This is a genomic window from Streptomyces sp. NPDC040622 (assembly GCF_055593965.1).
Genome location: NZ_JBVIXD010000006.1, coordinates 567725 through 625087, shown reverse-complemented (window position 1 = coordinate 625087; position 57363 = coordinate 567725). Strand labels below are relative to the sequence as shown.

Sequence of the window (57363 nt, the reverse complement as noted above, 5' to 3'; positions counted from 1 at the left end):
CGGCGACGAGCAGTTCCTCGGGGCCGAGGTGGAGCGTGCGCATGTGGATGACCTTGGTGACCGTGTCGCCGTCGACCAGGGCCTGCTCGATCTTGTCGACCTCTTCCGTGCCCGCGGCCTCGCCGAGCAGCAGGGACTTGGTCTCCGCGGCCAGGACGATCGCGATCAGGATGAGCAGGACGCCGATGCAGAGCGTGCCGATGCCGTCCCAGACGCCGTCGCCGGTGGCCAGGGCGAGGCCGACGCCGCCGAGGGCGAGGACCAGGCCGACGAGCGCGCCGAGGTCCTCCAGGAGGACGACCGGCAGCTCGGGTGCCTTGGCGCGGCGGACGAACTGCGGCCAGGTGAGCTTGCCGCGCGTCTCGTTGGACTCCTTGATGGCGGTCCGGAAGGAGAAGCTCTCCGCGATGATCGCGAACACCAGGACCCCGACGGGCCAGTACCAGTGCTCCAGCTCGTGCGGGTGCTTGATCTTCTCGTAGCCCTCGTAGATCGCGAACATGCCGCCGACCGAGAAGAGGACGATCGAGACGAGGAAGGCGTAGATGTAGCGCTCGCGGCCGTAGCCGAAGGGGTGTTGCGGGGTCGCCTCGCGCTGGGCCTTCTTGCCGCCGAGGAGCAGCAGGCCCTGGTTGCCGGAGTCGGCGAGCGAGTGGACGCTCTCGGCGAGCATCGAGGACGAGCCGCTGAAGATGAACGCGACGAACTTCGCCACCGCGATCGCGAGGTTCGCGCCGAGTGCCGCGACAATCGCCTTTGTTCCGCCTGACGCGCTCATGAGTGCCGGGGGTCCCTTCGCCTTCGTACGTGCACGGCCATCGCGGGCGGGCAGCGCTTTGCCCGCCGTTTGCGGTGGGTCATTGTTGCAGCACGGGACGGCTCTGGTGCGTCAGGCCACCACTGTGGCACGGAAAACCGTGCCGACACCGGACACTTCGGCCTTTTCGCCCGCGGGGACGAATGCGGACTCACCGGGCACCAGCGTCAGTTCGCCCGCGCGGACCGAGCCCGCCGCGCAGAGCACGATCTGCGGGGTCGTGGCGGTGAGGTCGTGCGCGGCGGCACCCTCGGGCAGCACGTAGCGGGAGAGGCGGAACTCGTCGATCGGGGTCTCGTAGACCTCTTCGCCGTCCGGGGCGGCCTCCGGGCGCAGCACGCCGGGTTCGGTGGCCTCGAAGCGGACGATGCGCAGGAGTTCGGGGACGTCGACGTGCTTGGGGGTCAGGCCGCAGCGCAGGACGTTGTCGGAGTTGGCCATGATCTCCACGCCGAGGCCGTCGAGGTAGGCGTGCGGGACGCCGGCGCCGAGGAACAGGGCCTCGCCGGGCTGCAGTCGGACGTGGTTGAGGAGCATCGCGGCGATGACGCCCGGGTCGCCGGGGTAGTGATGGGCGATGCCCGCGTACGGCTCGTAGACACCGCCGAGGCGCTGGGCGGCGGCCGTGACGTCGGTGACCGTCTCGGCCATCTGCTCGGGGTCGGCGCTCAGCACGGCCGTCAGGACCTCGCGCAGGGCGGCCTCTTCGGGCTGGGCGCGCAGCAGGTCGACGTACGGCTTGAGGGAGTCGACGTCCAGGGCTTCCAGGAGGTCCGCCGTCTCGGCGGGCGCGCGGAAGCCGCAGAGGCCGCTGAACGGCGTGAGGGCGCAGATCAGTTCGGGCTTGTGGTTGGCGTCCTTGTAGTTGCGGTACGGGGCGTCGATCGGGACGCCCCGGCGCTCCTCGTCCGCGTACCCCTCCTTCGCCTGGGCGAGGTCGGGGTGGACCTGCAGGGAGAGCGGGGCGCCGGCCGCGAGGATCTTGAAGAGGAAGGGCAGGCGGGGGCCGAACTTGGCGACGGCCGCCGTGCCGAGCTCGCGCTCCGGGTCCGCGTCGATGACCTCGTTCAGCGCGCCGCGCCCGGTGCGCGAGGGCGCGCCGGGGTGGGCGCCCATCCACATCTCGGCCTGCGGCTCACCGCTCGGCGCCACGCCCAGGAGCTCCGCGATGGCGGTGGTCGAACCCCAGGCGTAGGGGCGGATGGTGTTGGTGAGGCGGTCCACGGAGGGGGTCTCCCTTGCTACGTACGCGATTGCTGAACTGCGGCTGCTGCGGCCGGCGCTGCCACGCCCGCGGCGACGGCGGCCGCGGCTGCTCCGACGGCGGCCGGGCCGGGAGCGGCCGGTGCCGTCATGATCCGTCCCCAGAGGCGAGCGCCAGGTAAACGGCGGCGAAATCCGTGACGGCGATCAGCTCCGCGAGCGCTTCCAGCTCGTCGCCGTCCTCCGGCTCCAGCTCACTGATCGCGATGTCGTGACCGTGCGCCAGCTCTCGGGCGGCGGGGGCCGCGGTGAGGCCTCCGGCGTCCGCGGGGCGGTCGCGGAGCAGCACCACGCGCGCGCGGAGGGCCGCCGGGTCGTCGACGCGGTCACGGAAGAAGTCGTCGGCGGCGTCGCCGCCCGCGGGGTTGCCCGCGAGGAGCGCGCCGTGCGCGGGCAACGCCTCGGGCAGCTCGGCGGCGAGCGCGGCGTGCCCGGCGAGCTCGGCGAGGGTGGCGGCGAAGCGGCGGCCGGCGGCGCCGGCGGACTGCCCCTCGGTCCAGATCAGCGGGAGCGCGTCGGCAAGCTCGGCGGCGAGCGTCTTGGCGGGGTTGCTGTACGTCGCGATGGCCGGGCCGCAGCGTTCCGCGACGCGGTCGAGGCGGTCGGCGACCTTCTGCAGCGTGTCGACGGGGGCGACGAGCAGTCCTGTGCGGTCCAGGAGCACGAGCAGCGGGACGAGGAGGGCCCACAGGGTGCCGGGGGCGCCGGGGGCGGACTCGTCCTCGACGCGGCGCGCCTCGTAGGACGCGGAGCCGCGGGCGGCGTCGTCGTGCGCGCCTTCGTAGGCGCCGTAGGGCGAGGTGGCCATGGGGACGGTGAGGCCGTGGCTGCCCTCCACGCTCTCCGCGATCGGAGTGCGCGCGGGGGCGACCGCGACGACCGTGCAGCCGCGGCGGTACGCCTGGTCGGCGAGGAGGGAGAGGCCCGGTTCCGCGCCGTCCGGGGTGGCGATGAGCAGCAGGTCCACGGGACCGACCCAGCCGGGCAGCGCCCAGCGCAGCGCGCCTCCCGCGGGGGCGACGCCCGTCGGGGCCAGGCGGATCACGGGGCAGCCGGTGCCCGCGAGGCCGTCGAGGAGGTCGGCGACGCAGGCCGCGGCGGTGCCGGGGCCCGCGATCAGGACGGCGCGGGGGCGGCCGTCGGGCTTGAGCTCCGTCAGCCCGGCCTCGGCCGCGTGCCGGACGGCGGTACGGACGCGGGCGCCCGCCTCCGCCGCGCCGCGCAGCAGTCCGCGGCGGTCGGCGCGGGTGAGCGCCTCGGGGGCGTCGAGCAGCGACTCGTCGAGCATGGGGTCAGGCCTCCGGTTCGCCGTGCGCGGCTTCCTGCGTGGTGCCCGGCCGGGCCGGGCGTGCGCCGCTATGCGGGGCGGCGCGCCTCGTCGACCAGGAGCACGGGGATGCCGTCGCGGACCGGGTAGGCGAGGCCGCACTCCTTGGCGTCCGCGGTGCAGACCAGCTCGGACTCCGTCTCCTTGAGGGGAGCGTGGCAGGCCGGGCAGGCGAGGATCTCCAGGAGGCCGGCTTCGAGCGGCATGGGGTGGGTCCCTTCGAACGGATGCGGTGGGGTCGCGGACGGGTGGGTCGTACGGTGCCGCGGTGCGGCGTTCGCGCGCGGCGTCCACCGCGGACCGCGCCGCCGCCGCACAGGATGCGGCCTGGTCAGCCTACCTCCGTGCGGGGCGGGGCGTGGGGGTGTGGGGAGGGTCGTGGCCGTGCGGTCGCGCCTGGCGTCGCACGCGGGTCGCCGGGCGCGGACCGCCAGCCGCCAGCCGCCAGCCGTCAGCCGTCAGCCGTCAGCCGTCAGCCGCGGATGATCGCCAGGGCCTCGTCGCGCACCTTGGCCATGGTCGCCTCGTCGCGCGCCTCCACGTTCAGGCGCAGCAGGGGCTCCGTGTTGGACGCGCGTACGTTGAACCACCAGTCGGCGGCGGTCACCGTGAGGCCGTCCAGCTCGTCGAGGGTGACGCCGGCCCGGCCCTCGTACGCCGTCCTGATCGCGGCAAGGCGCGCGGTCTGGTCGTCGACCGTGGAGTTGATCTCGCCGGAGCCCGCGTAGCGGTCGTACTGGGCGACGAGCGCGGAGAGCGGGCCGTCCTGGCCGCCGAGGGCCGCGAGGACGTGGAGGGCGGCGAGCATGCCCGTGTCCGCGTTCCAGAAGTCCTTGAAGTAGTAGTGCGCGGAGTGCTCGCCGCCGAAGATCGCGCCGGTCCTCGCCATCTCCGCCTTGATGAAGGAGTGGCCCACGCGCGTGCGTACCGGCGTGCCGCCGTTCTCCTTGACGACCTCAGGGACCGACCAGGAGGTGATGAGGTTGTGGATGACCGTGCCCTTGCCGCCGTGCCGGGCGAGCTCGCGGGAGGCGACCAGGGCGGTGATGGCGGACGGGGAGACGGGCGCGCCGTCCTGGTCGACGACGAAGCAGCGGTCCGCGTCGCCGTCGAAGGCGATGCCGAGGTCGGCGCCCTCCTCGCGCACCCGCTGCTGCAGGTCCACGATGTTGGCCGGGTCCAGGGGGTTGGCCTCGTGGTTGGGGAAGGTGCCGTCCAGCTCGAAGTACATCGGGACGACGTCGAGGGGCAGGCCGTCGAAGACGGTGGGGACGGTGTGGCCGCCCATGCCGTTGCCCGCGTCGACGACGACCTTGAGGCGGCGGATGGCGGTCAGGTCGACGAGGCCGCGCAGGTGGGCCGCGTAGTCGGTGAGGGTGTCGCGCGCGGTGAGGGTGCCCGGGGTCGCGGCGCTCTCGGGCGCGCCGGTCTCCAGCCAGCCCTCCACCAGGGCGCGGATGTCCGCGAGGCCGGTGTCCTGGCCGACGGGGGCGGCGCCCGCGCGGCACATCTTGATGCCGTTGTACTGGGCGGGGTTGTGCGAGGCCGTGAACATCGCGCCCGGCAGGTTCAGCGCGCCCGACGCGTAGTACAGCTGGTCCGTCGAGCAGAGTCCGATCTCGGTGACGTCCACGCCGAGCGCGGCCGCCCCGCGCGCGAAGGCGCGCGACAGGCCGGGCGACGAGGGGCGCATGTCGTGCCCGACGACGATCGCGTCCGCCGACGTGACCCGCACGAAGGCCGCCCCGAACAGCTCGGCCATCGACTCGTCCCACTGGTCCGGGACCACCCCACGGACGTCGTACGCCTTCACGATCTGGGACAGATCAGCAGTCACGGCCAACCCTCTCTGCAGGTTCTGCTAGCTCAGCGGGTACGGAGAGCCCTCCGCGGTCAGCACAAAACTACCCGCTGGAACCGACAGTGGACCGGGCGTCCCCGGCCGCCGTCTCACGGCAGCATCCAGCCGAGCACCGGCGTGCTCTGCCCGACCACGATCAGGCACATCACGAGCAGCAGGCCGAGGCTCCAGGGCAGCACCTTGCGCAGCAGGTCGCCCTCCTTGCCCGCGAGTCCGACGGCGGCGCACGCGATCGTCAGGTTCTGCGGGGAGATCATCTTGCCGAGGACGCCGCCCGAACTGTTGGCGGCGGCGAGGAGTTCGGGCGAGAGTCCGGACTCCTGGGCGGCCGTCACCTGGAGGGCGCCGAACAGGGCGTTGGCCGAGGTGTCGGAGCCGGACACGGCGACGCCGAACCAGCCGAGGACGGGTGACAGGAAGGCGAGTCCGGCGCCCGCGGCGGCTACGTAGTGCCCGATCGTGGCCGCCTGGCCGGAGAGGTTCATGACGTACGCGAGGGCCAGTACGGAGGTCACGGTGAGGATCGCGTAGCGCAGTTCGTGGACGGTGGCGGCCCATTCGCGCACCGCCACGCGTGCGTGCACCCCGATGACCGCCGCGGTGGCCACGCCGGCGAGCAGGACGAGCGTGCCGCCGGTCGCGACGAGCGGCAGCGAGAAGACGTTGCCGCCGACCGGGTCGCCCGAGGGGTCGCCGACGTTCAGGAAGGGCCAGTCGAAGGTGCGGGTCGCCTTCGCGAGGACGTCCTTGACGGCGGGGATCTGGGCGACGGAGAAGATGGCGACGATCAGGGCGTACGGGGCGTAGGCGCGCAGCACTTCGGGGCGCGGGTCGTCGTGGTCGAGGTCCTCGCTGCGCGCGCCGGTGAGGACGGCCGCGCGGACGGGTTCGGCGGCCGGTCTGCGCGCGCCGGGAACCGCCATCAGCGCGCCCGCGCCCGCCAGCGCCGCGCCGATGTCGGCGAGTTGGGCGGACACGTAGTTGGAGGCGGCGAACTGCGCGGCGGCGAAGGCGAATCCGCAGGCCAGCGCGGGCACCCAGGTCTCGCGCAGCCCGCGCCGCCCGTCCACGAGGATGACCAGGAGCAGCGGCACGACCAGGGCGAGCAGGGGTGTTTGGCGGCCGACGACCGTGGCGACGGTGTCGAGCGGGAGGCCCGTCACCTGGGCCAGCGTCACCACGGGGGTGCCCATGGCGCCGAAGGCCACCGGCGCGGTGTTGGCGACGAGGGAGACGACGGCGGCGCGCACCGGGTCGAAGCCGAGGGCGACGAGCATGACCGCGCTGATGGCGACGGGCGCCCCGAAGCCGGCGAGTGCCTCGAGGAGCGCCCCGAAGCAGAAGGCCACGACGAGCGCCTGGATGCGGGGGTCGTCGGAGAGGCGGCCGAAGGAGCGGCGCAGGATGTCGAAGTGCCGGGTGCGGACCGTCATGCGGTACACCCACAGGGCGTTGACGACGATCCACAGGATCGGGAAGAGCCCGAAGAGGGCGCCCTGCGCGGCGCTGGACGCGGTCTGGCCGAGCGGCATGCCGTACGCGGCCCAGGCGACCAGGACGGCGACCGCGAGGCCGATGAGGCCCGCCCTGTGTGCCTTCATGCGGACGACGCCGAGGAGGACGAGGACGGTCAGGAGCGGCAGGGTCGCGACGAGTGCGGACAGGCCGAGCGAGTCGGCGACGGGCTCCAGTTGCTGCACGAACACGGGCGGCTCCCCGGTTTCCGTGATGCGGAATGTGATCTCTCACTAGTGGGGAATGGTCGTGTCCTCGACAAGGGCACGTCAATGGTTCGTACGCCAGAAGCTGTTCAGCGATGAACGACAGGGCGCTACGGAGGGCTCAGGAGTCAGGTGAGCGCAGGACCCGGAGGTGACCGCGTCGCGCGACCTCCATCGGGTTCGCCGAGCGGGGTCCGCCGCCGCCCGCCTCGGCCGCGCGCTCCTGCGGGCGTGCCGCCTCGCGCACGGCGTTGGCCAGCGCTTCGAGGTCGTCGCCGGAGGGGCGGGCCGGACCCGAGCTGTCGGCGAGCCGCACGACGTCCCAGCCGCGGGGTGCGGTGAGGCGCTCGGAGTGCTCGGCGCACAGGTCGTAGCAGTGGGGTTCGGCGTAGGTGGCGAGGGGGCCGAGGACCGCGGTCGAGTCGGCGTAGACGTACGTCAGCGTCGCGACGGCGGGACGGCCGCAAGCGGTGCGCGAACAGCGACGTACAGGGCTCACGACGTTGGACGGTACCGCACTCTTGAGCGGGCCGCGACGACTCTCCACGAGGTCACCCCACCGTGTCGTGCCGCGGGCCGCCCACCGACGTGTCCGGCAGTCGCCTCCTTGACCTGCGCGGATGCCAGTCGCCGCAAGGGCGGGCGGTGTTGAAACCGGTCACCGCATGGTGTGGATCACGTCATTCGGGGCGAGATCCACGGTCCGGGAGAGATACGGAATCGAGTCCGGGCCCGGCCACGGCGGCCGGGAAGCGACATGCCGCGCACGACGCGGAAAGGGCGATCTCGGGGACTACGCTTCGTCAGTGATGGACGACCCCGTACAGCCCCGCTCCGCAGACCCGAGGCCCCGCCGCCGCGACCGCCACGGCCGGGGCATGCGCGGACCCGTGGCGCCGCCGCAGGTACCGCTCTCCGCGAGTCGGGGAGAGGCCTTCACCGACCTCGTGCAGGACTCCGTGGAGCGCCTGGAGAGGCGCTGGCCGCAGCTCACGGAGATCGAGTTCGTGGTGCTCGAGGTGCCGCCCCTGGGCCGGGGCGACGGGGAGTGGCAGGACGAGGTGGTGCCGCTGGGCGGCACGCTCGCGGCGGCCGACGGGCAGCCGGCCCGTGTCATCATCTACCGCCGCCCCGTGGAGATCCGCACCAAGGGCCGCGAAGAGCGCGCCCACCTCGTGCACGAGGTGGTCGTCGAGCAGGTCGCCGAACTGCTCGGCCTGTCCCCGGAGTCGGTGGACCCGCGCTACGGGGACGAGGAGTAGGGCCGGGCTCCCGGGTCCGGCCCCGTCACTTCTGCAGCACCGCGAGGTCCCGCTCCGCGTGCGGCACCTCGACCGTGCCCCGGTCGTCCGGCAGCGTCTGGATCGTGAACATCGGGATGCCCTCCTCCGGCGCCGACAGCATCCGCGAGGCGTGGACCGGGCCGCCCGACACCGGCTCCACCGTGAGGGCGTAGGCGCCCTTGAGGCCTTCGGGCACCGGCGGGTCCGCGATCGCCAGGGTCGTGCCGCCCTTGACGGTGTAGGTCTTCGTGGCGGGTGTGCCGCCCTCCGTGCCGGCCGAGGCCGTGACCTTCACCTTCGCCGGCTTCCCCGGTGCGACCAGCGAGAGCGTGGAGCCCTTGGCCCGGTTGTCGGCGACCGTGGCGCGCGCGCCCACCTCGCCCGTCGCCGGGATGAACGCCGTCTCCTGCTTGCTGCCCTTGCCGCGCGTGACGCGCAGCCCCGCCACCACGGGCACCGGCGCGTCGGTGGGCGTCAGGAGCAGCGATCCCGCCTCGCCCTTGGTGACGTCGCCGAGGTCGACGGCGGCCGTCATGCCGGACTTCACGTGCACGTTCTCGTGGCCGGCCGGGGTGATCGTGCCGGTCGGGGAGGCCAGCTGGACCTTCAGGTCCGCGTCGTCGGCGCCGGGCGCGTAGGCGACCAGGCGCACCGAGGTGGCGTCCTTGGGGATGCCGGGCAGGACGAGGCGCTCCGCGGGGTCGGTGGACGCGGGCAGCCAGTCGCCGCCCAGCTTGTCGTCGGAGGACTGCACGGCGGCCGCGACCCGGCCGCTGCGCGCGGTCACGTGCATCGTGAGGTTCGGGTACGCCTTGTCCGCGAGCGTGGAGAGCAGCACGGGCACGCTGGAGTGCGGCTGGACCTGGATCGAGTCGCCCACCTGCGAGGTGACCTCGCCGCCCGGGCCGAAGAGCTCCACGTCGACGACGGCGGCGGAGTCGTCCGGGTTCGTCAGGTGGATGTAGTCGCTGCGGTCCTTGGCGGTGCTCGCGCCCGGGAACCAGAAGTCCGTGTCGGGTGCGGTGCAGTTGGCGCCCTGCATGCCGCGGCCGCTGCCCGCCGCGTACGTCGTCGTCTGCTGCACGGTCCAGCCGGGGGCGAGCCCGCCCTCGGCCGTGCCGATGAGCGCGGGCGGCTCGGCGCCGGACTTCTCGCCCGCGACGGGCTCGCCGGGCGCCTTCTGGGTGAGGAAGGGCTTGGCCTTCTTGTCCTTCTCCCTGGCCACGTCCGTCAACGCCTGGCTGACGGGCAGCAGCTCCGCCTTGCCCGCGGCCCCGCCGCCGCTCCCCTTGGGGGTGAAGGCGGTGTACGAGGTCTCGGCGAGGTCGGAGGCGCTGGGTACCGGGCAGAGCAGGCTGGTGCGCTCGACGGGCTGGCGCGCGGCGGTCTTCGCCCCGTCGTCGGCGGTGTCCGTGCCGCCGAACGCGGCGAAGCCGGTGACGGCGCCGAGCGCGACGACGACGGCGATCAGGGACTGGGTGGTGCGGTTCACTGCTGGCTCCCGTCGGGGCGCTCACTGTCGGTGCCGTGGGGCGGTCGCGGGGGTGCGGGCGGCATCGGGGGCTGCTGCGGGTCGTACGGGGCCTCGTAGGGCTGCCCGTAGCCCTGCTCGCCTCCGTAGACACCGCCCGCCCCTCCGTAGGACGCGTACGGGTCGTACTGGCCGCCCTGGTAGGCGTCCTGCTGATAGGACGGCTGCTCGTACGTCCCCGCGGGGTACTGCCCGCCCTGGTACTGCCGGCCGCCGTCGTACGTGCCGTGCTCGGCGCCCGCGTGGGCGGGCTCCTCCCACCCCTCGTAGGACTGCTGGTGCGGGACGAGGGCCGAGGCCGGGGCCTCCTCCGAAGGAGGAGGCGGTACGTCCTGGCCCGCCTCCTGGGCGGCCTGCTCGCTCTGGGCCCGCAGCCTGCGCGCCCTGCGGCCCTCGCCCTCGACCGCCTGCGCCGGGACGACGGGCTCCTCGGGGAGGTCGTCGTCGACGTCGCGGCGCCGTCCCGGCAGCGCGAGGACCACGAGGACGACGGCGAGGGCGCCCTGCGTCCACAGCCAGGCCGTGTGGCCGATGGGGGTGTCGAAGGTGACGTCCAGGCGGCCGCCCGCGGTGGGCAGCTCGAAGCCCTGTGCCCAGCCGTCGACCGTGGTGCGGGGCAGCGGGTGGCCGTCGAGGGTCGCCGTCCAGCCCGGGTCGGCCGAGTCGGCGAGGCGCAGGACACGGCCCGCGTCGCCGGACTCGATCTTGGTGTGCAGTTCGACGGGGCCGGCCGCGACCGGTTCCGGGTCGCCGGTCTTCGGGACGACGGCCGCGCGCGCGACCTGCCGGTCCACGCGCCACAGGGCGCTGCCGTCCTCCTGGCTGAGCCGGGTCAGGCCCGGGGTGGCGTCCAGGGTGCGGCTCATCGCGCGGGGCGCTCCGTCGCGTACGAGGACGTAGCGCACCGCGTAGCCGCCGAGCTGGTCGGCCTGGTCGGCGCCGGAGCCGGCGATCAGGCGGGCGACGATCTTGTCGAGGCGCTCGTCGTCGGCGGCGGCCGCGGCGAGTTCCGCGTCGCCGAGCCGGCCGCCGGATCCCCGTACGAGCGTGTAGGCGACCTTGGCTGCCGAGTCGCTGTCCAGGACGAGGGTGCGGGCCTGGTCCTCGGTGCCGCTCTCCTCCGCGACGAACGCGGGCACCTGTACGGGGTCGCGCCGCTCCAGCGGGCCGTCGGCACCGCCGATCATCCATCCCGCGGCGACGAGCAGCGGGCCCGCGGCCGCGGCGAACGCGATGAGCGCGGCCACCGGCTGGCGCCAGCCGAAGCTCTGCTCGGCGACACGCGCGCGTGCCCCGTCGGCGCCGAGTGCGGCGGCGGCCAGGAGGGCGATGCCGTAGGCGAGGGTGGCCGGTCCCGCCCACGTCGAGCCGTTCGACAGGACGGCGAAGACCAGGGAGACCAGGGCGGCCGCCCAGGCGGTGCGGACCGCGCGCTGCCGCTCGCCGCGCAGCAGGGCGCCGAGCGCGGCCAGGACGATGCCGATGAGCAGCAGGCCGTGCACGGTGCCGGGGCCGCCGGGGCTGGCGCCGAGCAGGTCGAGAGCGCCCGCGGAGCCCGCGCCGAACTCCAGGCCCGCTTCCCGGAAGAAGCCGAAGGGCAGCAGGGTCAGGGACCACGGGGCGAGGACGAGCAGCGGTGTGCCGAGCGCCGCGAGGAAGCGTGTGCCGTAGGCCGTGACGTCGCCGCGGCGCACCACGAGCAGGGCGAGGCCGAGCACCAGGGCGATCGGCCAGACGATCGGCGTGAAGGCCGTGGCGAGGGTCAGCAGCAGCGCGTACGCCCATGTGGCGCGCCAGGTGCCGCGGGTGCCGCCCGAGGTCGCGAGGCCGCTCGCCGCGATGCCCGCGCGGGCGATGAGCGGCAGCAGGACGGCGAGGACCGCGGTGCCGATGCGGCCGCCCGCGAGCGCGCCGGTGGCGGCGGGCAGGAAGGCGTACGCGACCGACGCCCACGCGCGCAGCAGGCGCGAGGTCACCAGGGGGCGGGAGGCGAAGTACGCGGCGAACCCGGCCAGCGGCACGGAGCCGACGAGCAGCACGGTGACGGCGAGCCCGGTGGACCCGAGGAGCAGCGAGGACAGGCCGGCGACCAGCGCGAGGTAGGGCGGCGCTCCTTCGGTGCCGCCGGTGCCGACGGGGTGCCAGGCGTCCAGGTAGCGCGCCCACAGGCCGGCGGAGTCGGCGGGCGCGGGCAGCAGGGCGCCGCCCGCGAGCGCGCCGGAGCCGAGCAGGGCGCGGCAGGCGATGAGCGCCGCGAACAGGAGGACGACGAAGAGCATCGGGCCCGGTTTGCGGGCGACCCGCTTGAGGCGGGCGAACTGCTCGATCTGCAGGAAGTCGGCGTCGTCGCCGCCGGGTCCCGACTCGACGACGCCGTGCCGTCCCGCGCCCGCGGGTGCCTCGGCGTCGGCGCGGCCCACGAGGCTGCCCGCGGCCTGTTCGACGGTGGCGCGGACGGTGGCGCCGGGCGGCGGGAAGAGCGGCCGCATCTCGCCGGCGTCGGGTACGGGCTTGCCGCGCTGTTTGCGGGCGGCGAGGATCCGGCCGGGCCGCAGCAGGGTGGCGAGCAGGCCCGCGACCTCGTCGACGGCCTGTCCGGGGGCCTTGCCGACGAGGTAGGCGACGGTGCGCACGAGGGTGCCGAGGACGACCCGGAAGAGCACCCAGGGCAGGACGGCGGTGCGGGCGTTGACGAGCAGGGTGTAGACGGCGCCCGCCTTGTCCACGCGGTGCGGGGAGGTGGCGGTGCGGCCGACGCAGTCGACGGTGCGGCGCTCGCGCGAGGAGGCCTCGGCATGCCGCACGACGGCGTCGGGGGCGACCAGGACGCGGTGTCCCGCGGCGTGCGCGCGCCAGCACAGGTCGACGTCGTCGCGCATCAACGGCAGCCGCCGGTCGAAGCCGCCGAGCTCCTCGTAGACGTCGCGGCGGATCAGCATGCCCGCGGTGGACACGGAGAGCACGGGCCGTACGTGGTCGTGCTGGCCCTGGTCCTGTTCGCGCCGGTCGAGGCCGGTCCAGCGGCGGCCGCTGTTGGCGATGGAGACGCCGACCTCAAGGAGCTGCCTGCGGTCATACCAGCCGCGGAGTTTGGGGCCGACGACGGCGACGTCCTTGCCGAGCTCGTGTTCGTTCTCCACGGCGCGGAGCAGTTCGGTGAGGGCGTCGGGGTCGGGCGCGCAGTCGTCGTGCAGCAGCCAGAGCCACTGCACGGGCTCGCCGTGCGGCAGCTCGGGCAGGTCGTAGGCGTCGTCGCGCCAGCTCCGGCTCACCGGGTCCCAGCCGCTGGGGCGCTTCAGGTACGGAAGCTCTTCGGGCGTGAGCGGGGCGGCGGTGCGGACGGCCTCGTCGACGGCGGTGCCGAATCCGGAGCGCCGGGCGAGGTGCAGCACCCGGTCGGCGCCGATGGCCTCGGTGACCAGGCGTGCGGAGTCGTCCGCGCTGCCGGTGTCCGCGGCCACCGCGTTCTGCACGGGGCGCTCCTGGCCGAGGAGCCCGGCCAGGGCGTCGGGCAGCCAGCGGGCGCCGTCGTGGGAGACGAGCACGGCGGTCACGACGTGCCGCGGGAACTCGGGAGCGGCAGCGTCGTGGTGAGCGGCTGCCGAATGGCTGTGCACGGACATCGAGGTACGGGCCCCGGTTCGATGGACTGCGGTGGACGCCTGCGCCCTGCGGGGGCGCCGGGGCGTCTCGGACGGGGCCCCACACTAACGGCTGGCACCAGGACGGCCCGCCGCCTGTGGATAACCCACGGGTGACGGGCCGTTCGTTGCGCATTGGTTGAGGGAGGTGTGTGCCGAATTGGCCGGGCGGCACGGTTCGTCGGGGTCCGGTTCTTTCACGGCTTCCTTCGTACTGCCTTCGCGTACGTCATTCCCGTACGCGACTCCTGCACGTGTGATTCCCGCACGCGCGGGTGAGCTCGTTCGCTCGCGACCGCGGTCTCTGTCAGACCGCGGCCTTCTTCAGGCGTCGGCGTTCACGTTCCGACAGGCCGCCCCAGATGCCGAAGCGTTCGTCGTTGGCCAACGCGTACTCGAGGCATTCGGAGCGGACTTCGCAGGCGAGGCAGACCTTCTTGGCCTCGCGCGTGGAGCCGCCCTTCTCGGGGAAGAAGGACTCGGGGTCGGTCTGGGCGCACAGCGCGCGCTCCTGCCAGCCGAGTTCCTCGTCCGCGTCCTCGACCAGCAGTTCCTGAACCAGCTCGGTCATGTGCGCCCCTCGTCTGTCTGTGCGTCCCCGTGGTGCGGTCGCTACCGATTTCGGCTGAACGACACGAGTGAAATTACAAGTGTGCCGATCCGGGCCAGTCAAGCCGAGATCTGCTATTGGGCCCCTTATTCACTCTGCGGAACCAAGGCTATGCGGAAAGTGTTCAAATCGGCATAAACCGGAACAGCGTCGACGAGCCGTCCGACGCTCCGCCACGCGTTCCCTTCCGGCGGGACCCCGAAGAGGTCTCACCGGGAGAGACGTTGACGTTTAAGTGTCGGTTGCTGCGCCATGTGTCCGGCGAACCATTTGCACAAACCTTTCGCCTGACAGAACAACCGGATGAGGTGAAACATATCCCACATACCGGACATCGAGTTGACAGAGAATGGTGTGAGCCGGTGTTCTGGTGGGCATGCTCGCGAACCTGGCTCTTTCGATGACCCGCACCAGCGGGTCCATCGGCGCTGCCCACGCGCGCTGTTGCTGTTCCTGCTCCAGCTGTTGAGTTCCTCCAGCTGTTGAGCCGCGTCTCCGCACGCCACGCCTCTCCGCACGCTCTGCTTATCCCTGCGCTTCACCTCCTTCGCGACACCCCAGCACTCTTACGTTGAGGAACCACCGCACGATGAACAGCGACAGCGACCTCCAGATCGCCGGCGACCTCCTCGAGGTCCCCCACCTCCTGCAGCCCGCCCGCGAGCACCCCGCCACCGTGGCCGAGTTCGTCGGCCTCGCCCGCGCCATCGCCGCCGACCGCTCCCAGTGGGCCCACCTCGTCCAGTACGACGCCGCCAGCCGCTGGTACCACCGCCTGCGCACCGGGCCCGGCTACGAGGTCTGGCTGCTCTCCTGGGTGCCGGGACAGGGCAGCGGCACGCACGACCACGGACCCTCCTCCGGCGTACTCACCCTCCTGGAGGGTGAGTTGACCGAACGCACGGAGCGGGGCACCCGGGCGCTCGGCGCGGGCGCGCAGCGTGTCTTCGCGCCGGGGTACGTTCACGAAGTCGTCAACGACTCCCTGGAACCGGCCGTCAGCCTGCACATCTACTACCCCGGACTCACCGAGATGCCGATGCACGCGGCCCGGTGCGCCGCCGCCGTCGCGCCGGACTCCACGGAGGATGTCGTAACCGCCTGACGCACTGTCGTACCCGCCTGACATGCTGGGTCCATGCGCATTGTGGTTCTGGCCGGCGGCATCGGCGGCGCCCGTTTCCTCCGCGGACTCAAGAAGGCCGCGCCCGACGCGGACATCACGGTCATCGGCAACACCGGCGACGACATTCACCTCTTCGGGCTGAAGGTCTGTCCCGACCTCGACACCGTGATGTACACGCTGGGCGGCGGCATCAACGAAGAGCAGGGCTGGGGACGTACGGACGAGACGTTCAAGGTCAAGGAAGAGCTCGCCGCCTACGGGGTCGGGCCCGAGTGGTTCGGGCTCGGCGACCGCGACTTCGCCACGCACATCGTGCGGACGCAGATGCTGGCCGCGGGATACCCGCTCAGCGCCGTCACGCAGGCGCTGTGCGAGCGGTGGCAGCCCGGGGTGCGGCTCATCCCCATGTCCGACGACCGCGTCGAGACGCACGTCGCCGTCACGGTCGACGGCGAACAGAAGGCCGTGCACTTCCAGGAGTACTGGGTGCGGCTGCGCGCCTCCGTGGACGCGCACGCCGTCGTGCCCGTCGGCGCCGAGCAGGCCAAGCCCGCGCCCGGCGTCCTGGAGGCCATCGCCGAGGCCGACGTCGTGCTCTTCCCGCCGTCCAACCCCGTGGTGAGCGTCGGCACCATCCTCGCCGTGCCGGGCGTCCGCGAGGCCGTCGCCGACGCGGGCGTGCCGGTCGTCGGCCTCTCCCCGATCGTCGGCGACTCCCCCGTGCGGGGCATGGCCGACAAGGTGCTCGCCGCCGTCGGCGTCGAGACGAGCGCCGCAGCCGTCGCCGAGCACTACGGCAGCGGGCTGCTCGACGGCTGGCTCGTCGACAGCGTCGACGCGGGGGTCGTGGAGCGGGTGGAGAGCGCCGGGATCCGGTGCCGGGCCGTGCCGCTGATGATGACCGACGTCGACGCCGCCGCCGAGATGGCGCGCGAGGCGCTCGCGCTGGCGTCGGAGGTCAGCGCGTGACCCCGCCGGCCTACCGCGTGTGGGCCGTGCCCGGACTGCCCGAGGTACGGGAGGGCGACGACCTCGCCAAGCTGATCGCGGCCGCCGAACCGGGGCTCGCCGACGGTGACGTCGTCCTGGTCACCTCCAAGATCGCCAGCAAGGCCGAGGGCCGGATCGTCCGGGCGGACGACCGCGAGGCGGCCATCGACGAGGAGACCGTACGGGTCGTGGCGCGGCGCGGGACCCTGCGCATCGTCGAGAACCGGCAGGGCCTCGTGATGGCAGCGGCCGGCGTCGACGCGTCCAACACGCCGGCGGGGACCGTGCTGTTGCTCCCCACCGACCCCGACGCATCGGCCCGCGCGGTGCGCGAGGGGCTGCGGGACGCGCTGGGAGTGGACGTCGGCGTCCTGGTCACCGACACGTTCGGGCGGCCCTGGCGGGCCGGGCTCACCGATGTCGCCATCGGCGCCGCGGGCGTACGGGTCCTCGACGACCTGCGGGGCGGACACGACGCGCACGGCAACCCGCTGAGCGCCACCGTCGTCGCCACCGCGGACGAACTCGCCGCCGCGGGAGACCTCGTCAAGGGCAAGGCCGCCGGGCTGCCCGTCGCGGTGGTCCGCGGGCTGCCGCACGTCGTGGGCGGTGCGCCGGACGAGGGGGCGGGCGCGATGGTGCGCGGCGCGCGCGACGACATGTTCCGGCTCGGCACGTCCGAGGCCGTGCGGGAAGCGGTGACGCGGCGGCGGACCGTCCGAGAGTTCACGGACGAGGAGGTCGACGGGGGCGCCGTGCGGCGGGCCGTGGCCGCGGCGGTGACCGCGCCCGCGCCGCACCACACGACACCCTGGCGGTTCGTGCTCCTGGAGTCCGCCGCGTCGCGGGTCGAACTGCTCGACGCGATGCGGGAGGCGTGGATCGCCGATCTGCGGCGCGACGGGAAGTCCGAGGAGTCCATCGCCAAGCGGGTGCGGCGCGGGGACGTGCTGCGCAGGGCGCCGTATCTCGTGGTGCCGTGCCTGGTGATGGACGGGTCCCACACGTACGGGGACGCGCGGCGGGATGCGGCCGAGCGGGAGATGTTCGTCGTGGCGGCGGGGGCGGGGGTGCAGAACTTCCTGGTCGCGTTGGCCGGGGAGCGGCTGGGGTCCGCGTGGGTCTCTTCGACGATGTTCTGTCGCGAAGTCGTGCGGGATGTTCTTGGGCTGCCGGAGTCTTGGGATCCCATGGGGGCGGTGGCCGTGGGGCATCCGGTGAGTGAGCCTCCCGCTCGGGGTGGGCGGGTTGTGGAGGACTTTGTGGCGGTGCGGTAAGGGGGGGGACGGTTTTGCGCAGTTCCCCGCGCCCCTGATCTTTGGTCCCGTGCGTTGTTGGGTGCGGGGGCTTGTCGTTTTTTGCGCAGTTCCCCGCGCCCCTGGAGGCTTCCGCCCCATGCGTCGTTGGGTGCGGGGCTCGTCGTTCTTTTGCGCCGTTCCCCGCGCCCCTGGAGGCTTCCGACCCGAGCGTCGTTGGGTGCGGGGGCTCGTCGTTCTTTTGCGCCGTTCCCCGCGCCCCTGGACGCTTCCGCCCCGTGCGTCGTTGGGTGCGGGGCTCGTCGTTCTTTTGCGCCGTTCCCCGCGCCCCTGGACGCTTCCGCCCCATGCGTCGTTGGGTGCGGGGCTCGTCGTTCTTTTGCGCCGTTCCCCGCGCCCCTGGACGCTTCCGCCCCGAGCGTTGTTGGGTGCGGGGCTCGTCGTTCTTTTGCGCCGTTCCCCGCGCCCCTGGACGCTTCCGCCCCGAGCGTTGTTGGGTGCGGGGGATCGTCGTTCTTCTGCGTCGTTCCCTGTGGTCCTGGGTGTGTCTTCGGGGTGTCCTGTCACCAGGCCGCGATGTTTGTTTTTCGCATTTTGGGGGTCTGGCGGGGTGGGGTTCTGCCGCTCAGGCAGAGGAGGCGGGTTGCCCGGTGGCGTTGGCCCTCGTAGGGGGTCAGGAGTTCGAGCATCGCCGCGTCGTCCGCCGTGCGGTCGTTCGCCAGCGCGTGGCCGACGATGCCGGGGAGGTGGAGGTCGCCGACCGTCACCGCGTCGGGGGCGCCGTTGGAGCGCTGGACGGTTTCCGCGGAGGTCCAGGGGCCGATGCCGGGAATCAGTTCCAGGCGGGCCTGGGCCTGGACGGGTTCCATGGACGCCGCCTCTTCCATCCGGGACGCCCGTGCGACGGCGCGCAGGATCGTGGACGCCCGCTTGTCGTCCACGCCCGCCTTGTGCCACTCCCAGGAGGGGATCAGGGACCAGGCGCGGGGCGTCGGCATGACGTACAGGTGCGGGGCAGGGCCCGGCGCCGGTTCGCCGTACGCGCGGAGCAGCAGGCGCCAGGCGCGGTAGGCCTCGTCCGTCGTGACCTTCTGTTCCAGGATCGAGGGGATCAGGGACTCCAGGACCAGGCCCGTGCGGGTCAGCCGCAGGCCGGGGCGGCGGTGGGCCGTCACCGCGATCAGGCGGTGGCGCGGGGCGAACAGGCCGGGGTCGTCCGACGCGCCGAGGAGTGTGGGGAGCCGGTCCAGGAACCAGTCGGCTCCAGGGCCCCACGCCGCCGCCTCCACCGTGTCGGAGCGCACGGCCACCCGTAGCGTTCCGGGGCCCTCGGGCGTGCGGCTCGCGCGCCAGACCGAGCCGTCGGGGGTCGTGCGGAAGGCCGGGTCGGCCGGGCCGCGCCGCAGCGGGCCGAGGGTCAGGCCGAGATCCAGGGGGAACGGCGGCTGCCAGGTACGGGTGCGGGGTGCCGTGGGCTGCCGGGGGACGCCCGCCGGTACGGCCGTTTCGCCGCCGCGCACGGTGGCGCGTGTGGGGCGCGGGGCGAAACGGGACGACATCTGTATGAGGGTAGAGGACCGGGGCGGAGGGCGAGAGGGAGGACGAGCGGGGGCGGCGGGGCCTACTGGTCCGACGAGAAGCGGACCGCGCCCGCCGGCAGGGACGCCTCGCACCAGACGCGTACGCCTTCGCGCAGTTCGTTGTCGGCGCCGACGGTCGCGCCGTCGCCGATCACCGCTCCCGTCAGGACCGAGCGGGCGCCGATCCGCGCGCCCGCGCCGATCAGGGAGTCCGTGATGACCGTGCCCGGCTCGATGACCGCGCCGGACAGGATCGTGCTGCCGGAGATCCGGGCGCCCTCGCCGACGCGCGCGTCCGCGCCGACGACCGTGCCCCCGGTGAGCTTCACGTCCGCGGCGACGGTGGCCGAGGGCAGCACCAGGCGGTCGCCGCAGCGGCCGGGGACCGCCGGGGAGGGGGCGCGGCCGAGGACGAGGTCGGCGGAGCCGCGTACGAACGCCTGGGGCGTGCCGAGGTCCAGCCAGTACGTGGAGTCGACCATGCCCTGGAGGTGCGCCCCGGAGGCGAGGAGGTCGGGGAACGTCTCGCGCTCGACGGAGACCGGCCGGCCGGCCGGGATGGTGTCGATGACCGAGCGGCGGAACACGTACGCGCCCGCGTTGATCTGGTCGGTGACGATCTCCTCGGGGGTCTGCGGCTTCTCCAGGAAGGCCGTGACCCTGCCGGTCGCGTCGGTGGGCACGAGGCCGTACGCGCGCGGGTCGTCGACCTTGGTGAGGTGCAGGGAGACGTCGGCGCCGGAGTCCTCGTGCGTGGCGACCAGGGCACGGATGTCCAGGCCCGTGAGGATGTCGCCGTTGAAGATGAGGACCGGGTCGTCGGGGCCCGAGGTCAGGTGCGAGGCCACGTTGCGGATGGCGCCGCCCGTGCCGAGGGGCTCGGTCTCCGTGACGTACTCGATGTGCAGGCCGAGCGCCGAGCCGTCGCCGAAGTAGGGCTCGAAGACCTCGGCGAGGTAGGAGGTGGCGAGGACGATGTGGTCCACACCCGCGGCGCGGGCCCGCGCCAGCTGGTGGGTGAGGAACGGGACGCCCGCCGCCGGGACCATCGGCTTGGGGGTGTGCACGGTGAGGGGCCGCAGCCGGGTTCCCTTGCCGCCGACCAGGAGGATCGCTTCTGTCACCTGTCGTCTCTGCTTCCTGCTGGGGCCGGCCGAACTTTGAGTTTCGGCCGGCCAGTGTATGCAGACTGAAGTGCAGGTCGTGCAGTTCGAGCGGTGCGTCGGACCTCAGCGGCCCTGGAAACGGGCCGAGGTGGACCGGGCCTTTCCGAGCTTGTTGTACAGGCGGCTGCCGGGGCACTCGGTGGCGAATCCGTCCCGATGTCCGGAGATCACCTTGAGCCGGACGTTCTTGCCCTTCGTGTACAGATTGCCACCGCCCGACTTCAGGTAGGTAGTGCCCCGGGGATTGGCGCCGTACAGGCCGAGCTTCCACGCGGTCAGCCGCGCGACGGCGTTCACGGCCGCCTGCGGCGGGGTGGAGCTGCTGTACGTGCCGAGGACGGCGATGCCCATGCTGTTGGTGTTGAACCCGAGAGTGTGGGCCCCGAGGACCGGCTTGGCCACACCTCCGGCACGTCCTTCGTAGATGTTTCCGCACCGGTCGACGGCGAAGTTGTAGCCGAAGTCACGCCAGCCGCTGCTCTTGACGTGGAAGCGGTAGATGCTGCGGAGCACCGAGCCGGCCTGTGAGCAGCTGTAGTTGTTGCCGGACGCGCTGTGGTGCACGAAGGCGGCCTTCACGGTCTTCGTGTACGCGAAGTCCTTCTCGCGGAGCTTCTCGTCGGCGCCCCAGCCCTTGCGCGTGATGATGCGCGGGCGCGGGCCGACGAAGGGTCCCGCCTTGCCGGCCGCCTCGGACCCGCCGCGTGCGGCGACCAGGTCCTCCTGCGTCTGCTTCCTGGTCAGCGCGGGGATCACGGAGGCACCGATCGGCGCGAGGTCCGCGTTGACCGCCGAGGTCGCGGCGGACGCGCTGGTCATCGCGGAGCCGCGCGGGGCGTCGGCCTTGGACCCCGCCGGCGGGGCCTGGTCCCCCGGGTCGACCAGTTCGAGGTGCAGGCCCTCGGGGAGCCGGCCCCGGGCGGACGGGGCGGCCCGGTCCGCGGCCCGGTTCCGCGCCACCGCGTCCCGCTCCTGCGCATCCCGGCCCTGCTCCGCCTGTACGCGGATCTCGACGCCGTCGGAGTCGCCGACCCAGAGCGGCGCGGTCGAACCGCGGACCGTTCCGGTGGCGCCCTCGGGGGTGCCGGGGTCCGCGGCGTGCTCGTGGTTGTGCGTCTCGACGCTCTGCCAGCCGGACCAGGTGCTGGTGGATCTCGCGCGGGTGCGGACCTGGACGGTGCCGTGGAGTTCGGCTTCGGGGTCGTTCCAGACGACGCCCACCAGGGAGAAGGGGCGGACATCGCGCCGGGCCAGGCCCTGTTCGCCCGCCCCGGCGGAGCCGAGGGAACGGTCGGAGCCGAGCGGGGCGAGCGCGAGGGACTGGGTGCTGCCGGGAATCGCCTCCGCGGCGGACCCGGCGGGCCCGGCGGCTGCTGGTGAGCCGGTCGTCGCGGCTCGGGCGCCGGACGACGGCAGGGTGAGGGGCAGGGCCAGGGCGGCCGCGCACGTGACGCCGATCGAGGAAGCTAGGAATCCACGCATACATCTGATAGTTGCCACAACGAGACATATCTGTCCATCGGGAAACTGACGGACCGTCGGCCAGAAGCGGGCGATCCGGCCGCCCCCGCTCCCCCGCCACGCCGGGCGCGGCCGGGTGCCCGCGTACCCTTGCGCCCGTGAACGCCAACGACCGCACCCCTGCCGACCTGCTGCGATCCGCGCTCGCCTCGGACCCGGGCCGCCCCCTTGTCACCTTCTACGACGACGCCACCGGCGAACGCGTGGAATTGTCCGTCGCCACCTTCGCCAATTGGGTGGCCAAGACCGCCAATCTGCTCCAGGGCGACCTCGCCGCGGAGCCGGGCGACCGGGCCGTTCTGCTGCTGCCCGCGCACTGGCAGACCGCCGTGTGGCTGCTCGCCTGTTCGTCAGTGGGCGTCGTCGCGGACGTGGGCGGCGACCCGGCGTCGGCCGACCTCGTCGTCAGCGGCCCGGACACGCTGGACGCGGCACGCGTCTGCACCGGGGAGCGGGTGGCGCTCGCGCTGCGGCCGCTCGGCGGGCGCTTCCCGCAGGCGCCGCAGGGCTTCGCCGACTACGCGGTCGAGGTGCCTGGCCAGGGCGATCAGTTCGCCCCGTACGCGCCCGTGGACCCGGACGAGGTCGCGCTCGCGGTCGGCGGTGCGGAGCTGACCGGGGCGGAGGTCGTTGAGCGGGCCCGCGCCGACGCGGGGCGACTGGGCGTCGGGCCCGGGTCCCGGGTGCTCTCCGGGCACTCGTACGCGTCCTGGGAGGGGCTGGTGGCCGGGCTCTTCGCCGCACTTGCCGTCGGCGGGTCCGTGGTGCTCTGCCGTCATCTCGGGCTGCTCTCGCAGGACGGTCTGAGCCGGCGGCTGGCGGACGAGCGGGTCACTCTCACCCTGCGGTGAGGGGGCCGGCCGTGCGGCCTGTTGGATTGCGCGTGCGGGTTCGTCGTGGCCCGCCGCGCAGCACCCCGCACCCCTGGGGCTTGCCCCCGCGGGGCTCGCCCCCCCCCTGAGCCTCGCCACCCTTGAAGGGTGCGCCCTCCCCCGAGAGCTCGCCCCCACCCCCGCCTCTCCCCCGTTCGGCGCACGTCGGAGGGTGGTCCAGAGGCCCCCCGCCGCTCGGCGGTCCATGGTCGTAAGGACGCACCATGCACCGACGCAGCCATGAGGGGTGGACGCACACGTGACCGAGACCGCAGGCACGCCTTCCGGACCGGACGGGAATCCGAACCCGGACCCGGCCCCGGAAAGCACCCCGCCTGAGCCGAAGGCCACGTACGGACCCGGTGCGGGCTCCAGCCCCTCCGGCGTGGGCGTCGCCCGCCGCAGGCGCCGCTGGCTGCGCTACACCGCGGTCGGCACCGCCGTCCTGGTGCTCGGCGCGGGGGGCGTGGGGTGGGCGGCGTACTCGAAGCTCAACGGCAACATCACCAAGGACACCGACGCGGCCGCCGAGCTGGCGCGCTACGAGAAGGAACGTCCGACGCCGCTGGTGCACGACGCGCAGAACATCCTGCTGCTCGGCTCCGACACCCGGGCCGGCAAGGGCAACCGCAAGTACGGCAGGGACCCCGGCACCCAGCGCTCGGACACCACGATCCTGCTGCACCTGGCGGCCGACCGGCAGAGCGCGACCGCCGTGTCGATCCCGCGCGACCTGATGGTGGACATCCCCAGCTGCCGCAAGCCGGACGGCTCGCGGACCGAGGCCCAATTCGCCCAGTTCAACTGGGCGTTCGAGTTCGGCGGGACGGCCTGCACCATCCGTACCGTCGAGAAGCTCACCCGGATCCGCGTCGACCACCACATGCTCGTGGACTTCACGGGGTTCAAGGGCATGGTGGACGCCGTCGACGGCGTGCAGGTCTGCCTCAAGGGCCCGATCGACGACACGGACGCCCACGTGAAGCTCGCCCCGGGGCTGCGGACCCTCAACGGCGAGCAGGCGCTTGGTTACGTACGCGCCCGCAAGAGCCTCGGCAATGGCAGCGACACCGACCGGATGGACCGCCAGCAGCAGTTCCTGGGCGCACTCGTCAACAAGGTGCAGAGCAATGACGTCCTGCTGAATCCGGCGAAGCTCTATCCCGTTCTCGACGCGGCGACTTCTTCCCTGACGACCGACCCGGGGCTCGCGAGTCTGCGTGGTTTGTACGAACTGGTGCGCGGCATGCGCAATATCCCCACAGAACGGGTGCAGTTCCTCACCGTCCCCCGGCAGTCGTACACCTACGACGCGAACCGCGACGAGCTCGTCGAACCCGCGGCCGAGCAGCTCTTCACCCGGCTCCGCACGGACACGCCGGTCGCGGTGGCCCGGAAGCAGCCCGGGAAATCGGGGACGAGCCCCTCGAACGAGTCGAACGAGTCGTACGAAGAAGGGGATTCCCCGTACGAGGAGGAGTACGACGACTCCGGCGACTACGAGAGCGACGAGAAGCCGGACGACCCTTCGCATACGCCGTCGCCCGCGCCGACATTCCGGGGCAACACGGCCGCCGGATCCACCTGCGAGTAAAACACTCCCCAAGGGAAGGGTGCCCCTCACAAAGAAATAGGGCGGATTGCCCAGTTGTAGGGGAGTGGAATTTGTCACCGGCGTCGTTCGACGCTGAACTGGGCGGATAGTGTGAGCGATCCGGTGCGCATGGCCTCTCGGTCCCGCACCGCTGGAACGACTGACCGAGCGCCTTCTTGAGGGGGGAAAGGCGCCGCGTGGCCCCGACGGAGGACGTAAACAACCGTGGACGCGCAAGGCCGTGGGCGGGCGGAGAACATCGATCCCGCAGACCAGTGGGTGCTCAATCCGAATACCGGCGACTACGAACTGCGACTGAGCCCCTCCGCAGGGCAGTCATCGGTACCGGGGCCTCGTGGAGCGTCTCCCCGTCAGGGTGGCCGCGGCCACTCCGCGCCGGGCCGCGAACGCTCCCGTCAGGACGAGCGCGGCGAGCGCGACGAGCGCCGCGAGGTGCCGGGTCAGCGCAGGCGCCGCGTCAAGGAGCCGGAGGTCGCCTCGGGCGGGCGGCGCAAGCAGAAGCCGCGCAAGCCCAAGGGCAAGAAGGTGATGATCTGGACGGGCGGCACGCTGGCCTTCCTCCTCGTCGCCGGCTGCACCGGCGGCTACCTGTACTACCAGCACCTCAACGACAACATCACGTCGATAGACGACGACGGCGCGGGCACCGGCGGCTTCAGCAAGGACCGCGCCATCAACATCCTGGTGATGGGCACCGACAAGCGCAGCGGTGACGGCAACAAGGGGTACGGCGACGAGGGCAGTGCCGGTCACGCCGACACGACGATCCTGCTGCACGTCTCCAAGGACCGGACGAACGCGACCGCGTTGAGCATCCCGCGCGACATGATCGTGGACATTCCGAACTGCCCGACGCGACAGTCGGACGGCAGTACGAAGAACATCCAGGGCACGCAGAAGGCCCGCTTCAACGAGAGCCTCGGGCAGTTCGACCGCACGCCGAGCTGCACCATGCGTACGGTCAAGGCGGTCACCGGCATCACGCCCGACCACTTCATGGTGGCCGACTTCAACGCGGTCAAGACGCTCTCCAGCGCGGTCGGCGGCGTGGACGTGTGTCTCGCCAAGGACATCGATGACCCCAAGTCGCACCTGAAGCTCTCCAAGGGCAAGCACACGATCGAGGGCGAGGAGGCGCTGGCGTTCGTCCGCACCCGCCACTCCGTGGGCACCGGCGGCGACTTGAGCCGCATCGAGCTGCAGCAGCAGTTCCTGAGCGCGCTCATGCGCAAGCTCAAGTCGAACGACACCCTCACCAACCCGAAGAAGATGTTCAGCCTCGCGGAGGCGGGCACCGAGGCCCTCGCCGTCGACTCCAAGATCGCCGACATCATGAAGCTCAAGGACCTCGGCATGGAGCTCGGCAAGCTCGACATGAAGAACCTGAGCTTCGCCACCGTGCCGGTCATCGACAACCCCGCGGAGACGGTCCACACCACGGTCGTGCCCGACCCGGCCAAGGCCGACGCGCTCTTCGCGATGATGCGCGCCGACCAGTCGCTGACCGAGGTGAAGAAGAAGGAGAAGAAGGAGAAGGCCGAGGTGGCCGCCCGCCTGAAGGGCCCCAAGGCCGACGCCTCCGAGGTGCGCGTCGACATCTACAACGGCAGTGGAAAGACCGGCGCCGCTCAGACAACTCTCACGTGGCTGCAGAACACTGAGGGCGTGCTCAAGTCCAGCCAACTGGGGAACGCGCCCTCGGACATCAAGAAGACGACGCTCGAGTACGCGCCGGACCAGGCTGACCAGGCCCGTCGGCTCGCCGACATCATGGGCCTGCCCGCCGCTGCCCTGAAGCCGGGCAAGAGCGAGAAGAACGCACAGGGCCTCCCGGCCATGAAGCTGACGCTCGGCGGAGACTTCAAGGGCGCGGGGGTGCCCGTCTCCGGGCCGTCGAAGGCGCCGGAGGGGATCCAGAAAGTCGAAGCTGACAAGACTGTGTGTGCGAAGTGACCTGAAGCGGTCGTTCTGCGTCTAACAATGCGCCAAGGCGCCGCAGAGCGGCCGCGGTTCGGGAATGGGGCGGGGAGGGGCTGGGGATGAGGCAGCACAGCGTGCGTAAGGAGGGGGCGCGACAACGCGCCCCGCACGCAAGTGATCACGGCTGGGACGGCGACGGCCGTACCGAGGGCGGGCCACGCCCGAAGGAGCCACCGGAGAGCGGCGGTGAGCCCCCGGAGGGCAGCGCCCGGCACCGGCGCGGCAGAGGCGGCGGCGAGCGGCCGCCGCGCCGCAAGCGCCGCGTCCTGCGCTGGTCGGCGACGATCCTGTCGGTGCTGATACTCGGCACGGCCGGCGCCGGATACCTCTACTACCAGCACCTCAACGGCAACATCGAGACGGACGACCTGAACCTCGGCGAGCACCGGGCCCCCGAGCCCACGCCGAACGCGGCGGGCCAGACCCCGCTGAACATCCTTCTCATCGGCTCGGACGCACGGGACTCCAAGGCGAACCAGAAGCTCGGCGGCGCCAAGGAAACGTTTGGCTCGCCGCCGCTCGCGGACGTGCAGATGCTGCTGCACCTCTCGGCCGACCGCACCAACATGTCGGTCGTCAGCATGCCGCGCGACACCCTGCTGCAGATCCCCAAGTGCACCGACCCGGACGACGGCAAGGTCTACCCACAGACCGGTCCCCGGTACATGACGAACGAGTCCCTGGGCCGCGGCGGCCCCGGCTGCACGGTCGCCACCTGGGAGAAGCTCACCAACATCCACATCAACCACTTCATGATGGTCGACTTCTCGGGCGTGGTCTCCATGGCGGACGCCATCGGCGGCGTACCGGTCTGCGTGGACAAGAACATCCACTCGCGCGACAACGCGGGCCACGGCTCGGGCCTGAAGCTGGAGAAGGGCACCACGGAGGTCAAGGGCAAGCAGGCCCTGCAGTGGCTGCGCACCCGCTACGGCTTCGAGGGCGGCACCGACATCTCCCGCGCCAAGGCCCAGCACATGTACATGAACGCGCTGGTCCGCAAGCTCCGTGAGAACACCGGCCTGAGCAGCCCCAACCAGCTGCGCAAGCTCGCCGAGGAGGCGACGAACGCGCTGAAGGTCGACGACGGCCTGGACACCATCAAGAAGCTGTACGACCTCGGCAACGAGCTCAAGAAGGTCTCCCCGTCGCGTACGACGATGACGACCATGCCCTTCGATTACGCCGGTGCGCGCGTCGTCCCCAAGCCCGACGACGCGGAGCAGCTCTTCCGCCTCGTGCGCGACGACATCCCGCTGGACGGCAAGGGCGCGAAGAAGCCGGCCAAGGAGAAGCCGTCGGACGACCCGGCCGCCGCGGACGGCGAGATCGCGGTGCAGGTGCAGAACGGCACGCGCAGCAGCGCCGAACCACCGGTCAGCGGCCGGGCGAGCACGGTGGCGCAGCTCCTGGCGGGCAAGGGCTTCGCCAAGGCCGCGCCGGACACCACGACGGCGCTCTCCGAGGAGCGGACGGTCGTGCGCTATCCCAGCAAGGACCTGGAGGGTGACGCCCAGCGCGTCGCCAAGTCCCTGGGGCTGCCGTTGAGTTCGGCGAAGAAGTCGACGGACGTCTCCGGGGTGACGCTGGTCGTCGGCGCCGACTGGCGCGAGGGCGACGCGCCGCCCAAGCCGAAGAAGAAGGACGACAAGACGCCGGACTCCGCTGACGCGCTCAGCGGGTCCGACAAGAAGGCGTGCATGAAGGTGGACCCGAACTTCACCTGGTAGCACCCGGCGCCCCCGGCCCGCACGCGAGCGGCCCGGCCCCATCGTGAGGTGGGGCCGGGCCGCTCGTGTGCGTGGAGGTGGGCCGCTCAGGCCTCCTGCGTCTCCCCGAGGACCGCCGGGCGGCGCGAGGCGATGACTCTCTTGGCCAGCGAGCGCGGGCTGGTGAGGAAGCCCCAGCCCCACGACATGTGCATGGTCGCGAGCGCCACCGGGATCTGCAGGCGCGCCTTCAGCGGCAGGCCCTTGCCCGCGGGGACGGATCCGGCGGCGATGGCCGCGAGGTAGCCGCCGGGGATCACGAAGCCCCACGGCGTGAGGGCCGCGCCCACGACGACGCCCGCGGCGATCGCGCAGACCGCGACGGGCGGCGCGAGGTAGCGCAGGTTGATGGAGCCCTCGTGGTAGCGGGCGACGACGTGGCGCCAGCGGCCGTAGTCCTTGTACTGCTTGGCGAGGGCCTTCACGCTCGGGCGCGGGCGGTAGGAGACCTTCAGCTCGGGCGAGAACCAGATCATGCCGCCGGCCTCGCGGATGCGGAAGTTCAGCTCCCAGTCCTGGGCGCGGATGAACTCCTCGTTGTAGCCGCCCTGCTGCTCCAGCGCCTCGCGGCGGAAGACGCCCAGGTAGACCGTCTCGGCCTGCTGGGCGGCGCCGCCGGTGTGGAAGGCCGCGTTGCCCACGCCGATCTTCGACGTCATGGCGGCGGCGACCGCGTGCTCCCAGTCGTTCTGGCCCTCGGCGTGCATGATGCCGCCGACGTTCATCGCGCCGGTCTCCTCAAGGAGGCGGACGGCGGTCGTGATGTACCCCGCGGAGAGCGCCGCGTGGCCGTCCACGCGCACCACGATCGGGTGACGTGAGGCCTTGATGGCGGCGTTCAGCGCCGCGGGCGTGCGCCCCGTGGGATTCGGGACCGTGTGTACCCGGGGGTCCTCACGGACCAGCTCGGCGGCGATCTCGTCCGTGCGGTCGGTGGAGGGGCCGAGCGCGACGACGACCTCCATCTCTCCCGCGTACTCCTGCCGCAGGATCGCGTGGACGGCCTCGCGCAGATGCCGCTCCTCGTTGAGGACGGGCATGATCACGGACACGGCTGACGGCTGCACCTCAGACTTCGCGTTCATCAGGCGTCACGTTACCGCGAATGGGGGACACGGGCGCGCGCCGTCCGGGTCGCTACCCCGGGCCGCATTTCGTATGGCATTACGTTTCTCTGGTCCCCGGCTCGTCCCCCCACCCGGTCCCGCCCCGGCCACGGCCCGTCTCCGCGGAGGTGTCCCGCACGTGCCCACACCGCCCCGCTCCCCCGCCCCTCCACCGCGCCGACCCCGACCGCCGGCCGGCCGGTCCGTGCGGCAGCCCGCCAAGCGCGCGAAGCGGCCCCGCTGGGCGATGCGGGTGGCGACCACGTTCTCCGTGACGGTGCTGGCCGCGGCCGGCATCGGGCACTCCGTCGTCACCAGCCTGGACACCGGCATCAAGCGGGTCGACGCCTTCAAGGACATGAAGAACAGACCCGAGCAGGGCAACGGCATGAACGTGCTGCTCGTGGGCACCGACGGGCGCGACAAGATCACCCCGGAGGAGAAGGAGAAGTACCGCCTCGGCGGCGCTCCCTGCCACTGCACGGACACGCTCATGATCGTGCACATCTCCGAGGACCGGGACCGCGCCAGCGTCGTGAGCCTGCCCCGGGACAGCTACGCCGATCTGCCCGCGCACACCGACCGGAACACCCGCAAGAAGCACCACGAGCACCCCAACAAGATCAACGCGGCGTACGCGGAGGGCGGGCCGAACCTCACGGTGCGCACGGTCGAGCACATGACGAAGGTCAAGATCGACCACTATCTGGAGGTCGACTTCACCAGCTTCATGAAGACCGTGGACGTGCTCGGCGGAGTGGAGATCTGCACGGCGCAGCCCCTGAAGGACTCCCACACCGGGCTCGACATGGCCGAGGGCACGCACCTGCTGAACGGCGGCGAGGCGCTCCAGTACGTCCGCTCCCGGTACGTCGACGGGGCGTCGGACCTGGGCCGCATGCAGCGCCAGCAGCGTTTCCTCGCGGCGCTGATCGCCAAGACGACGAGCAGCGGCGTGCTCCTGAACCCGGTCAAGTTCCGGGACGTGACGCGGACGCTGCTCGGCTCGGTCCGGGCGGACAAGGGCTTCGGGACGGGCGAGATGCTGGACCTCGGGCGGGCGATGCGGGGCTTCTCGCCGTCGTCGTCGGAGTTCACGACCGTGCCGCTGAGCGCCAAGGGCCAGAACGTGCCGGGCATCGGCTCGACGCTGAAGTGGCACCCGAAGAAGTCCGGGAAGCTGTTCAAGGCGCTGCGCGACGACCGGCCGCTGGCGCCGCACCGGTCCAGGAACAGGGCGGCGCTGGTCGGTGTCGCCCCGCAGCAGATCCGGGTCCAGGTGGACAACGGGACGGGGTCGCCGGGGCTCGGCAAGCAGGTCGACGCGGGACTGCGGTCGACGGGCTTCCGCACGACGCGGCTGCCGGGGAACGTGCCTGGCGCCAAGGAGAAGCCGCTCGCGCGGACCGTCCTCGCGTACGACCCGCGCTGGGACCGCTCGGCGAAGTCCCTGGCCACGGCGTTGCCCGGGTGCGAGATGCGCGAGGTGAAGGGTCAGGGTCCGCTGCTGAAGGTGATCGCGGGCAAGGACTTCAAGGCGGTGCGGCCGGTACGGGCCGAGGACATCCACCAGGGCGAGTTCGGAGCGGTCACCGGGGACCAGGTCGTGTGCCCCTGAGCGGCGCGGGCCCTTCGGGGCGAGCGCGCCGGCCGCTCCGGTCAGGGCCGTGGGGCGGGTCGTGCCGGTCAGAGCCGTGGGGCCGGTCGTACCGGCCAGGACCGTGAGACCGGCCGCTCCGGCCAGGACCGTGGGGCCAGTCGTACCGGCCAGGACCGTGAAGCCCGTCGTACCGGCCAGGACCATGAGGCCCGTCGTACCGGCCAGGACCGTGAGACCGGCCGCTCCGGCCAGGACCGTGAGACCGGTCGTACCGGCCAGGACCGTGAGACCGGTCGTGCCGGTCAGGACCCATCGCGTCAGTCGTCGAAGCCCTCGGCGGCCCGTGACTCGCGCAGCTCCTTGATGGCGCGGCGGCGTGCCAGGCGGTGGGTGCGGCGGATCTGGGCCTCTTGGTGGCGGCGGCGGTCGCGGTCGGTCTCCGGGATGACCGGCGGGACCGTGCGGGGCTTGCCGTCCGCGTCGACGGCGGCGAAGACCAGGTAGGCGGAGCCGACCTGCTGGGCGGGCGTGGACTCGTTCCAGCGCTCGGCGAGGACGCGGACGCCGACCTCCATGGAGCTGCGGCCGGTCCAGTTGACCTGGGCCTTCACATGAACGAGGTCGCCCACGCGGACGGGTTCGAGGAAGGCCATCTCGTCCATGGACGCGGTGACGGCGGGGCCGCCGGAGTGACGGCCCGCCACGGCCCCCGCAGCGTCGTCCACCAGTTTCATGATCACGCCGCCGTGCACCGTGCCGAGGAGGTTGGTGTCACCGTGGGTCATGATGTGGCTGAGGGTGGTGCGGGACGCCGAAGTCGGCTTGCCCGGAATCTCCGATTCCGGACTGGAGGCCTGATCTGTCATGCCCTCACCCTATGCCTGACATATGCCTCGGCACGCTCCGGCCGCTTTGCATCAGCTCTGCAACAGGCGTGACCCGAATTCCCGACCGCTCTACAAGCGGGAGGCCCTGAGACGGCACACTGGGCCACATGAGCGATTGGCCTGACAGTCAGGGCGGCGGCCGGGGATACGGCGGCGGCAGCGGGAACTCCCAGCCCGAGGGAGCCCGCGTGATGCGGCACATCCAGCGCGGCCAGCCCTCGCGTCCGGCCGGTCCGCCGTCCGGCGGGGTCCCGCCGCAGCCCGCGTACGACGACGGGTACGGCGAGCCGCGCGGGAACGGCCAGCCCTACGGCGACGCCCGCGACGAGGTCTTCGAGCCCCGGGCCGCCCGCCAGGATCCGTACGGGCGGGGTCCCGACAACGCGTACGACAGCGGCTACAACACCGGCCAGGTCTACGGCCAGCCCTCGGGCGGCAACGGCGGCCAGGGCGGCGCGGGAGCGCCGCCGCGCGCCCCGCGCCCCGCGCCGAACTGGCGCAAGCGGATCAAGTGGGGCGCGATCACGCTCGTCAGCGTCCTCCTCGTGACGTCCGTCATCACGTACTTCTGGGCCGACTCCAAGCTCAAGCGCGAGGTCGACCTCTCCAAGGTCATCGAGCGGCCCGAGGGCGGCGCGGGCACGAACTACCTGATCGTGGGCTCCGACAGCCGCGAGGGCATGTCCGCCGAGGAGAAGAAGAAGCTCCACACGGGGTCGGCCGAGGGCAAGCGCACGGACTCGATGATGATCCTGCACGTCGCCGACGACGGCGGGAACACGATGATCTCGCTGCCCCGCGACTCGAACGTCACGATCCCCTCCTTCAAGGGCGCCGAGTCCGGCAAGCTCTACCCGAACCAGGGCCGCCAGACGAAGCTGAACGCGGCGTACGCCGAGGACGGGCCCGAGCTGCTCGTGCGGACCGTGGAGTACAACACCGGCCTGCGGATCGACCACTACGCCGAGATCGGCTTCGGTGGCTTCGCCAAGATCGTGGACTCGGTCGGCGGCGTCGAGATGGACATCCCCAAGGCCTTCAAGGACAAGAACTCCGGCGCCAACTTCGAGAAGGGCAAGCAGACCCTCGACGGCCAGGAGGCGCTGGCCTTCGTCCGCACGCGGTACGCCTTCGCGGGCAGCGACCTGGACCGCACGAAGAACCAGCAGAAGTTCCTCTCGGCCCTCGCCAACCAGGTGGCCACGCCCGGCACGATCCTGAACCCGTTCAAGCTCTACCCCACGATGGGCGCCGGCCTGGACACGCTGGTCGTCGACAAGGACATGGGACTCACCGACGTGGGCTCGATGTTCTGGGCGATGAAGGGCGTCAGCGGCGGCGACGGCAAGTCCATGAACATGCCGATCGCGGGCACCACCGGCGGCAACCTCCTCTGGGACAAGGCCAAGGTCAAGCAGCTGGTCGAAGAGCTGAACAACGACGACAAGGTCACCGTCTCCGGCAACTGACAGCTCCTCGCGCACGTACGGGGAGGGGTCCCGCCGAGCCGCTCGGCGGGGCCCCTCCCCGTCCCGCCGGACGGCCGCGTACCCCGAACGCTCCGCCCGCCGCGAAGCCCCGGCCGCTCCGTGACACGGTGGTCCGGACTGCACCACGCGACGTCCGGAGCCCTGCCATGGCAGACCTGCAGGAGGAACTCAACACCACCGCCGAGGCGGGGGAGCTCGACCGGCCCCCCGCCCCGCCCGAGCCCGTCCCGCCGCGCCGGCCCACGCCCGCGCCGCAGGCGGAACACCAGGACGAGCCGGCCCCGGCCCGGCCCACCGACCCGGCCGAGTCCGTCGATGCGGCGGAGCGGGCCCGTGCGCTGCTCGCCGCGCACCCGGTCGCCGACGGGTACAGCGGTCTGCCCTGGGCCCTGCGCGAGCTGCCCTGGCACGACTTCGAGACGGGCGACTGCGGTCTGGAGAGCGACGTGCCGCGGCTGCGCGTGGGCCGGGTCGGCGCGCAGTTCTGGTCCGTGCACGTGCCCGACTCCGGCCGGGCCGTCGCCGCGACGCTCGAACAGATCGACCTGGTCAAGCACATCGTCGACGCCCACCCCGAGGCCCTGCGGCTCGCCCGCAACGCCTCGGAGGCCGCCGACGCCCGCAACTGCGGCCGTATCGCCACGCTGATCGGCCCCGCCCACGGCGCCGCGCTCGGCGACTCCCTGGGCGCGCTACGGGCCCTGCACAGCCTCGGCCTGTGCTCCGTCACCCTCTCCGGTACGTCCTGGGCGGGCGCCGAAGGGCTGACGCCGTTCGGCGAGGAGGTCGTCAGGGAGATGAACCGGCTCGGGATCATCGCGGACCTGTCCGGCGCGTCCGAGGCGACGGCCCGGCGGGTGCTCGCCGTCTCCAAGGCACCGGTGCTCTTCACCCGCTCCGGGGCGCGCGCCCTGCGCGACCACCCGGCGAACCTCTCCGACGAGCTCCTGGCCGCGCTCGGCGCGGCCAAGGGCCTGTGCCTGGTGCCGCTCGCCGCCGAGCGGACGGGCGCCACGGTGCGCGAGGTGGCGGACCACCTCGACCACGTGCGCCGGATCGCCGGGCCGGAGTCGGTCGGCCTCTCGGGGACGTACGACACCTCGGAGGCGCACCCGGAGGGCCTGGCCGACACGGCGAGCTATCCGCACCTCGTCGCCGAGCTCGTGGCCCGCGGCTGGCCGGAGGCCGACCTGGCGCTGCTCACCTGGGGCAACGTGCAGCGTGCCCTGCGCGGCGCGGACTTCACGGCGCGGGCCACGCGGGAGCGCCGGGCCGCGTCGACGGCGCGGATGGACCGTCTGGACGGCTGAGGACCGCGGGCTCGGGGGCCCGGGAATCTCTGGGACTCAGGGACTCAGGGGATCTTGCAGAGGCAGAACGGGTGGCCGGCCGGGTCCGCGTACACGCGGAAGTCGCGCTTGCCGCCGTCGTCGTCCAGGTCGAGGGGGCGCGCGCCGAGCGCGAGCACCTTCTCCTGGGCGGCGTCGATCTCCTCGTCAGTGCGGCCCGCGTCCAGGTCCAGGTGGATCTGCTGCGCGTTGGCGTCGGAGCGCGGCCACTCGGGCGGGCGCAGGTCGGCCACGCGCTGGAAGGACACCTTCACGCGGCCGGGCGCCACCAGGTCGACCCAGTCGCCGTCGTCCTCGACGGTGCCGCCGATGACGGCCGCGTAGAACTCGGCGAGGGCGCGGGGGTCGGGGCAGTCCAGGACGACGTTGCGCAGTCGGGCGATGGGCTCCGTCATGTTCGTCTCGTCTCCTCGCGTCTGACGTGTCTGCGGGTGCGTGACGGCACCGGGAGAGCGGGTGCCCCGTGGGACGGCCCACGAACCCGGCGGGTGGCGCGGAGTGCGCTCGCCCACTCCATGGTCACGCGCCGACGGCCGCCCGCAACCAGGAGACGCGGGAGCGGGGTGCCGTCAGGCGGCCGGGCGGCCCATCGCCCGGTACGTCCAGCCGGCGGCCCGCCAGACCGCGGGGTCCAGCGCGTTGCGGCCGTCCAGGATGACGGCGGACGACGCCACCGCGCCGAGCTCGGCCGGGTCCAGCTCGCGGAACTCGCGCCACTCCGTCAGGTGCAGGACGACGTCCGCGCCCCGGACCGCGTCCAGCGCCGTGTCCGCATAGGCGAGGGTGGGGAAGAGCCGGCGGGCGTTCCCCATGCCCTTGGGGTCGTACACGGTGACCTGGCCGCCCTGGAGATGGATCTGGCCCGCGACGTTGAGCGCCGGGGAGTCGCGGACGTCGTCCGAGTCCGGCTTGAACGTGGCGCCGAGGACCGCCACCCGCTTGCCGAGGAAGGAGCCGCCGCCGAGCGCCTCGCGGGCCATCTCGACCATCTGGCCGCGCCGCCGCATGTTGATGGAGTCGATCTCGCGCAGGAAGGTCAGGGCCTGGTCGGCGCCGAGCTCGCCGGCCCGCGCCATGAACGCCCTGATGTCCTTGGGCAGGCAGCCGCCGCCGAAGCCGATGCCGGCCCGCAGGAACTTCTTTCCGATCCGGTCGTCGTGCCCGAGGGCCTCCGCCAGCTTCACGACGTCGCCGCCCGCGGCCTCGCACACCTCGGCCATGGCGTTGATGAAGGAGATCTTCGTGGCGAGGAAGGAGTTCGCGGAGGTCTTCACGAGCTCGGCGGTCGGGAAGTCCGTGACGACGAAGGGCGAGCCCTCCGCGATCGGCGTCGCGTACACCTCACGGAGCAGCTTCTCGGCGTGCTCGCTGCGCACGCCGACCACGATGCGGTCGGGGTGCAGCGTGTCCTTGACGGCGAAGCCCTCGCGCAGGAACTCCGGGTTCCAGGCCAGTTCGACGTCGCCGCCCGCCGGGGCCAGCTCCGCGAGGCGGGCGGCGAGGCGGTCCGCGCTACCGACCGGGACGGTGGACTTGCCGACGACCAGGGCGGGCTTGGTCAGGTGCTTGGCGAGGGACTCCACGGCGCTGTCGACGTAGGACATGTCGCACGCGTACTCGCCGTGCTTCTGCGGGGTGTTCACGCAGACGAAGTGGACGTCGCCGAAGTCGGCGGCCTCGGCCCAGTCCATGGTGAAGCGCAGCCGTCCGCTGGCACCCTCGATGCCCGCGACGTGCCGGCGCAGGAGCTCCTCGAGGCCGGGCTCGTACATGGGGACCTGGCCCCGCTGGAGCATGTCGACCTTCTCGGGCACGACGTCGAGCCCGAGCACCTCGAAGCCGAGCTCGGCCATGGCCGCGGCGTGCGTGGCGCCGAGATAGCCGGTGCCGATCACGGTGATCTTGAGGGCCATGCGGTGCTCCAGAGATACGGGGGGCTTCGGTGCGCTGATCGAGCATAGTCCCGCGTTGTGGGGCCGCTCACCGGGCATGTTCTCCGCTGTCGGCAAGCTCACGTATCCCTCGCGCGGGAGCACCACTAAAATTTGGGTTACTTAACGGTAATTAGCATCCTTGGAGCGTGAGAGACCTTGGCCGGATCGGCTGATTTCGACCTGTACCGCCCGTCCGAGGAGCACGACATGCTCCGCGACGCGATCCGCTCGCTGGCCGAGGCGAAGATCGCGCCCTTCGCCGCCGCGGTGGACGAGGAGGCCCGCTTCCCGCAGGAGGCCCTCGACGCGCTGGTGGCGAACGACCTGCACGCCGTGCACGTCCCCGAGAGCTACGGCGGCGCGGGCGCCGACGCCCTCGCCACGGTCATCGTCATCGAGGAAGTGGCGCGCGTCTGTGCCAGCTCCTCGCTGATCCCCGCCGTGAACAAGCTGGGCTCGCTGCCCGTCATCCTCTCCGGCTCCGAGGAGCTGAAGAAGAAGTACATGTCGCCGCTGGCCGGCGGCGAGGGCATGTTCTCGTACTGCCTCTCCGAGCCGGACGCCGGTTCGGACGCGGCGGGCATGAAGACCAAGGCCGTGCGCGACGGCGACTTCTGGGTGCTCAACGGCGTCAAGCGCTGGATCACCAACGCGGGCGTCTCCGAGTACTACACCGTCATGGCCGTCACCGACCCGGAGAAGCGCTCGCGCGGAATCTCGGCGTTCGTCGTCGAGAAGGGCGACGAGGGCGTCTCCTTCGGCGCCCCGGAGAAGAAGCTCGGCATCAAGGGCTCCCCCACCCGCGAGGTCTACCTCGACAACGTCCGCATCCCCGCCGACCGCATGATCGGCGAGGAGGGCACGGGCTTCGCCACGGCGATGAAGACCCTGGACCACACCCGCATCACCATCGCGGCGCAGGCCCTCGGCATCGCGCAGGGCGCCCTCGACTACGCCAAGGGCTACGTCAAGGAGCGCAAGCAGTTCGGGAAGCCGATCGCCGACTTCCAGGGCATCCAGTTCATGCTCGCCGACATGGCGATGAAGATCGAGGCCGCCCGCCAGCTGACGTACACGGCGGCTGCCAAGTCGGAGCGCGGCGACAAGGACCTCACGTTCCAGGGCGCGGCCGCCAAGTGCTTCGCCTCGGACGTGGCGATGGAGGTCACCACGGACGCCGTGCAGCTCCTCGGCGGCTACGGCTACACCCGTGACTACCCCGTCGAGCGCATGATGCGCGACGCGAAGATCACGCAGATCTACGAGGGCACGAACCAGGTCCAGCGCATCGTGATGGCGCGCAACCTGCCGTAGCCCGCGGCGCGTTCAGCGGTACGCGACGGTGCCCTCTCCCTGGCTTCAGGGGGAGGGCACCGTCGCGTAGTGCTTCCAGGGGCGCGGGGAACTGCGCGCTCAGCCACGACGGACCCGCAGCCGCGTCTGCCCACAGCGGTCTCCACGCGGGTGCGGCCTCGTTCTTGGTTGCTCGCGCGGTTCCCCGCGCCCCTGACGGGGGGGTGCCCCGCCTCAGCCGTCCAGTTGCTCCAGCGTCGCGATCGACGGGCCCCTGCGGGACTGGAGGTCCCGGGCCACGTCCTCCGCCGCGCCCAGCACCCGTACCGCGTTCCGCCACGTCAGCTTCGCGAGGTCGGCGCGCGACCAGCCGCGGCCCAGGAGCTCCGCGATCAGGTTCGGGTAGCCCGCGACGTCGTCCAGACCGTCGGGGGTGAACGCCGTGCCGTCGTAGTCGCCGCCGATGCCGATGTGGTCGACGCCCGCGATCTCGCGCATGTGGTCGAGGTGGTCGGCGACCGTGGCGGCCGTCGCGACCGGGCGCGGGGTCGACTCCTCGAAGGCCGCGTGGACCTTCATGGCCTCGGGCGTCGTGTCCAGGTGGTGGAAGCCGTGGGCGCGCATGTTCTCGTCCGCGGCCTGCGTCCAGTCGACCGCGGCCTGCAGCACGAACTTGGGGACGAAGGTCGCCATCGCCACGCCGCCGTTGGCCGGCAGCCGCTCCAGGACGTCGTCCGGGATGTTGCGGGGGTGGTCGCAGACCGCGCGCGAGGACGAGTGGGAGAAGATCACCGGCGCCACGGACGTGTCCAGGGCCGCCCGCATCGTCGTCGCCGCGACGTGGGAGAGGTCCACCAGCATCCCGACGCGGTTCATCTCGCGCACGACTTCGTGGCCGAACGGCGAGAGGCCGCCGACGCCGGGCCCGTCCGTCGCCGAGTCCGCCCACACGATGTTGTCGTTGTGGGTGAGCGTCATGTAGCGGACGCCGAGCGTGTGCAGCGCCCGCAGCGTGGCGAGCGAGTTGTTGATGGAGTGGCCGCCCTCGGCCCCCATCAGGGACGCGATGCGGCCCTCGGCGCGGGCCGCCTCCATGTCCGCCGCCGTCCGCGCGCGGCGCAGGTCGGCCGGGTAGCGGGCGAGCAACTGCTCGACGCAGTCGATCTGTTCCAGGGTGGCGCTGACCGCGGCGTCGCCGGTCAGGTCGGTGCGCACGTACACCGACCAGAACTGCGCGCCGACGCCGCCCGCGCGCAGCCGGGCGATGTCCGTGTGGAGGCTGCCCTTCTGGTCGGCGGCGATGTCGAGGCGGTCGATGTCGTAACCGGCCTTCTCGCGCAGCGCCCACGGCAGGTCGTTGTGGCCGTCGGCCACGGGGAACTCGGCGAGCAGGGCCCGTGCTTCTTCTTCCAGCTTCTCCGGATGCGTCATATCCGTCACTGTGCCGGTCACTTCCCCGAGCCGAAACCGAAACCGGAACCCGCGCCCTCGACCTTGGCGCGCAGCCGCTTGCCCTTCTCGGTCGCCTGGTCGTTCAGCTCCTGCTGGAACTCCCGCATACGGGACAGGAGTTCACCGTCGTGCGCGGCGAGGATCCGGGCCGCGAGCAGACCCGCGTTGCGCGCGCCGCCGACGGAGACCGTCGCCACCGGCACGCCCGCGGGCATCTGCACGATGGAGAGCAGGCTGTCCATGCCGTCGAGGTACTTCAGGGGCACCGGCACGCCGATCACCGGCAGCGGGGTCACCGACGCCAGCATGCCGGGCAGGTGGGCCGCGCCGCCCGCGCCCGCGATGATCGCCTTCAGGCCCCGGTCGGCCGCCTGCTCGCCGTACGTGATCATCTCGCGCGGCATGCGGTGCGCGGAGACGACGTCGACCTCGTAACGGATCTCGAACTCGTCGAGGACCTTGGCCGCCGCCTCCATGACGGGCCAGTCGGAGTCCGAGCCCATGACGATGCCGACGACGGGAGACGTGCTGCTCATTCGGTGATCGTTCCTCTGAGGTAGCCGGCTGCGTGACGGGCGCGGTCCAGGACCTCGTCCAGGTCGTCGCCGTAGGTGTTGACGTGACCGACCTTGCGGCCGGGCTTCACGTCCTTGCCGTACATGTGGATCTTGAGCTGCGGGTCGCGGGCCATGCAGTGCAGGTACGCGGTGTACATGTCGGGGAAGTCCCCGCCCAGCACGTTGGCCATCACGGTCCACTTGGCGCGCGGGCGCGGGTCGCCGAGCGGCAGGTCGAGCACGGCGCGCACGTGGTTGGCGAACTGCGAGGTGATGGCGCCGTCCTGGGTCCAGTGCCCGGAGTTGTGCGGGCGCATCGCCAGTTCGTTGACCAGGATGTGGCCGTCGCGCGTCTCGAAGAGCTCGACCGCGAGGTGGCCGACCACGCCGAGCTCCGCCGCGACGCGCAGCGCGAGCTCCTGCGCCTCGCCCGCCAGGGCCTCGGAGAGGCCGGGCGCGGGGGCGATCACCGTGTCGCAGACGCCGTCGACCTGCTGGGACTCGACGACGGGGTACGCGACGGCCTGGCCGTGCGGCGAGCGGACGACGTTCGCCGCCAGTTCGCGCACGAAGTCGACCTTCTCCTCGGCGAGCACCGGGACACCGGCCCGGAAGGGGTCTTCGGCGTCCTCGACGGATCGGACGAACCACACCCCCTTCCCGTCGTAGCCGCCACGCACCGTCTTCAGGATCACCGGGAACCCGTCGCCCTCGGCCGCGAAGGCGGCCACGTCGGCCGGATCCCTCACGATCCGGTGGCGCGGGCACGGCACGCCGATCTCCGTGAGCTTCTCGCGCATCACGCCCTTGTCCTGGGCGTGCACCAACGCGTCGGGCCCCGGGCGCACGGGGATGCCGTCCGCCTCCAGGGCCCTGAGGTGCTCGGTGGGTACGTGTTCGTGATCGAAGGTGATCACGTCGCAGCCCCGCGCGAAGTCACGCAGCGTGTCGAGGTCGCGATAGTCGCCGATGACGACATCGCCTACGACCTGCGCCGCGGAATCCTGCGGGGTGTCACTGAGGAGCTTGAATTTAAGGCCGAGGGGGATGCCCGCCTCGTGGGTCATGCGGGCGAGCTGACCGCCGCCGACCATGCCGACTACCGGGAACGTCACACCCCCAGGGTATCGGCCGGTATCGGCCACCCGGGAACGGCCGGATCCCTCGCCCCGCGGGGCCCGGTGTCACAGCGGCGCCACAGACTCCCGATGCCCGCGCGCGCCCGGCGGGGCCGCTGGTTAGCATGGCTGGGTCGACACGACCGAATCACCAATCCGTCGGCACGTACACGACCGGTACGAACGACCGGTACGAACCGACGGGGCTGGGGCGACACCATGACGGAACGCGGCGCACTGCGGGTGCGGCTGGACAGCCTCACCCGCGAGATCGCCAAGTTCGGGGCCGTGGGGGCGGTCGGGACGCTGGTGAACTTCGGTGTCTTCAACCTCGTGCGGCACGTCACCGACCTGCACGTGGTGCGCGCGAGCGTGATCGCGACGGTCGTCGCCATCGTGTTCAACTACGTGGGATTCCGCTACTTCACCTACCGGGACCGCGACAAGAGCGGGCGCACCAAGGAACTGACGCTGTTCCTGCTGTTCAGCGCGGTCGGCCTGGTGATCGAGAACGGCGTGCTCTACGCGGCGACGTACTGGTTCGGCTGGGACGGCAAGCTGCAGGCGAACTTCTTCAAGTTCCTCGGCATGGGCATCGCGACGCTCTTCCGCTTCTGGTCGTACCGCACCTGGGTGTTCAAGGCGCTGCCCGCCCGCGAGACCGTCGCGCATGCCGAATCGTTCCTGGAGGAGACGGACGAGCAGCCCGCGGTGCGGCGCGCGAGCTGAGAACCCCGTACCCGCCCGGCTCGCCCTCCGGCCCTCCCTCCGGACCCTCCTCCGCCTAGCGGACCGTCTTGTCCTCCACGTCACTGTCCGTGCCCTTCGACAGCGGCGTGCGTGACAGGAAGAGCCCGAAGACCGGCGGCTTCGTCTGCAGCATCTCGAGCCGGCCGCCGTCCGCCTCGGCCAGATCCCGGGCGACCGCGAGGCCGATTCCCGTCGAGTTGCGGCCGCTGATGGTCCGCTCGAAGATCCGCGCGCCGAGGTCGGCGGGCACGCCGGGGCCCTCGTCCGTGACCTCGATGACCGCCTGATTTCCGGTGACGCGGATACGCAGCGCGACCGTGCCGCCGCCGTGCATCAGGGAGTTCTCGATCAGCGCGGCAAGGACCTGGGCCACCGCTCCGGGCGTGCCCACCGCCTCCAGGTGCCGCTTGCCCGAGCTGACGATGGCGCGGCCCGCGCTGCGGTAGGCCGGGCGCCACTCCTCCAGCTGCTGCTTGACGACCTCGTCCAGGTCGAAGGCGACGGCGGAGCCGGTCCGCGGGTCCCGCGAGTTGGTGAGCAGCCGCTCGACGACGTCGGTCAGCCGCTCGACCTGGGCCAGCGCGATCGTCGCCTCCTCCTTCACCGTGTCCAGCTCCTCGGTGACGGTGATCTCCTCCAGCCGCATGGAGAGCGCGGTCAGCGGCGTGCGCAGCTGGTGGGAGGCGTCGGCGGCGAGGCGCCGCTCGGCGGTCAGCATCCGCCCGATGCGCTCGGCCGAGGAGTCCAGGACGTCGGCGACCCGGTCGAGCTCGGGCACCCCGTACCGCTTGTGGCGGGGCCGGGGGTCGCCGGAGCCGAGGCGCTCCGCGGTCTCGGCGAGGTCGGTGAGCGGGGAGGCGAGGCGGTTGGCCTGGCGCACCGCGAGGAGCACGGCCGCGACGATGGCGAGCAGCGCGACGGCGGCGATGATCAGCAGGGTGCGGCCGACCTCGCGGGTGACCGCGGCCCTCGGCTCCTCGACGGTGACCTTCTCGCCCTGCTCGCCGGGGCGGGTGGCGCTGATGACGTCGCCCGAGGGGCGGGTGCCGATCTCGATGGACGTGCGGCCGGGGATCTCGATGCGCGCGTACCGGTCGGTGGCGACCTGGTCGCGCAGGATCTCGCCGCTGATCTTCTCCTCGCTGATCAGCCGGCTGTCGACGATGCTGGCCAGGCGCAGCGCCTCGGAGTCGACGCGCTCCTGGGCGCTGCTGCTGATCGTCCTCGTCTCGACGATGACGAGGCTCACGCCGAAGACGGCGATGACCACGAGGACGACGGCGAGGGTGGAGTTGATCAGGCGACGGCGCATTCACCCAGTGTCGCGGATGAGGGGCCCCTCCAGGGGCTCGGGGAACGGGGCCTGCGCCTCCCCGGGGGCGGGGGGGGAACGGGGTCTGCCCCCCTGGGGGCGGGGGAACGGGGCCTGCCCCCTGGGGGCGGGGGGGAATTGCGCGGCCAGCCGTCGGCGGCCCGCAGGCGCGTCTGCCTCCGGCGGTTCGACGGCGGGTGCAGGCCCGCCGTGGCCGGCCGCGCCGTTCCCCGCGCCCCTGACGGGGCCCGGCCCCTCCAAGTGCGCGGCCAGCCGCCGGCGGCCCGCAGGCGCGTCTGCCTCCGGCGGTTCGACGGCGGGTGCGGGCCCGCCGTGGTCGGCCGCGCCGTTCCCCGCGCCCCCGGGGAGGCCCGGCCCAGCCGCCCGCAGACGCCTCCGCCGTCCGGCGGTGCCACGGCGGGTGCAGGCCCGCCGTGGCCGGCCGCGCCGTTCCCCGCGCCCCCGACGGGGCCCGGCCCCTCCAAGTGCGTGGGCAGCTGTGCGCTCGGCCGGCGGCGGGGGCGGCTTGGGGCTCGGTCGCTCGTGCCGTTCCCCGTGCCCGTTCGGGGCTCGGCCCCCCGGAGGGGGTGCCGCTAGCTCTTTTCGAAGCGGAAGCCGACGCCCCGTACCGTCGCGATGTAGCGGGGGTTCGCCGCGTCGTCGCCCAGCTTCTTGCGCAGCCAGGAGATGTGCATGTCGAGGGTCTTGGTGGACGACCACCACGTCGTGTCCCAGACCTCGCGCATCAGCTGGTCGCGGGTGACGACCCGGCCCGCGTCCCGCACGAGCACCCGCAGGAGGTCGAACTCCTTGGCGGTGAGCTGCAGCTCCTCATCGCCCATCCACGCGCGGTGCGACTCGACGTCGATGCGCACGCCGTGCGTGGCGGGCGCCTCCTTGGGCTCGGTGGCGCCGCGCCGGAGCAGCGCCCGGACCCGCGCGAGGAGCTCCGCGAGGCGGAAGGGCTTGGTCACGTAGTCGTCGGCGCCCGCGTCCAGGCCGACGACGGTGTCCACCTCGTCGGCGCGCGCGGTCAGGATCAGGATCGGCACCGTGAGCCCGTCGGCCCGCAGGCGGCGGGCCACCTCGAGGCCGTCCATGCCGGGCAGCCCGAGGTCGAGCACGACCAGGTCGACGGCGCCCTGCAGACCTGCGTCGAGGGCGGTCGGGCCGTCCTCACGCACTTCGACCTCGTAACCCTCCCTGCGCAGGGCACGGGCCAGTGGCTCCGAGATGGACGCGTCGTCCTCGGCGAGCAGTACACGGGTCATGGGGTGATGGTAGTCCGCGGTGGACAAGGGCAGGGAGGTGATCGCAGAGTGGAGGGACGAGCCTGCGGCTGTGGGAAGCAATTCTGTGAATCACCTTTGATTGTGGTCTGTTGGTTCCAGCGCCACCTGTGATCCATGTCTCAAGTCCTTCCATATGCATCCCTGACGTGTCGTATGGTGACCCAACGCCTGATGCACTACTCAAGGACCTTTGGCCCGCTGTGCGCGCCTTAGGTCTCTTTTATGTGCGGGTTGGCTGCGGCCAGCCTTGAAAGGAATGACCTGTGGTCGGGCCCTGCGCGCGAGGATGCGCCCAGGGTGTGGATCCCGGAGTCACCCGTCCCTCACCCCTCCTTCGGGGGTGAACCTCCCCTGGGCGTGGGGTTGGGCGGTACGACACCGGTGCCGACCGCCCCCCACCGGGCGCGCACACGCTCCTGCCAGCGCGTCCCGAACCCACGAGGATCGACCCATGGCGTCCAGCCTGACGAAGGACTCCGCCGGTACCCCTGGCTCCGAGAAGACCTTCTTCGGCCACCCCCGCGGACTGGCCACACTCTTCATGACCGAGATGTGGGAGCGTTACAGCTTCTACGGCATGAAGGCACTGCTCCCGCTGTACCTGATCGCGCCCGGCGGCATGGACATGAGTGCCACCACGGCGACGGCGATCTACTCCGTCTACATGTCGATGGTCTACCTGCTCGCCATGCCCGGCGGCTGGATGGCGGACCGCTTCTGGGGTCCCCGCAAGACGGTCATCATCGGTGCAGCCGTCGTCATCCTCGGCCACATCACGCTCGCGCTGCCGAGCGCGGCGACCTTCTTCGCCGGCCTCGCGCTCGTCGCGATCGGTTCCGGCCTCCTGAAGGCGAACATCTCCGTGATGGTCGGCCACCTCTACGACGGTCCGAAGGACCCGCGTCGTGACGGTGGCTTCACGCTCTTCTACATCGGCATCAACCTCGGCGCCTTCCTCGCCCCGCTGTCCATCGGCACCGTCGGCGAGAACGTCAACTGGCACTTCGGCTTCGCGCTCGCCGCGGTCGGCATGGCCCTCGGCCTCGCCCAGTTCATGATCGGCTCGCGCCACCTGAGCGCGCACAGCAGCGTCGTCTCGCAGCCCGCCACGCCCCAGCAGCGCGCCTCGGCGCTCCGCAACGGCCTGATCTGGCTGATCGTCGCCGCCGCGCTCTACACGCTGATGGGCGTCACCGGGAACTTCGCCGACTGGGCCCTGATGCCGCTGATCGTCGCCGGTCTGATCATCCCGGTCGCCGTCCTCGCCCGGATGAAGCGCGACAAGGAGCTCAGCAACCTCGAGCAGTCGAAGCTGTCGGGCTACATCTGGTTCTTCGTGGTCGCCGCCGTCTTCTGGATGATCTACGACCAGAACGGCTCGACCCTGTCGATCTTCGGCAAGACGTCGACGACGAACAACCTGCTCGGGTTCGACTTCCCGACCTCGTGGTACCAGTCGCTGAACCCGATCTTCATCATGGCGCTCGCCCCCGTGGTCGCCTCGGCGTGGCTGTGGCTGAACAAGCGGGGCAAGGAGCCGAGCACGGCCGTCAAGTTCGCGTCCAGCCTGACGCTGATCGGCATCTCCTTCGCCGTCTTCCTCATCCCGCTGATCGACACCGCCAACAACGGCGGCCGCGTCAGCCCGATGTGGCTGGTGTCGATCTACTTCATCCAGACCGTCGGCGAGCTCTGCCTCTCCCCGGTCGGCCTCTCGCTCACCACGAAGATGGCGCCGGAGAAGTACAGCGCGCAGATGATGGGTGTCTGGTTCCTCGCGGTCACCGCGGGCGACTCCGTGACGGGTCTGCTGACGTCGCCACAGCTCGGTGTCGACCTGAACAATTCGGGGGCGGTCGCCGTCGAGGCGATCATCGCCGTCATCGCGGGTGTCGGCATCTGGACGTCCCGCAAGAAGGTCAAGCAGCTGATGGGCTCGGTCAACTGACCCTGCCCGCACCGTGAAGGGCCGCCGCTCCCCCGGAGCGACGGCCCTTTCCGTTCCCCCCACACCCGTCCGGCCGCCGGTCTTACTACCGGATACGTACGAACAGAGGACCGTCCGGCCACCCGCAGCGGTGGTGCCGGGCGGTTTTCGGGGAGCGGGGCGGCCCGGCGGTGCAGCATCTGGCCATGCGTCGTACGTTGCTGACCCTCGCCGTGTGCGGGGCGTTGCTCTCCTCCAGTGCCGCCGCCCGGGCCGTCCCCGAGCCGCCGCCCGGCCGGCTCTTCTCGTACGGCGGCCACGCCCGCCAGAACATCACGGTGTACGGCGACGGGGGCCCCGCGCTGATGATCCTGCACGGCGGCTACTGGTCGAAGGACACGGACTGGAGCGGCTGGGCGCGGTGGTTCGCGGCGCGGGGCTTCACCGTGTACGACACCGACTACCGGCTGACCTCGGACGCGGCCTGGCCCGCCCAGCGCGACGACGTGCTCGCGGCGCTGGCCTGGGTGCGGCTCAGGGAGGGCGGTGAGCGGCCGGTCGTGCTCGGCTCCTCGGCGGGCGGGCACCTCGCCCTGCAGGCCGGGGCGTACGGGGCGGGGCGGACGCGGGCGCGCGGTGTCGTCGCCCTGTCCCCCGTGGCGTCGCCCTACCGTGCCTGGACGGACGGCGCGAAGCGGGGGGCGTCCGCGGAGCGGCGGGAGCTGCGTGCGGCCGCGCTGCGGCTCGCCGGGTGCTCGCCCGACCGGGCGGGGCGGCGCTGCTGGGAGCGGTGGGGCGACCTCGCGGTCATGTCCCACGCGTCGGGCGCGGATGACGCGCCGCTGCTGCTGGTGCACTCGCGGGGCGACTTCGTGCCGCCCGCGCACTCCGCGGAGCTTGCGGGCGCGCAGCACAGGGCGGGCCTGCCGGACGTGACCGTCCGGACGGTGGGCGGCTCCGCGCACGGGGGCCCGCTGCTGCGCGGCCCCGGCATGGCCCAGGAGATCCTGCGCTGGCTGCGGGCCCACGCGTAGCCTGCGGCGGGCGACGGGGCGCCCCCCACCCCGCAGACACATCTGCCCTCAGCGGTCCGCCTGCGGCCGCAGGCCCGTCCCGATCGCTCGCACAGTCCCCCGCACCCCTCACAAGGGACACATCCCGGCGCCGCCCGCACAGGCGCTGTCAGGGGCGCGGGGAACTGCGCGACCAGCCACGGACGGCCGCGGTGGAGCAGCTAGCGCAGGCCTCCCCGGCGCCTCGGGAGGAACGTGAAGACCGCGCCGCCCAGGAGGATCACCGTGCCGGCGACCAGGCCGAGCGCGCGCAGCGCGCCGTTGTCCTCGGCGCCCGTCTCGGCGAGTCCGCCCCCGCTCGCGGAGCCACCCGTGGCGCTACCACCCGTGCCGGAGGAGCCGCCCGCGGAACCGGAGCCACCCGATGCCCCGCCCGGCTGGGCCTTCGTGTCGATCTCCAGGGAGACCTCGCTCTTGGCGGGCGTGCACGTCGTCGTCGTGCCCAGCGCCTTGACCGTGAGAACGCCCGGCGACAGCGTCGACTTGCCGTCGGCGCCCGGCTTGTAGGTGCCGGTCAGGTCGGGAATGGTCATCGGCTCGCCGGACTTGATGGGCTCCTTGTTGGTCGGGCCCTCGACCTGCACCGTGCCCTTGTCCGCGCCGCCCAGCTTGACCTCCATCGACGGCTTCACGGCGTCCGCGGGGATGTCGGCCGGGCTGTCCATGACGGCCTTCTTGAACTGCACGGTCAGGCCGTAGCCGCCGCCGTCCTTCTTGGCGTCGATCTGGACCGGCGAGGTCGCTTCCTTGTCGCCGATCGGCGTCTTGCACTTGTAGGGGATCTGGACTTCCTTGCCGGGGAAGTCGGTCTGCCCGCCGCCACCGCCGGTGGAGCCACCCGACGTACCGCCGTTGGCACCTCCGGTGCTGCCGCCCGTGCTGCCGCCGGAGGAACCGGCCGTGCCGCCGGAGGAGCCACCCGTACCGCCCGAACTCCCCCCTCCCGCCGTCACCTTGATGGTCGCGCCGGCCGGAACCTGCTCCTTGGGCGTGCACTTGGTGTCGGTCGAGATCGGCTTGCTGACGTTGATGTTGTACGCGTCCGGCGTGAGCGTCACCTCGCCCGCCGCGGTCAGCTTCAGCTTGCCCTTCATGTCGGAGAGGAGCATGGGGCTGTTCTTCTTGATGGGCGGATTCGTGCGCTCGCCCGCGACCGCCAGGTTCCCGCTCTGGCCGCCTGCCACCTTGATCGTGCCGGTCGGCTTGACCGTGTCCTTGTCGAGGTCGAGGACGTCCGGGTTCTTGGACGCGGCCTGCGTCGTCTTCCACACGACCTCGACCTCGTCGCCCACCTTCGCCGTGGCGGGCGCCGTGATCTCCGCCTTGGTCGTGCCCTGCACGGGCGGCAGGCCGGAGATCGCGGGCGGAATGCACTCGGTCTTGTACGCGGATTCGGCGGCCTGCGCGGGGCCCGCGGTCAGCAGGATGCCCGCACCGCCCAGCAGGAGCGCGACCGAGGCCGCGCCCGCTCTCCGTCGTTGCGTGATCACGTGGTTCCCTTCGTCGGACTGTTGTCGGACGGTGCGGAGAGCCGGCCTGCGGGTGCGCCGGGGTCTGTGTCGGGGGTGAACCAGGGCAGCGAGCCGGTCGACTCCGTGCCGGAGCCCCTCGTACCGGGGCCGCTCCCGCCGGAACCGCTCGTGCCGGGTTGCCCCTGGTGTTTCGTACGGGGTGTGCGCGCCGCGTGCGAGGGACCTGTGCCCGGCGCGCGCGCCTTGCGGTCGGCGTCGATGGCCCCTTGCGGCAGCCTCAACTGCGGCAGGCGGCGCGCGAGTTCGGCCAGGCCGCCGCCGCGGCGGCCCGCGGTGCGGCGCCGGTTGGGGCGGAGCCGGTCGACGACGGCCATGCCGATGCGGAAGACGGCCGCGGGCACCACGACGCAGAGCAGGATCCAGAACAGCGTCACGCCCCAGGGGCGGCCCACGCCCCACGGCTGCTCGGCCAGGACCTTCCCCCCGTACTTCAGCGAGACCAGGTAGTCGCCGTGCGCGCCCGCCGAGAGCTCGACGGGCAGCTTGATCTGCGCCTTCTTGCCGGGCGCGATGGTGCCGCGCCACTGCTGCTCCTCCCAGTGCGGGGCGAACACACCGTGGGAGGTGCCGACTTGGAAGACGGGGTTCTTGACGGGCGCCGAGCCGACGTTGCCGACGGTGAACTCGAAGGTGCGCTGCGGCGGGGCGCCGAACCAGGTCAGGACCCCGCTCGAACCTTGGAGGCGGGTGTCCGTCAGGACGGAGAGCTTGCCGCCGGTGGCCTGCTCGGGCAGCGCCTTCACGGGGTGGCCCGCGACCTTCAGCACCGCGTCGACCTGCTGTTTCTCACCGGTCACCGTGGACACGTGGACGACACAGGGGCAGGGCTCGGGCGGTTCGGCCACGGCGAGCTTCTTGTCGAAGGCGCCCTTCTTGTCGGTGGTGACGGCGCGGCCCTCGGAGTTGGCGCAGGAGTTGGTGCCGCCGACGACGCCCTTGCCGGGCGCGGACTGCCCGCAGACGAGCATCATGAGCAGGGCGTCGGGCCGCCACCCCGCGCCCTTGACGGTGACGGAGCCGCCCTTGCCCGCCTGGGAGGCGGACAGCTTCACGGTCGGTCTGTCCGCGGCGGCCGCCGCGGCCTGCGGCAGCAGGGCGACGCCGAGCAGGGCCAGTACCGCCAGCAGGATGCCGGTCGCCGGGCCACCGGTCACCGGACCGTGCCTGTTTTTCCCTTTCACAGTTCCTCTCCCGTCCCCGCTCGGGCCAACTCCCGCGATTCCTGCTGCTGTTCGTCTGCCGGCTCGGTCTCCTCGGGGGGCCGCCGCCGTCTGCGTACGAGATGGACCGCCCCGGCCGCCGCGGCGAGCAGCAGGGCACCGACGCCCGCCACCGCGCCCCACGGCACGAAGCGGGCCGAGGCCGTGGCCGTGTCGCGGGCGCCGCCCGAGGCCGTGGCGGTCAGCTCGACGTCGGCCGCGTCCAGCGCCGGGGCGTCCGGCCACGGTTCGGTCAGCGAGACCCGGCGGCCGGGCAGCAGCTCGACCGGCAGCGTGCGCGCGGGACGGTCGACGAGCGTGCCGAAGACGCCTTCCGCGTGCACCGCGAGTTTCGGGGTCAGCACGGTGTTGCCCCGGTTGACCAGGTCATACGTGATGCGTTCGGCGCCGGTGTCGACGTGGACGCGTTCGACGGTGAGCGCCGAGAGGGTCGGCCCGCCGACCCTCAGGTGCACGCGCACACCGACCGTGCGGCCGCCGCCGCTCGCGACGATCGCCCCCGGGTGGTCGCCGGGCAGCGCGGTGGTGGGCACGGTCACCGTGAACGGCACCTCGGCGCGGGTCCGCGGCGGGACCTTGACCTGCCGTTTCGCGAAGGTGATCCACGCCCCGGTGTCCTTGGGCCGCTTCTTGGCGGGGGTGACGGAGAACGCGCCGGAGCCGGTGTTGCCCGCGTCGGCGCCCCGCAGCGAGACCGTGCGGGGCTTCGTGCCGGTGTTGGTGAGGGACAGGGTGTCCTGGAGCACCGCTCCCGGGGCGCCCTCCGCGTAGAAGGAGGGCCGCCCGTCCTTCACGGGCCGGGTGCCGCCGCCCGCGGAGGGCGCGGCGGTCCATCCCGCCGGGCCGCCGCCGTCCGCGAGCGCGGGGCCCGCCCCCGCCACCACCAGGGCGAGGGCGCACAGCGCGGCCGAGGCCCGTGCGCGGGACGTCATCGGCGGCTTCGGCGGCATCGGCGGCTCCTGGTCTCCGTGCGTGATCTCCGTGCGTGATCTCCGTGTGCGTTCTTCCTGCGTGTTCTTCCTGCGTGCCGGTTCCTGCCGGGCCCCGGCTACCGCGAGCGCGCCGCCTGGTTCCTGCGGGTCAGCCAGAGCGTGCCGGCCGCGCCCGCGAGCAGCACGGTGCCGCCGAGGGTGCCGAGCGCGACGGCGGAGTCCGCGGGTCCGGTCTGCGGGAGTTCGCCGCCGCCGGTGCCGCCCGTACTGCCGGACCCGCCCGTGCTCCCCGACCCGCCGGTGGCGCCGGAGCCGCCCGTGTTGCCGCCGGAGCCGGAGTCGGAGCCGCCGCCCGAGCCCTTGACGTCCAGTTCGAGGGACGGCTTGGGGCTGTTGGAGGGCGTGCAGGTGGTGGTCGTGCCGAGCGCCTTGATGGTGAGGACGCCGGCGGTGAAGGTGACCTTGCCGCTCTTCTTGGGCGTGTACGTACCCGACAAGTCACTGATCTTGATGGGGGTGTTGGCGGGGATGGCCTCGGCGTTCGTCGCGCCGGAGACCGGCACGGTGCCGCTCTCCGCGCCGCCCAGTTTGATCACCGCGCTGGGCTTCATCGCGCCCTTGCCGAGCTCCACGGGGCTGGACGAGACGCCCTTCTGGAAGGACATGGTGAGTTTGTAGCCGCTGCCGCTCTTGACGCTCTTGATGTCGATCGGCGAGACGGCCCCCTTGTCCCCGATCGGCGTCTTGCACTGGTAGTTGACGTCCTGGACGGTGGCCTGCGCGGCGGGGGCGGCCATCAGCACCGCTGAGCCGCCGGCCAGGGCGGCGGCAAGCGCGAGCGCGGCCGATTTCTTCTTGTGCGACACCTCGTTGTCCCCTCATGCCGGTCGTGGCGTGCCGGGTGCGGAGTTACGTGTGTTACTGACGGCACATCAGATTGGGCGCTCAAGGTACGCCCGGGGCCTTGTCGAGGGAAGACAAAAGACGCGCCGGATCCGTAGTGATCCGGCGCGTGTGCGAACCGTGGGTAACAGCTGTGGCCTAAGCGGGAGCGCCCAGCTCCGCCCAGACCGTCTTGCCCGTGGCTCCGGGCGTGCGGACGACGCCCCAGTCGAGGCAGAGCCGCTGGACGATGAACATGCCGTGCCCGCCGGGCCGCCCGGCCCGGTGCGGGGTGCGCGGCGCCGGCTGGCCGGCGCCCCGGTCGGAGACCTCGATGCGCAGCACCTTGCCGTCGCAGGAGAGCCAGAGCTCGTCGGGCCCCTCGGCGTGCAGGCAGGCGTTGGTGACGAGCTCGGAGACGACGAGGAGCACGTCCTCGGCGGCGGCGCGCCGGTCGGCGTTGTCGGCGGGCAGCCAGCCCCACGCGTGGAGAGCCTGGCGGGTGTAGTCCCGGGCCAGCGGAACGATGCCGCTCGCCCCGTTCAGGCTCAGGCTGCGGACCTGTCGGCCGGTGGGCGTCCCGGAGACCCGGTCCGCGGGAGCGTCCGCGACGGCGGCCTCGGACTCCGGGCCACGGTCGCCCGGCGAGTAAGGCCGGGTGGTGCTCATCAGCGCTTCACCTCACCGACAAGGGGACTGAGGACTCTGGAACACGTAGAGAACTCTGGGCGATAGGGGGCATCGGCTGCTCGCCGTTCTGACTGTTGACTTGAGACCCGCTGTCGACGGATCCAGGTCTCTCCTGCCCGGACGAACCGTGAGAACACCCACTTCTTCGGCACGAGTCGTGTGACGCTGGTAACGCCATGATCACGCAGCGACAACTGACGCGTAACTTTCGCGTGTGACCAGCAGGGACACCGACTGGGGCGCCGACCGGGGGACCCGCGGGGACTCAGTCACCGAGGGCCGCTTCGAGCGTCTCGTGGACCGTGAAGACGGCATCCGCACCGGTGATCTCGAAGACGCGTGCGACGACCGGCCGCATCGCGGCCAGGTGCACGCCACCACCCGCGGCCTCGGCCTTGAGCCGGGCACCGAGCAGTACGTTGAGTCCGGTGGAGTCGCAGAACTCCAGCTGCGCACAGTCGACGACCAGGCGCGCATAGCCCTCTTCCAGGCACTTCTCGAGTGGCTCACGCAACACATCGGCGGTGTGGTGATCCAACTCACCCGCCGGGGTCACGACGGCACTCGTGCCCACCTTCCGCACTTCGACCAGAAGTCGGCCCCTGTGCGCGCTGCCGACCGTCCCGCGGTCCATGCCGTCACTCTCTTCCGACCGTCGTGGCTGTTGATGACGCCCCTGAACATTACCGTCCTCCCCACGGTCCCGGGTACCCGAACATCCCCCCGAAATCGGACATTTACCCACGGAACGCACTTGCGACCGAAGTGTAGAACCGGGTAGGGGTAGAAGAGACAGCAATCGACACGGACGGCTTTGGAGGCGCCGCACACCGCAGTGCACGTATTGGCATCGGCAGCCATATGCCGAGAACGATGGAGGACACCATGTCACCCCGGCTCGACGAATCGCATACTGACCAGGCGTCGTCGACACTCCCGCCGCACCACTCCGCACCAGCGATCCCGGGTCCCGCGACCGAGCCCCTGCCGGCTCAGGGCGCCCAGGAAGGTCCCCACGGCCTCTCCGACCTGCCCGAGATCCCGCCGTACGACGAGGTGGGGCCGCTGGACGCGAGGGCCCTGTCCAAGACCCTCTTCGAGCGCCTGGAATCGCTCGAGGAAGGCACGCACGAATACGCGTACGTCCGCAACACCCTGGTCGAACTGAACCTTGCCCTGGTGAAGTTCGCGGCCTCCCGGTTCCGCTCGCGCAGCGAGCCGATGGAGGACATCATCCAGGTCGGCACGATCGGCCTCATCAAGGCGATCGACCGCTTCGAACTCAGCCGCGGCGTCGAGTTCCCCACCTTCGCGATGCCGACGATCGTCGGTGAGATCAAGCGCTTCTTCCGCGACACCAGCTGGTCGGTGCGGGTCCCGCGCCGCCTGCAGGAGCTCCGACTGGACCTCGCCAAGGCGGGCGACGAGCTCGCCCAGCAGTTCGATCGCGCCCCCACGGTGGGCGAGCTCGCCGAGCGCCTGGGCATCTCCAACGACGAGGTCGTCGAGGGAATGGCCGCCTCCAACGCCTACACGGCGAGCTCGCTGGACGCACAGCCCGAGGAGGACGACTCCGAAGGCGCGCTCGCGGACCGCATCGGCTACGAGGACCACGGTCTCGAGGGCATCGAGTTCGTGGAGTCGCTGAAGCCGCTGATCGCCGAACTGCCGCCGCGCGACCGGAAGATCCTCTCCCTGCGCTTCGTCGCCAACATGACGCAGTCGGAGATCGGCGAGGAGCTCGGCATCTCGCAGATGCACGTCTCCCGGCTGCTGTCGCGCACGCTCGTCAAGCTGCGCAAGGGGCTGACGGTCGAGGAGTAGGCGTTCGCACTGCGCTGTACCTGACCGGCCGCCACGGTCCGAACGGCCGGTGAACGCGGTGAACGTGCTTGTGGGGCCCGCCTGTTGAAGGCGGGCCCCACAGTCATTGCCTGCCCGCCCCCCGCGCCCCTACACCCCTATGGCCCCCTCGGCGCTGCACCTTCGCGTCGAGCGCCGCCGCGACCGCGGCCTCCGCGCGCGGATGACGCCCCGCGGTCCGGGCGGCCGCGGCAGGACGGGTGGGGCCTCAGCGCCGGCGAACCCCCCGCCGCCACACCTCCGCCACCAACGGCACCCCCGGCCGGTACGCCAGGTGGACGTGGCTCGGGGCGTCGAGGAGGGCCAGGTCGGCTCGGGCGCCCACCGCGATGCGGCCGATGTCCGTGCGGCGCAGGGCCGCCGCGCCGCCCGCCGTCGCCGACCAGATCGCCTCGTCGGGGGTCATCCCCATGTCCCGTACCGCCAGGGCGATGCAGAACGGGACGGAGGACGTGAAGGACGAGCCGGGGTTGCAGTCCGTGGAGAGGGCCACCGTGGCGCCCGCGTCCAGGAGACGGCGCGCGTCGGGCCACTGGGCGCGCGTGGAGAACTCCGCGCCCGGCAGGAGCGTCGCGACCGTGTCGCCCTGCGCGAGGGCGTCGACGTCCGCGTCCGTGAGGTGCGTGCAGTGGTCCGCCGATGCCGCGTCCAGCTCCACGGCGAGCTGCACGCCGGGACCGTACGAGAGCTGGTTCGCGTGGATGCGGGGGTGCAGGCCCTTCGCCTTGCCCGCCGTCAGGATCGCGCGGGCCTGGTCGCCGTCGAACGCGCCCTTCTCACAGAAGACGTCGATCCAGCGGGCGTGGGGCGCGCAGGCCTCCAGCATCTCGCCGGTGACGAGTTCGACGTACGCCGCCGGGTCCTCCGCGTAGTCCGGGGAGACGATGTGGGCGCCGAGGAAGGTGACCTCCTCGGTGTGGCGGGCCGCGATGCGCAGCGCGCGGGCCTCGTCGTGGGTGTTCAGGCCGTAGCCCGACTTCGTCTCGAACGTCGTCGTGCCCTGGCGGAGCGCCTCCGCCAGGTAGTGCGTGACGTTCGCCTCCAGCTCCGCGTCGCTCGCCGCCCTGGTCGCCGCGACCGTCGTGCGGATGCCGCCCGCCGAGTACGCGCGGCCCGACATCCGGGCGTTGAACTCCTGGGTGCGATCGCCCGCGAAGACGAGGTGGGAGTGGGAGTCCACGAAGCCGGGGATCGCGGCGCGGCCCGCCGCGTCGTGCGTGGTGTCGGCGGCGGGGGCCTTGGCGGCGGGGCCCACCCAGGCGACGGTCTCTCCTTCGAGGACGACGGCGGCGTCCGTCAGGAGGCCCAGGGGGCCTCCCTCGCCCTGTTCCGGGTCGTTGGTGACGAGGCCGGCGATGTTCGTGATGAGGGTGGTGGGCATGGGGTCCTCCGCGGGTGGGTGGGGGCGGGCGGTCATCACCGGCATCGCCGAGTTCGTCCGGGGCCTGGGGGCGGAGCCCCGGCGGGGTGGGGGACGCGTCAGTCCCGTAGCGCCGCGATCGTCTCCGAAAGCGCCGACGCCACGTCGGGGACCATCGTGTGGACGCCGTCGCGTACGACGTGGCGGCCCGCGGTCACCGTGTGGCGGACGTCCGCGGACGTCGCCGCGAACAGCACCGCCTCCGCGGCGAGGCGCGGTACCGGGCCCGCCGTGCGGACCGAGTCCAGGGCGATCGTGGTGAGGTCGGCCAGCGCGCCCGTCTCGATCGTGCCCGCCTCGGGCCAGCCCAGCGCCGCGTGGCCGTCGGCCGTCGCCGCCCGCAGCAGCGCCGCGGCCGTCCAGTGGCCCCGGGTGTGCGAGCGGAGCCGTTCGTCGAGCTCCATCGCCCGCGCCTCTTCGAGCATGTCGATCACCGCGTGGCTGTCGCTGCCCAGGCAGAGCGGGCTGCCGGCGCGCTGGAGGCGGACCGCGGGGCCGATGCCGTCCGCCAGGTCCCGCTCGGTCGTCGGGCACATGCAGGTGCCCGACGTGGTGCCGCCGAGCAACGCGATGTCCTCGTCCGTGAGGTGGGTGTTGTGGACGCCCGTGGTGCGCGGGCCGAGGACGCCGTGGTCGGCGAGGAGCTGCGTGGGGGTGCGGCCGTGCACCGCCAGGCACGCGTCGTTCTCGGCCGGCTGCTCGGAGAGGTGGACGTGCAGGGGTGCCCGGCGGGCCGAGGCCCACTCGGCCACCACGCCCAACTGCGGTGCGGGGACGGCCCGTACGGAGTGGACGGCCGCGCCGATCCGGACGTGGTCCCGCCCCTTCAGGAGCGACACCCGCTCCGCCCACGCCTCCGTCGTGCCGTCGGAGAAGCGCTGCTGGTGGCGGGTGGGCGGCTTGCCGCGTTCCGCGTCGAGCAGGCCCGACGCGACGTACGCCGTGTCGAGCAGGGTGAGGCGGACGCCCGCGTCGGACGCGGCCTGGATGAGGGCCTCGCCCATGGCGTTGGGGTCGGCGTACGGGGTGCCGCCGGGGCCGTGGTGGAGGTAGTGGAACTCGCCCACCGTCGTGATGCCGGCCAGCGCCATCTCCGCGTACACCGCCCGCGCGAGCGCGTGGTACGTGTCGGGGGTGAGGCGGTCCGCCACCGAGTACATGACCTCGCGCCACGTCCAGAACGTGCCGGAGCCGACCTGGACGGTGCCTCGCACCGCGCGGTGGAAGGCGTGCGAGTGGGCGTTCGCGAAGCCGGGGACCGTGAGGCCGCGCAGCACCGTCGCGCCGGGCGGCGGCGCGTCGACGCCCTCGCGGACCGCCGTGATGCGGTCGCCCGTCACGTCCACGGCCACGCCCGGCTCGACGTGGGTGTCGAGCCAGGCGTGTTCCAGCCAGTAGGTCCGCGTGTCCGTCGTCACTTGCAGGCCAGCCCTTCCAGTACGTCGGCGAGTGCGGTCACCCCGGCCAGGCAGTCGTCCTCCGCCGCGTGCTCGGCCGGGGAGTGCGAGACACCCGTGGGGTTGCGCACGAACAGCATGGCGGTGGGGATGGAGCCGGACAAAATACCCGCGTCGTGTCCGGCGCCCGTGCCGAGGACGGGGAGCGCGCGCTCGCCGCCGCCCAGGATCGCGCCCAGCTCGTCGCGGAGCGCGTGTCCGAACTCGATGACGGGCGTGAAGGACTCCCGTACGACGTCGAGGTCGATGCCGTGCCGCTCCGCGTAGGCGCGGGCCGCCTTCTCGATGCCGGTGACCA

At 72.2% G+C, this 57363-nt stretch carries 47 protein-coding genes (2 of these 47 only partly in view); 16 read left to right on the top strand and 31 right to left on the bottom strand.

Annotation, left to right across the window (positions count from 1 at the left end):
* The 7 genes from ACZ592_RS20500 to ACZ592_RS20470 form a co-directional block, all read right to left on the bottom strand.
* Positions 1-778 carry the 5' portion of a cation diffusion facilitator family transporter gene (locus ACZ592_RS20500; protein ID WP_471582989.1) on the bottom strand. It extends 182 nt beyond the left edge of the window, so only the first 778 of its 960 coding nucleotides appear in the window; the start codon lies at positions 776-778; the stop codon falls past the left edge of the window.
* Positions 779-889: 111 nt separating this feature from the next.
* Complete coding sequence (manA, locus tag ACZ592_RS20495; RefSeq protein ID WP_471582988.1) at positions 890-2041, bottom strand: mannose-6-phosphate isomerase, class I; 1152 nt, start codon at positions 2039-2041, stop codon at positions 890-892.
* 127 nt (positions 2042-2168) lie between these two features.
* A complete protein-coding gene (locus ACZ592_RS20490) occupies positions 2169-3368 on the bottom strand; it encodes an SIS domain-containing protein (RefSeq protein WP_471582987.1) in 1200 nt (399 codons plus the stop codon).
* Positions 3369-3436: 68 nt separating this feature from the next.
* Positions 3437-3613 (bottom strand): Trm112 family protein, encoded by a 177-nt coding sequence (locus ACZ592_RS20485; RefSeq protein WP_471582986.1) that lies wholly within the window; start codon positions 3611-3613, stop codon positions 3437-3439.
* 266 nt (positions 3614-3879) lie between these two features.
* Positions 3880-5244 (bottom strand): phosphomannomutase/phosphoglucomutase, encoded by a 1365-nt coding sequence (locus tag ACZ592_RS20480; RefSeq protein ID WP_471582985.1) that lies wholly within the window; start codon positions 5242-5244, stop codon positions 3880-3882.
* Between the two features lie 113 nt (positions 5245-5357).
* A complete protein-coding gene (locus ACZ592_RS20475) occupies positions 5358-6974 on the bottom strand; it encodes an L-lactate permease (RefSeq protein WP_471582984.1) in 1617 nt (538 codons plus the stop codon).
* Positions 6975-7110: 136 nt separating this feature from the next.
* Complete coding sequence (locus tag ACZ592_RS20470; RefSeq protein WP_471582983.1) at positions 7111-7536, bottom strand: DUF3499 domain-containing protein; 426 nt, start codon at positions 7534-7536, stop codon at positions 7111-7113.
* A 262-nt stretch (positions 7537-7798) separates the two neighbouring features.
* On the opposite strand from ACZ592_RS20470, the gene ACZ592_RS20465 reads away from it, so the two are divergent.
* Positions 7799-8251, top strand: coding sequence for a metallopeptidase family protein (locus ACZ592_RS20465; protein ID WP_471582982.1), 453 nt, complete (start codon positions 7799-7801; stop codon positions 8249-8251).
* A 25-nt stretch (positions 8252-8276) separates the two neighbouring features.
* Here the strand turns inward: ACZ592_RS20465 and ACZ592_RS20460 are convergent, their stop codons facing one another.
* The 3 genes from ACZ592_RS20460 to ACZ592_RS20450 form a co-directional block, all read right to left on the bottom strand.
* Positions 8277-9764, bottom strand: coding sequence for a DUF5719 family protein (locus ACZ592_RS20460; RefSeq protein WP_471582981.1), 1488 nt, complete (start codon positions 9762-9764; stop codon positions 8277-8279).
* Positions 9761-13426, bottom strand: a complete 3666-nt coding sequence (locus ACZ592_RS20455) for a glycosyltransferase (RefSeq protein WP_471582980.1) — start codon at positions 13424-13426, stop codon at positions 9761-9763. The genes ACZ592_RS20460 and ACZ592_RS20455 overlap by 4 nt, the downstream gene beginning before the upstream one ends.
* 325 nt (positions 13427-13751) lie before the next feature.
* A complete protein-coding gene (locus tag ACZ592_RS20450; RefSeq protein ID WP_016642094.1) occupies positions 13752-14015 on the bottom strand; it encodes a WhiB family transcriptional regulator in 264 nt (87 codons plus the stop codon).
* Between the two features lie 628 nt (positions 14016-14643).
* On the opposite strand from ACZ592_RS20450, the gene ACZ592_RS20445 reads away from it, so the two are divergent.
* Genes ACZ592_RS20445 through ACZ592_RS20435 form a run of 3 tightly spaced genes read left to right on the top strand, consistent with a single transcriptional unit; the run spans position 14644 to position 17447 of the window.
* The gene (locus tag ACZ592_RS20445; protein ID WP_471582979.1) at positions 14644-15159 is read left to right on the top strand and encodes a cysteine dioxygenase; all 516 of its coding nucleotides are present in this window, start codon (positions 14644-14646) and stop codon (positions 15157-15159) included.
* A 33-nt stretch (positions 15160-15192) separates the two neighbouring features.
* Positions 15193-16149 carry a 2-phospho-L-lactate transferase gene (gene cofD, locus ACZ592_RS20440; RefSeq protein WP_471582978.1) on the top strand — a complete coding sequence of 319 codons (957 nt, stop codon included), beginning with the start codon at positions 15193-15195 and terminating at the stop codon, positions 16147-16149.
* Entirely contained in the window at positions 16146-17447 is a 1302-nt protein-coding gene (locus ACZ592_RS20435) for a coenzyme F420-0:L-glutamate ligase (protein ID WP_471582977.1), read from the top strand. The genes cofD and ACZ592_RS20435 overlap by 4 nt, the downstream gene beginning before the upstream one ends.
* Before the next feature lie 542 nt (positions 17448-17989).
* Here the strand turns inward: ACZ592_RS20435 and ACZ592_RS20430 are convergent.
* The 3 genes from ACZ592_RS20430 to ACZ592_RS20420 all read right to left on the bottom strand — a co-directional run bounded on the left by ACZ592_RS20430 (position 17990) and on the right by ACZ592_RS20420 (position 21654).
* Entirely contained in the window at positions 17990-18985 is a 996-nt protein-coding gene (locus ACZ592_RS20430) for a DNA-3-methyladenine glycosylase family protein (protein WP_471582976.1), read from the bottom strand.
* Positions 18986-19047: 62 nt separating this feature from the next.
* Positions 19048-20130 carry a mannose-1-phosphate guanylyltransferase gene (gene manB / locus ACZ592_RS20425; RefSeq protein ID WP_471582975.1) on the bottom strand — a complete coding sequence of 361 codons (1083 nt, stop codon included), beginning with the start codon at positions 20128-20130 and terminating at the stop codon, positions 19048-19050.
* Between the two features lie 105 nt (positions 20131-20235).
* Entirely contained in the window at positions 20236-21654 is a 1419-nt protein-coding gene (locus ACZ592_RS20420) for a peptidoglycan recognition protein family protein (protein WP_471582974.1), read from the bottom strand.
* A 137-nt stretch (positions 21655-21791) separates the two neighbouring features.
* Between ACZ592_RS20420 and ACZ592_RS20415 the strand changes: the two genes are divergently transcribed.
* The 4 genes from ACZ592_RS20415 (at position 21792) to ACZ592_RS20400 (ending at position 27890) form a co-directional block, all read left to right on the top strand.
* Positions 21792-22544 carry a TIGR03089 family protein gene (locus ACZ592_RS20415; protein WP_471582973.1) on the top strand — a complete coding sequence of 251 codons (753 nt, stop codon included), beginning with the start codon at positions 21792-21794 and terminating at the stop codon, positions 22542-22544.
* 280 nt (positions 22545-22824) lie between these two features.
* Complete coding sequence (locus ACZ592_RS20410; protein WP_471582972.1) at positions 22825-24159, top strand: LCP family protein; 1335 nt, start codon at positions 22825-22827, stop codon at positions 24157-24159.
* 225 nt (positions 24160-24384) lie between these two features.
* Positions 24385-26133 (top strand): LCP family protein, encoded by a 1749-nt coding sequence (locus ACZ592_RS20405; protein WP_471582971.1) that lies wholly within the window; start codon positions 24385-24387, stop codon positions 26131-26133.
* Positions 26134-26219: 86 nt separating this feature from the next.
* Positions 26220-27890: an LCP family protein gene (locus ACZ592_RS20400; RefSeq protein WP_471582970.1), complete on the top strand. Its 1671-nt coding sequence runs from the start codon at positions 26220-26222 to the stop codon at positions 27888-27890.
* Positions 27891-27976: 86 nt separating this feature from the next.
* Here the strand turns inward: ACZ592_RS20400 and ACZ592_RS20395 are convergent, their stop codons facing one another.
* Positions 27977-29014 carry a glycosyltransferase family 2 protein gene (locus ACZ592_RS20395; RefSeq protein ID WP_471582969.1) on the bottom strand — a complete coding sequence of 346 codons (1038 nt, stop codon included), beginning with the start codon at positions 29012-29014 and terminating at the stop codon, positions 27977-27979.
* Between the two features lie 160 nt (positions 29015-29174).
* Between ACZ592_RS20395 and ACZ592_RS20390 the strand changes: the two genes are divergently transcribed.
* Entirely contained in the window at positions 29175-30653 is a 1479-nt protein-coding gene (locus tag ACZ592_RS20390) for an LCP family protein (protein ID WP_471582968.1), read from the top strand.
* Positions 30654-30952: 299 nt separating this feature from the next.
* Here the strand turns inward: ACZ592_RS20390 and ACZ592_RS20385 are convergent, their stop codons facing one another.
* Positions 30953-31501 carry an acyl-CoA thioesterase gene (locus ACZ592_RS20385; protein ID WP_471582967.1) on the bottom strand — a complete coding sequence of 183 codons (549 nt, stop codon included), beginning with the start codon at positions 31499-31501 and terminating at the stop codon, positions 30953-30955.
* Between the two features lie 128 nt (positions 31502-31629).
* Here ACZ592_RS20385 and ACZ592_RS20380 point away from each other — a divergent pair, with 128 nt between their 5' ends.
* Together ACZ592_RS20380 and ACZ592_RS20375 are read left to right on the top strand one after the other, a co-directional pair.
* Positions 31630-32991, top strand: a complete 1362-nt coding sequence (locus tag ACZ592_RS20380) for an LCP family protein (protein ID WP_471582966.1) — start codon at positions 31630-31632, stop codon at positions 32989-32991.
* Between the two features lie 167 nt (positions 32992-33158).
* Entirely contained in the window at positions 33159-34322 is a 1164-nt protein-coding gene (locus ACZ592_RS20375) for a dipeptidase (RefSeq protein ID WP_471582965.1), read from the top strand.
* Between the two features lie 44 nt (positions 34323-34366).
* Here the strand turns inward: ACZ592_RS20375 and ACZ592_RS20370 are convergent, their stop codons facing one another.
* Both ACZ592_RS20370 and ACZ592_RS20365 read right to left on the bottom strand, forming a co-directional pair.
* Positions 34367-34756 (bottom strand): VOC family protein, encoded by a 390-nt coding sequence (locus tag ACZ592_RS20370; RefSeq protein WP_471582964.1) that lies wholly within the window; start codon positions 34754-34756, stop codon positions 34367-34369.
* 174 nt (positions 34757-34930) lie between these two features.
* Positions 34931-36274 (bottom strand): UDP-glucose dehydrogenase family protein, encoded by a 1344-nt coding sequence (locus ACZ592_RS20365; protein WP_471582963.1) that lies wholly within the window; start codon positions 36272-36274, stop codon positions 34931-34933.
* A 177-nt stretch (positions 36275-36451) separates the two neighbouring features.
* On the opposite strand from ACZ592_RS20365, the gene ACZ592_RS20360 reads away from it, so the two are divergent.
* Positions 36452-37609, top strand: coding sequence for an acyl-CoA dehydrogenase (locus tag ACZ592_RS20360; protein ID WP_471582962.1), 1158 nt, complete (start codon positions 36452-36454; stop codon positions 37607-37609).
* 213 nt (positions 37610-37822) lie between these two features.
* Here the strand turns inward: ACZ592_RS20360 and ACZ592_RS20355 are convergent, their stop codons facing one another.
* Genes ACZ592_RS20355 through ACZ592_RS20345 form a run of 3 tightly spaced genes read right to left on the bottom strand, consistent with a single transcriptional unit; the run spans position 37823 to position 40742 of the window.
* The gene (locus tag ACZ592_RS20355) at positions 37823-39019 is read right to left on the bottom strand and encodes a dipeptidase (protein WP_471582961.1); all 1197 of its coding nucleotides are present in this window, start codon (positions 39017-39019) and stop codon (positions 37823-37825) included.
* A gap of 17 nt (positions 39020-39036) precedes the next feature.
* The gene (purE, locus tag ACZ592_RS20350) at positions 39037-39576 is read right to left on the bottom strand and encodes a 5-(carboxyamino)imidazole ribonucleotide mutase (protein WP_471582960.1); all 540 of its coding nucleotides are present in this window, start codon (positions 39574-39576) and stop codon (positions 39037-39039) included.
* Positions 39573-40742, bottom strand: a complete 1170-nt coding sequence (locus tag ACZ592_RS20345; protein WP_471582959.1) for a 5-(carboxyamino)imidazole ribonucleotide synthase — start codon at positions 40740-40742, stop codon at positions 39573-39575. The genes purE and ACZ592_RS20345 overlap by 4 nt, the downstream gene beginning before the upstream one ends.
* A gap of 192 nt (positions 40743-40934) precedes the next feature.
* Here ACZ592_RS20345 and ACZ592_RS20340 point away from each other — a divergent pair, with 192 nt between their 5' ends.
* Positions 40935-41444 carry a GtrA family protein gene (locus tag ACZ592_RS20340; RefSeq protein ID WP_471582958.1) on the top strand — a complete coding sequence of 170 codons (510 nt, stop codon included), beginning with the start codon at positions 40935-40937 and terminating at the stop codon, positions 41442-41444.
* Positions 41445-41499: 55 nt separating this feature from the next.
* Here the strand turns inward: ACZ592_RS20340 and ACZ592_RS20335 are convergent, their stop codons facing one another.
* Positions 41500-42777, bottom strand: a complete 1278-nt coding sequence (locus ACZ592_RS20335; RefSeq protein ID WP_471582957.1) for an ATP-binding protein — start codon at positions 42775-42777, stop codon at positions 41500-41502.
* 593 nt (positions 42778-43370) lie between these two features.
* On the bottom strand, positions 43371-44048 hold the full coding sequence (locus ACZ592_RS20330; RefSeq protein WP_361171785.1) for a response regulator transcription factor: 678 nt from the start codon (positions 44046-44048) through the stop codon (positions 43371-43373).
* Positions 44049-44520: 472 nt separating this feature from the next.
* Here ACZ592_RS20330 and ACZ592_RS20325 point away from each other — a divergent pair, with 472 nt between their 5' ends.
* Together ACZ592_RS20325 and ACZ592_RS20320 are read left to right on the top strand one after the other, a co-directional pair.
* Positions 44521-46017 (top strand): peptide MFS transporter, encoded by a 1497-nt coding sequence (locus ACZ592_RS20325; protein WP_471582956.1) that lies wholly within the window; start codon positions 44521-44523, stop codon positions 46015-46017.
* Positions 46018-46202: 185 nt separating this feature from the next.
* Positions 46203-47030: an alpha/beta hydrolase family protein gene (locus ACZ592_RS20320; RefSeq protein WP_471582955.1), complete on the top strand. Its 828-nt coding sequence runs from the start codon at positions 46203-46205 to the stop codon at positions 47028-47030.
* A 200-nt stretch (positions 47031-47230) separates the two neighbouring features.
* On the opposite strand, the gene ACZ592_RS20315 is transcribed toward ACZ592_RS20320, so the two are convergent.
* From ACZ592_RS20315 to ACZ592_RS20290, 6 genes are all read right to left on the bottom strand, one after another.
* Positions 47231-48556: a hypothetical protein gene (locus ACZ592_RS20315; protein ID WP_471583018.1), complete on the bottom strand. Its 1326-nt coding sequence runs from the start codon at positions 48554-48556 to the stop codon at positions 47231-47233.
* Complete coding sequence (locus tag ACZ592_RS20310) at positions 48556-49755, bottom strand: hypothetical protein (protein WP_471582954.1); 1200 nt, start codon at positions 49753-49755, stop codon at positions 48556-48558. Before ACZ592_RS20310 ends, ACZ592_RS20315 begins: the two co-directional genes overlap by 1 nt.
* Before the next feature lie 23 nt (positions 49756-49778).
* Entirely contained in the window at positions 49779-50771 is a 993-nt protein-coding gene (locus ACZ592_RS20305) for a hypothetical protein (protein WP_471582953.1), read from the bottom strand.
* Positions 50772-50869: 98 nt separating this feature from the next.
* Entirely contained in the window at positions 50870-51619 is a 750-nt protein-coding gene (locus ACZ592_RS20300; protein WP_471582952.1) for an LPXTG cell wall anchor domain-containing protein, read from the bottom strand.
* A 175-nt stretch (positions 51620-51794) separates the two neighbouring features.
* On the bottom strand, positions 51795-52304 hold the full coding sequence (locus ACZ592_RS20295; RefSeq protein WP_471582951.1) for an ATP-binding protein: 510 nt from the start codon (positions 52302-52304) through the stop codon (positions 51795-51797).
* Between the two features lie 286 nt (positions 52305-52590).
* Positions 52591-52959: an STAS domain-containing protein gene (locus tag ACZ592_RS20290; protein ID WP_471582950.1), complete on the bottom strand. Its 369-nt coding sequence runs from the start codon at positions 52957-52959 to the stop codon at positions 52591-52593.
* A gap of 239 nt (positions 52960-53198) precedes the next feature.
* Between ACZ592_RS20290 and ACZ592_RS20285 the strand changes: the two genes are divergently transcribed.
* On the top strand, positions 53199-54149 hold the full coding sequence (locus tag ACZ592_RS20285) for an RNA polymerase sigma factor SigF (RefSeq protein WP_471582949.1): 951 nt from the start codon (positions 53199-53201) through the stop codon (positions 54147-54149).
* Between the two features lie 247 nt (positions 54150-54396).
* On the opposite strand, the gene hutI is transcribed toward ACZ592_RS20285, so the two are convergent.
* The 3 genes from hutI to ACZ592_RS20270 form a co-directional block, all read right to left on the bottom strand.
* Entirely contained in the window at positions 54397-55569 is a 1173-nt protein-coding gene (gene hutI / locus ACZ592_RS20280; protein ID WP_471582948.1) for an imidazolonepropionase, read from the bottom strand.
* Between the two features lie 98 nt (positions 55570-55667).
* Positions 55668-57026, bottom strand: a complete 1359-nt coding sequence (locus ACZ592_RS20275; protein WP_471582947.1) for a formimidoylglutamate deiminase — start codon at positions 57024-57026, stop codon at positions 55668-55670.
* A protein-coding gene (locus ACZ592_RS20270) for an allantoate amidohydrolase (RefSeq protein ID WP_471583017.1) crosses the window boundary here: on the bottom strand, positions 57023-57363 show its end. Its footprint extends 859 nt past the window's final position; only the last 341 of its 1200 coding nucleotides appear in the window; its start codon lies beyond the right edge, outside the window; its stop codon occupies positions 57023-57025. The genes ACZ592_RS20275 and ACZ592_RS20270 overlap by 4 nt, the downstream gene beginning before the upstream one ends.

What these genes read in the sequence shown, in the direction of transcription:
- ACZ592_RS20490 (WP_471582987.1), bottom strand. Translation starts at nt 3,368, where the DNA reads ATGCTCGACGAGTCGCTGCTCGACGCCCCCGAGGCGCTCACCCGCGCC.
- ACZ592_RS20485 (WP_471582986.1), bottom strand. Translation starts at nt 3,613, where the DNA reads ATGCCGCTCGAAGCCGGCCTCCTGGAGATCCTCGCCTGCCCGGCCTGC.
- ACZ592_RS20465 (WP_471582982.1), top strand. Translation starts at nt 7,799, where the DNA reads ATGGACGACCCCGTACAGCCCCGCTCCGCAGACCCGAGGCCCCGCCGC.
- ACZ592_RS20455 (WP_471582980.1), bottom strand. Translation starts at nt 13,426, where the DNA reads ATGTCCGTGCACAGCCATTCGGCAGCCGCTCACCACGACGCTGCCGCT.
- ACZ592_RS20450 (WP_016642094.1), bottom strand. Translation starts at nt 14,015, where the DNA reads ATGACCGAGCTGGTTCAGGAACTGCTGGTCGAGGACGCGGACGAGGAA.
- ACZ592_RS20445 (WP_471582979.1), top strand. Translation starts at nt 14,644, where the DNA reads ATGAACAGCGACAGCGACCTCCAGATCGCCGGCGACCTCCTCGAGGTC.
- cofD (WP_471582978.1), top strand. Translation starts at nt 15,193, where the DNA reads ATGCGCATTGTGGTTCTGGCCGGCGGCATCGGCGGCGCCCGTTTCCTC.
- ACZ592_RS20430 (WP_471582976.1), bottom strand. Translation starts at nt 18,985, where the DNA reads ATGTCGTCCCGTTTCGCCCCGCGCCCCACACGCGCCACCGTGCGCGGC.
- ACZ592_RS20420 (WP_471582974.1), bottom strand. Translation starts at nt 21,654, where the DNA reads ATGCGTGGATTCCTAGCTTCCTCGATCGGCGTCACGTGCGCGGCCGCC.
- ACZ592_RS20400 (WP_471582970.1), top strand. Translation starts at nt 26,220, where the DNA reads ATGAGGCAGCACAGCGTGCGTAAGGAGGGGGCGCGACAACGCGCCCCG.
- ACZ592_RS20395 (WP_471582969.1), bottom strand. Translation starts at nt 29,014, where the DNA reads ATGAACGCGAAGTCTGAGGTGCAGCCGTCAGCCGTGTCCGTGATCATG.
- ACZ592_RS20385 (WP_471582967.1), bottom strand. Translation starts at nt 31,501, where the DNA reads ATGACAGATCAGGCCTCCAGTCCGGAATCGGAGATTCCGGGCAAGCCG.
- ACZ592_RS20380 (WP_471582966.1), top strand. Translation starts at nt 31,630, where the DNA reads ATGAGCGATTGGCCTGACAGTCAGGGCGGCGGCCGGGGATACGGCGGC.
- ACZ592_RS20375 (WP_471582965.1), top strand. Translation starts at nt 33,159, where the DNA reads ATGGCAGACCTGCAGGAGGAACTCAACACCACCGCCGAGGCGGGGGAG.
- ACZ592_RS20370 (WP_471582964.1), bottom strand. Translation starts at nt 34,756, where the DNA reads ATGACGGAGCCCATCGCCCGACTGCGCAACGTCGTCCTGGACTGCCCC.
- ACZ592_RS20365 (WP_471582963.1), bottom strand. Translation starts at nt 36,274, where the DNA reads ATGGCCCTCAAGATCACCGTGATCGGCACCGGCTATCTCGGCGCCACG.
- ACZ592_RS20355 (WP_471582961.1), bottom strand. Translation starts at nt 39,019, where the DNA reads ATGACGCATCCGGAGAAGCTGGAAGAAGAAGCACGGGCCCTGCTCGCC.
- purE (WP_471582960.1), bottom strand. Translation starts at nt 39,576, where the DNA reads ATGAGCAGCACGTCTCCCGTCGTCGGCATCGTCATGGGCTCGGACTCC.
- ACZ592_RS20340 (WP_471582958.1), top strand. Translation starts at nt 40,935, where the DNA reads ATGACGGAACGCGGCGCACTGCGGGTGCGGCTGGACAGCCTCACCCGC.
- ACZ592_RS20335 (WP_471582957.1), bottom strand. Translation starts at nt 42,777, where the DNA reads ATGCGCCGTCGCCTGATCAACTCCACCCTCGCCGTCGTCCTCGTGGTC.
- ACZ592_RS20330 (WP_361171785.1), bottom strand. Translation starts at nt 44,048, where the DNA reads ATGACCCGTGTACTGCTCGCCGAGGACGACGCGTCCATCTCGGAGCCA.
- ACZ592_RS20325 (WP_471582956.1), top strand. Translation starts at nt 44,521, where the DNA reads ATGGCGTCCAGCCTGACGAAGGACTCCGCCGGTACCCCTGGCTCCGAG.
- ACZ592_RS20320 (WP_471582955.1), top strand. Translation starts at nt 46,203, where the DNA reads ATGCGTCGTACGTTGCTGACCCTCGCCGTGTGCGGGGCGTTGCTCTCC.
- ACZ592_RS20305 (WP_471582953.1), bottom strand. Translation starts at nt 50,771, where the DNA reads ATGCCGCCGAAGCCGCCGATGACGTCCCGCGCACGGGCCTCGGCCGCG.
- ACZ592_RS20295 (WP_471582951.1), bottom strand. Translation starts at nt 52,304, where the DNA reads ATGAGCACCACCCGGCCTTACTCGCCGGGCGACCGTGGCCCGGAGTCC.
- ACZ592_RS20290 (WP_471582950.1), bottom strand. Translation starts at nt 52,959, where the DNA reads ATGGACCGCGGGACGGTCGGCAGCGCGCACAGGGGCCGACTTCTGGTC.
- ACZ592_RS20285 (WP_471582949.1), top strand. Translation starts at nt 53,199, where the DNA reads ATGGAGGACACCATGTCACCCCGGCTCGACGAATCGCATACTGACCAG.
- hutI (WP_471582948.1), bottom strand. Translation starts at nt 55,569, where the DNA reads ATGCCCACCACCCTCATCACGAACATCGCCGGCCTCGTCACCAACGAC.